This window comes from Marinomonas vulgaris (assembly GCF_018145875.1).
Classification (GTDB): domain Bacteria; phylum Pseudomonadota; class Gammaproteobacteria; order Pseudomonadales; family Marinomonadaceae; genus Marinomonas; species Marinomonas vulgaris.
On record NZ_JAGSSV010000003.1, the window covers coordinates 1 to 57671 of the forward strand.

The 57671-nt window shown below is 47.5% G+C and carries 49 protein-coding genes; 37 read left to right on the forward strand and 12 right to left on the reverse strand.

Features of this window, described 5'->3' with window-relative positions:
• Positions 1–132: 132 nt before the first annotated feature.
• The 3 genes from J9B83_RS03700 (at position 133) to J9B83_RS03710 (ending at position 4022) form a co-directional block, all read left to right on the forward strand.
• Positions 133–750, forward strand: coding sequence for a LysE family translocator (locus J9B83_RS03700; RefSeq protein ID WP_211535391.1), 618 nt, complete (start codon positions 133–135; stop codon positions 748–750).
• A 19-nt stretch (positions 751–769) separates the two neighbouring features.
• The gene (locus J9B83_RS03705; protein ID WP_211535392.1) at positions 770–1996 is read left to right on the forward strand and encodes an MFS transporter; all 1227 of its coding nucleotides are present in this window, start codon (positions 770–772) and stop codon (positions 1994–1996) included.
• A 127-nt stretch (positions 1997–2123) separates the two neighbouring features.
• Positions 2124–4022: an LTA synthase family protein gene (locus tag J9B83_RS03710; RefSeq protein ID WP_211535393.1), complete on the forward strand. Its 1899-nt coding sequence runs from the start codon at positions 2124–2126 to the stop codon at positions 4020–4022.
• Here J9B83_RS03710 and J9B83_RS03715 read toward each other — a convergent pair.
• Positions 4019–5935 (reverse strand): sensor histidine kinase, encoded by a 1917-nt coding sequence (locus J9B83_RS03715; protein WP_211535394.1) that lies wholly within the window; start codon positions 5933–5935, stop codon positions 4019–4021. The genes J9B83_RS03710 and J9B83_RS03715 overlap by 4 nt on opposite strands.
• A gap of 7 nt (positions 5936–5942) precedes the next feature.
• Complete coding sequence (locus J9B83_RS03720; protein ID WP_211535395.1) at positions 5943–8114, reverse strand: EAL domain-containing protein; 2172 nt, start codon at positions 8112–8114, stop codon at positions 5943–5945.
• A 203-nt stretch (positions 8115–8317) separates the two neighbouring features.
• Here J9B83_RS03720 and gmk point away from each other — a divergent pair, with 203 nt between their 5' ends.
• From gmk to J9B83_RS03740, 4 genes are all read left to right on the forward strand, one after another.
• The gene (gene gmk / locus J9B83_RS03725) at positions 8318–8941 is read left to right on the forward strand and encodes a guanylate kinase (RefSeq protein WP_211535396.1); all 624 of its coding nucleotides are present in this window, start codon (positions 8318–8320) and stop codon (positions 8939–8941) included.
• A gap of 57 nt (positions 8942–8998) precedes the next feature.
• A complete protein-coding gene (gene rpoZ / locus J9B83_RS03730) occupies positions 8999–9223 on the forward strand; it encodes a DNA-directed RNA polymerase subunit omega (RefSeq protein WP_211535397.1) in 225 nt (74 codons plus the stop codon).
• A gap of 63 nt (positions 9224–9286) precedes the next feature.
• On the forward strand, positions 9287–11404 hold the full coding sequence (locus tag J9B83_RS03735) for a RelA/SpoT family protein (protein WP_211535398.1): 2118 nt from the start codon (positions 9287–9289) through the stop codon (positions 11402–11404).
• Positions 11405–11475: 71 nt separating this feature from the next.
• Positions 11476–11862 (forward strand): RidA family protein, encoded by a 387-nt coding sequence (locus tag J9B83_RS03740; RefSeq protein ID WP_024024215.1) that lies wholly within the window; start codon positions 11476–11478, stop codon positions 11860–11862.
• A gap of 75 nt (positions 11863–11937) precedes the next feature.
• Here the strand turns inward: J9B83_RS03740 and J9B83_RS03745 are convergent, their stop codons facing one another.
• The gene (locus tag J9B83_RS03745; protein ID WP_211535399.1) at positions 11938–12783 is read right to left on the reverse strand and encodes an NAD-dependent epimerase/dehydratase family protein; all 846 of its coding nucleotides are present in this window, start codon (positions 12781–12783) and stop codon (positions 11938–11940) included.
• A gap of 121 nt (positions 12784–12904) precedes the next feature.
• On the opposite strand from J9B83_RS03745, the gene J9B83_RS03750 reads away from it, so the two are divergent.
• From J9B83_RS03750 to J9B83_RS03760, 3 genes are all read left to right on the forward strand, one after another.
• The gene (locus J9B83_RS03750) at positions 12905–13810 is read left to right on the forward strand and encodes a hydrogen peroxide-inducible genes activator (RefSeq protein WP_211535400.1); all 906 of its coding nucleotides are present in this window, start codon (positions 12905–12907) and stop codon (positions 13808–13810) included.
• 21 nt (positions 13811–13831) lie between these two features.
• The gene (gene recG, locus J9B83_RS03755; RefSeq protein WP_211535401.1) at positions 13832–15913 is read left to right on the forward strand and encodes an ATP-dependent DNA helicase RecG; all 2082 of its coding nucleotides are present in this window, start codon (positions 13832–13834) and stop codon (positions 15911–15913) included.
• A 78-nt stretch (positions 15914–15991) separates the two neighbouring features.
• Positions 15992–16639: a helix-hairpin-helix domain-containing protein gene (locus J9B83_RS03760; RefSeq protein ID WP_211535402.1), complete on the forward strand. Its 648-nt coding sequence runs from the start codon at positions 15992–15994 to the stop codon at positions 16637–16639.
• A 45-nt stretch (positions 16640–16684) separates the two neighbouring features.
• On the opposite strand, the gene lrp is transcribed toward J9B83_RS03760, so the two are convergent.
• A complete protein-coding gene (gene lrp, locus J9B83_RS03765; protein WP_456238172.1) occupies positions 16685–17161 on the reverse strand; it encodes a leucine-responsive transcriptional regulator Lrp in 477 nt (158 codons plus the stop codon).
• A gap of 549 nt (positions 17162–17710) precedes the next feature.
• Here lrp and J9B83_RS03770 point away from each other — a divergent pair.
• The 9 genes from J9B83_RS03770 to phoR all read left to right on the forward strand — a co-directional run bounded on the left by J9B83_RS03770 (position 17711) and on the right by phoR (position 26875).
• Positions 17711–18733 carry an amino acid ABC transporter substrate-binding protein gene (locus J9B83_RS03770; RefSeq protein ID WP_211535403.1) on the forward strand — a complete coding sequence of 341 codons (1023 nt, stop codon included), beginning with the start codon at positions 17711–17713 and terminating at the stop codon, positions 18731–18733.
• 107 nt (positions 18734–18840) lie between these two features.
• On the forward strand, positions 18841–20016 hold the full coding sequence (locus J9B83_RS03775) for an amino acid ABC transporter permease (protein WP_211535404.1): 1176 nt from the start codon (positions 18841–18843) through the stop codon (positions 20014–20016).
• 10 nt (positions 20017–20026) lie between these two features.
• Complete coding sequence (locus tag J9B83_RS03780; RefSeq protein WP_211535405.1) at positions 20027–21127, forward strand: amino acid ABC transporter permease; 1101 nt, start codon at positions 20027–20029, stop codon at positions 21125–21127.
• Positions 21128–21149: 22 nt separating this feature from the next.
• A complete protein-coding gene (locus J9B83_RS03785; protein WP_328797689.1) occupies positions 21150–21929 on the forward strand; it encodes an amino acid ABC transporter ATP-binding protein in 780 nt (259 codons plus the stop codon).
• Positions 21930–22014: 85 nt separating this feature from the next.
• Entirely contained in the window at positions 22015–23283 is a 1269-nt protein-coding gene (locus tag J9B83_RS03790) for an HDOD domain-containing protein (RefSeq protein ID WP_211535406.1), read from the forward strand.
• A gap of 6 nt (positions 23284–23289) precedes the next feature.
• Positions 23290–23865, forward strand: a complete 576-nt coding sequence (locus tag J9B83_RS03795; RefSeq protein ID WP_211535407.1) for a chorismate--pyruvate lyase family protein — start codon at positions 23290–23292, stop codon at positions 23863–23865.
• 41 nt (positions 23866–23906) lie between these two features.
• Positions 23907–24761: a 4-hydroxybenzoate octaprenyltransferase gene (gene ubiA / locus J9B83_RS03800; protein ID WP_211535408.1), complete on the forward strand. Its 855-nt coding sequence runs from the start codon at positions 23907–23909 to the stop codon at positions 24759–24761.
• Positions 24762–24845: 84 nt separating this feature from the next.
• The gene (phoB, locus tag J9B83_RS03805) at positions 24846–25541 is read left to right on the forward strand and encodes a phosphate regulon transcriptional regulator PhoB (protein ID WP_211535409.1); all 696 of its coding nucleotides are present in this window, start codon (positions 24846–24848) and stop codon (positions 25539–25541) included.
• Positions 25538–26875 carry a phosphate regulon sensor histidine kinase PhoR gene (phoR, locus tag J9B83_RS03810; RefSeq protein ID WP_211535410.1) on the forward strand — a complete coding sequence of 446 codons (1338 nt, stop codon included), beginning with the start codon at positions 25538–25540 and terminating at the stop codon, positions 26873–26875. Before phoB ends, phoR begins: the two co-directional genes overlap by 4 nt.
• 12 nt (positions 26876–26887) lie before the next feature.
• Here the strand turns inward: phoR and J9B83_RS03815 are convergent, their stop codons facing one another.
• Together J9B83_RS03815 and cysZ are read right to left on the reverse strand one after the other, a co-directional pair.
• Positions 26888–27730 carry a response regulator gene (locus tag J9B83_RS03815; RefSeq protein ID WP_211535411.1) on the reverse strand — a complete coding sequence of 281 codons (843 nt, stop codon included), beginning with the start codon at positions 27728–27730 and terminating at the stop codon, positions 26888–26890.
• Positions 27730–28509: a sulfate transporter CysZ gene (cysZ, locus tag J9B83_RS03820; protein ID WP_211535412.1), complete on the reverse strand. Its 780-nt coding sequence runs from the start codon at positions 28507–28509 to the stop codon at positions 27730–27732. The genes J9B83_RS03815 and cysZ overlap by 1 nt, the downstream gene beginning before the upstream one ends.
• Positions 28510–28816: 307 nt before the next feature.
• Between cysZ and J9B83_RS03825 the strand changes: the two genes are divergently transcribed.
• The 8 genes from J9B83_RS03825 (at position 28817) to J9B83_RS03860 (ending at position 37266) form a co-directional block, all read left to right on the forward strand.
• Entirely contained in the window at positions 28817–30427 is a 1611-nt protein-coding gene (locus tag J9B83_RS03825) for a peptide ABC transporter substrate-binding protein (protein ID WP_211535413.1), read from the forward strand.
• Between the two features lie 124 nt (positions 30428–30551).
• Complete coding sequence (oppB, locus tag J9B83_RS03830) at positions 30552–31472, forward strand: oligopeptide ABC transporter permease OppB (RefSeq protein WP_211535414.1); 921 nt, start codon at positions 30552–30554, stop codon at positions 31470–31472.
• A 12-nt stretch (positions 31473–31484) separates the two neighbouring features.
• On the forward strand, positions 31485–32411 hold the full coding sequence (oppC, locus tag J9B83_RS03835; RefSeq protein ID WP_211535415.1) for an oligopeptide ABC transporter permease OppC: 927 nt from the start codon (positions 31485–31487) through the stop codon (positions 32409–32411).
• A 9-nt stretch (positions 32412–32420) separates the two neighbouring features.
• On the forward strand, positions 32421–33422 hold the full coding sequence (gene oppD / locus J9B83_RS03840) for an oligopeptide ABC transporter ATP-binding protein OppD (protein WP_211535416.1): 1002 nt from the start codon (positions 32421–32423) through the stop codon (positions 33420–33422).
• The gene (oppF, locus tag J9B83_RS03845) at positions 33422–34426 is read left to right on the forward strand and encodes a murein tripeptide/oligopeptide ABC transporter ATP binding protein OppF (RefSeq protein ID WP_211535574.1); all 1005 of its coding nucleotides are present in this window, start codon (positions 33422–33424) and stop codon (positions 34424–34426) included. Before oppD ends, oppF begins: the two co-directional genes overlap by 1 nt.
• Positions 34427–34573: 147 nt before the next feature.
• Entirely contained in the window at positions 34574–35074 is a 501-nt protein-coding gene (locus tag J9B83_RS03850; protein WP_211535417.1) for a molybdopterin-dependent oxidoreductase, read from the forward strand.
• A 7-nt stretch (positions 35075–35081) separates the two neighbouring features.
• On the forward strand, positions 35082–36935 hold the full coding sequence (locus tag J9B83_RS03855; RefSeq protein ID WP_211535418.1) for a sensor histidine kinase: 1854 nt from the start codon (positions 35082–35084) through the stop codon (positions 36933–36935).
• Positions 36928–37266 (forward strand): Hpt domain-containing protein, encoded by a 339-nt coding sequence (locus tag J9B83_RS03860; protein ID WP_211535419.1) that lies wholly within the window; start codon positions 36928–36930, stop codon positions 37264–37266. The genes J9B83_RS03855 and J9B83_RS03860 overlap by 8 nt, the downstream gene beginning before the upstream one ends.
• A 9-nt stretch (positions 37267–37275) precedes the next feature.
• Here J9B83_RS03860 and J9B83_RS03865 read toward each other — a convergent pair whose 3' ends face one another.
• The 6 genes from J9B83_RS03865 to J9B83_RS03890 form a co-directional block, all read right to left on the reverse strand.
• Entirely contained in the window at positions 37276–37776 is a 501-nt protein-coding gene (locus J9B83_RS03865) for a GAF domain-containing protein (RefSeq protein WP_211535420.1), read from the reverse strand.
• A gap of 88 nt (positions 37777–37864) precedes the next feature.
• Positions 37865–38578: a phosphate signaling complex protein PhoU gene (gene phoU, locus J9B83_RS03870; RefSeq protein WP_211535421.1), complete on the reverse strand. Its 714-nt coding sequence runs from the start codon at positions 38576–38578 to the stop codon at positions 37865–37867.
• A gap of 14 nt (positions 38579–38592) precedes the next feature.
• Positions 38593–39423, reverse strand: coding sequence for a phosphate ABC transporter ATP-binding protein PstB (gene pstB / locus J9B83_RS03875; protein WP_211535422.1), 831 nt, complete (start codon positions 39421–39423; stop codon positions 38593–38595).
• A 20-nt stretch (positions 39424–39443) separates the two neighbouring features.
• Positions 39444–41147: a phosphate ABC transporter permease PstA gene (gene pstA, locus J9B83_RS03880; protein ID WP_268927843.1), complete on the reverse strand. Its 1704-nt coding sequence runs from the start codon at positions 41145–41147 to the stop codon at positions 39444–39446.
• An 11-nt stretch (positions 41148–41158) separates the two neighbouring features.
• Entirely contained in the window at positions 41159–43417 is a 2259-nt protein-coding gene (locus tag J9B83_RS03885; protein WP_211535423.1) for an ABC transporter permease subunit, read from the reverse strand.
• Positions 43418–43528: 111 nt separating this feature from the next.
• Positions 43529–44497, reverse strand: coding sequence for a PstS family phosphate ABC transporter substrate-binding protein (locus J9B83_RS03890; RefSeq protein ID WP_211535424.1), 969 nt, complete (start codon positions 44495–44497; stop codon positions 43529–43531).
• 243 nt (positions 44498–44740) lie between these two features.
• Between J9B83_RS03890 and J9B83_RS03895 the strand changes: the two genes are divergently transcribed.
• The 10 genes from J9B83_RS03895 (at position 44741) to J9B83_RS15990 (ending at position 57563) form a co-directional block, all read left to right on the forward strand.
• The gene (locus J9B83_RS03895) at positions 44741–46435 is read left to right on the forward strand and encodes a sensor histidine kinase (RefSeq protein ID WP_211535425.1); all 1695 of its coding nucleotides are present in this window, start codon (positions 44741–44743) and stop codon (positions 46433–46435) included.
• Positions 46428–47771 carry a sigma-54-dependent transcriptional regulator gene (locus J9B83_RS03900; protein ID WP_211535426.1) on the forward strand — a complete coding sequence of 448 codons (1344 nt, stop codon included), beginning with the start codon at positions 46428–46430 and terminating at the stop codon, positions 47769–47771. The genes J9B83_RS03895 and J9B83_RS03900 overlap by 8 nt, the downstream gene beginning before the upstream one ends.
• 30 nt (positions 47772–47801) lie before the next feature.
• Positions 47802–49037, forward strand: a complete 1236-nt coding sequence (locus J9B83_RS03905) for an ABC transporter substrate-binding protein (protein ID WP_211535427.1) — start codon at positions 47802–47804, stop codon at positions 49035–49037.
• A gap of 359 nt (positions 49038–49396) precedes the next feature.
• A complete protein-coding gene (locus tag J9B83_RS03910) occupies positions 49397–50836 on the forward strand; it encodes an NAD-dependent succinate-semialdehyde dehydrogenase (RefSeq protein ID WP_328797690.1) in 1440 nt (479 codons plus the stop codon).
• Between the two features lie 27 nt (positions 50837–50863).
• Positions 50864–52030: an iron-containing alcohol dehydrogenase gene (locus J9B83_RS03915; RefSeq protein ID WP_211535428.1), complete on the forward strand. Its 1167-nt coding sequence runs from the start codon at positions 50864–50866 to the stop codon at positions 52028–52030.
• 66 nt (positions 52031–52096) lie between these two features.
• A complete protein-coding gene (locus J9B83_RS03920; protein WP_211535429.1) occupies positions 52097–53464 on the forward strand; it encodes a hypothetical protein in 1368 nt (455 codons plus the stop codon).
• 307 nt (positions 53465–53771) lie between these two features.
• On the forward strand, positions 53772–54293 hold the full coding sequence (locus J9B83_RS03925; protein ID WP_211535430.1) for a TRAP transporter small permease subunit: 522 nt from the start codon (positions 53772–53774) through the stop codon (positions 54291–54293).
• Positions 54293–55681, forward strand: coding sequence for a TRAP transporter large permease (locus tag J9B83_RS03930; protein ID WP_211535431.1), 1389 nt, complete (start codon positions 54293–54295; stop codon positions 55679–55681). Before J9B83_RS03925 ends, J9B83_RS03930 begins: the two co-directional genes overlap by 1 nt.
• A 69-nt stretch (positions 55682–55750) precedes the next feature.
• Positions 55751–56713 (forward strand): NADPH:quinone reductase, encoded by a 963-nt coding sequence (locus tag J9B83_RS03935; RefSeq protein WP_211535432.1) that lies wholly within the window; start codon positions 55751–55753, stop codon positions 56711–56713.
• Between the two features lie 76 nt (positions 56714–56789).
• On the forward strand, positions 56790–57563 hold the full coding sequence (locus J9B83_RS15990; RefSeq protein WP_211535433.1) for a helix-turn-helix domain-containing protein: 774 nt from the start codon (positions 56790–56792) through the stop codon (positions 57561–57563).
• Positions 57564–57671 lie beyond the last annotated feature (108 nt).

The following is a 57671-nucleotide window of genomic DNA, read 5'->3' on the forward strand; positions in this document are numbered from 1 at the left end:
ATGTTAAACTATATCGATAAACATTAAGTCATTTTCTTTAAATTGAAGCTATTTATAGAAAAAACTAAAAATAATAATTTCACATGATACCTCGCGCTTGATATGGTGCCGTCATTCACAAGGAGTTTTAAAATGACGTTTTCACTTTGGTTTTCGCTGTTCATTATTTGTCTATTAGGCGCTATGTCGCCAGGGCCTAGCCTCGCGATTGTGGTGAAACACAGTCTAGCTGGAGGGCGTGCGAATGGTCTGGCGACGTCGTGGGCTCATGCGGCGGGGATAGGGCTATACGCTTTGGTTTCCTTGCTCGGCTTGGCGGTGGTGTTTCATCAATTTCCCCTCTTATTTAAGGCGATTAGCTTAGCAGGCGCGGCGTATTTGGCGTATCTCGGGGTAAATGCTCTGCTGTCTAAAGGTGGCATTGCGACCAAGTTGGAATCTGGCCAAGCGGTTAGTGCGTTCCAAGCCGCCAAAGAAGGCTTTTTGATTTCCATACTCAGTCCCAAAATTGCGCTGTTTTTTACCGCCTTATTTAGTCCATTTGTGGCCACCATACAGGATATGAGCGGCAAGGTGATGATGGTGGCAACGCCTTTTCTCGTCGATGGTCTATGGTACACCCTCATTGCTGTGCTGCTTTCTAGCCCACGCTTGCTCAATAAGCTCAAACACAATGCGATGTTGATTGATCGCTTATCCGGTTTGGTCCTGATTCTGCTGGCCGGTTACGTTGTGATCACTGTGTTATAAACACCTCTTTGGAATACCCATGAAACGACTGCAACGCCTAGCGCAGCACAACGCTGTGTATTTACTTTTATTCATCCTGTTGATGGCGTTGAGTTTGCGTGGCCCCGTGACAGGAATCGCGCCGCTATTAAGCCGAATCAGCAACGATTTGGGACTAAACAGCTCAGAATCGGGGTTATTGACCAGTTTGCCTTTGCTGGCGTTTGCTTTTTTCGCTCCAGTGGCCTCGTGGCTAACGCGATTCTTCGCGATTGAACGTATTCTCGCAGCGGGCGTGGGCTTGATCGCCCTTGGCATGGTGATGAGAACCTTAGGATCGACGCAAACCTTGTACTTCGGTGCCGCCGTGATTGGCGCTGGAATCGCCATAGGCAATGTACTCTTGCCCAGTTTGCTCAAACGGGAGTTCCCTGAGCACATTATTCAGCTGACCGCCGTGTATGTGTTGATGATGAGCATTGGTGGCTTTTTGATGTCGAGCTTTGTTGTGCCGCTGAGTGTCTTTGCCGAAAGCGCCAATATCACCTTGCCGCTCAGCAACGCACCGATGAGTGGCTGGTCGTTTGCACTCGCCTGCCAAATCTTGTTTATTGCCTTACCGCTGGCGGTCTGGTTCAGTGGCAAAATCCCACTGCATAAAGCATCGCCAAGCCCCACCCTAGAGGTGTCTTCGTCTGTATGGCGCTCTCTGACGGCTTGGCAGGTAGCCGGTTTTCTCGCGCTGAATTCTCTGATGAATTACATTGTTGTGGCATGGGTGCCAGCGATTTTAATAAGCCAAGGTTACAGCGACACCACGGCGGGCTTGTATCAGGGCTATTTGCAATTAGCAGGCGCTGCGCCTTCTTTGTTGCTGGCGCCTTTTATTCATCGATTGGGCAGCCATCGCCGGCTTTGTTCTGTCTCAACAGGCTTAACCTTCCTAAGTTTAGTGGGCTTTTTGTTTATGCCAGCTTGGTCTGCCGTTTGGTCAGTGAGTTTTGGTTTTGGCGTCAGCATGGGGTTCATTTTAGGCCTGTCTTTTGTCGGCATGCGCACCCACAGCCCAAAACAAGCGGCGGCCTTGTCGGGTATGGCACAACTGATTGGCTATACTTTGGCGGCTATTGGCCCCGTCGTAATCGGTGCCCTGTATGACTGGCAACAGTCTTGGGATATTCCCTTGTATTTGCTGCTCGTCATTTGCAGTATTTGGATCGTTTTAGGCTGGTTTGCTAGCCCTAAACCTAAACCAGCAGTGCTATAATCGTCCATTATTTGTGTATTTAAGGACAATCACGTCAATGTATCAGAACCGAATGCGATCCCTTTTGGTTACCCTCGCACTACAGGCTATTGTTATCACTCTAGTCTTAATGCTTGGTCGTTATCTTATGCTTCAGTATTTTGCTTCGCCAGAAGAGCTCGCAAAGTACAGTGACGATGTCATCAGGATGTGGTCGATCGGGATACGATATGATCTTCGTATCGCAGGCATGTTCATGACGCTGTTTTATTTGGTAGGACTACTACTCTGCTCTCACCGTCTTTCATGGCGCTTTTTACAGGTAATAACACCCACTCTGATGGGATTAATTGTCTTCACTACCGCCATGGTGACCATCAGTAATTTTTACTACTACCAAACCTACCACAATCATTTTGACATCTTCGCGTTTGGCTTGGCAGACGATGACACCAAAAGTGTGCTGTTGAACATTTGGCAAGATTATCCTGTCGTGAAAGGTGTATTGGCATCTCTGTTTCTTGGTTATGTTTCTTACCGCCTAGCGAAGCACACATTGCGAGACCAGCCCCGTAAACCTTGGAACTTGGTAGTGTTTATTGTGTATGTGCTGATTGCATTTATTGTGCTGTTTCTCGCGGCACGAGGCAGTGTCGGCACCTTCCCCCTTCGTCGTGGTAATGCACAAGTATCTGAGCTTTTGCTGCTCAATAAACTGTCTCCTAATGGTTTTATGGCGCTGGATTGGGCCTTAAAAGACAAAAAAATGGACGCTTCTTTTGCGCCGGTCAGTCGAGAAAAAGGTCAAGAGTTAAAAGCCATACTCGGCTTCGATGGCATAGACGCCAAAACAGCGCCGAATACCTGGCTAGAATCCAACAAGCCTAATGTGGTTGTGTCTGTCATGGAGAGCTTTGGTAGTAACATGTTGGCTTTTGATCACCCTGAAAAAAACGACCTTTTAGGACAACTACGTGGTCACTTTCAAGAAGATTTTGTTTTTAAACGCTTTTTATCTGAAGACAACGGTACCGCACCATCGTTAGCGGCCATGCTGTTTCACAGCCCATTTGAAAACATCAGCCACGGCTCAGAGCAGAAAACAAAACTGCAAGGTGTGCCCTTTAATGTATATAAGAACGCCGGCTATAAAACCGTTTTTATCTCACCGGGCAACATGGCTTGGCGCAACTTATCAACCTATTTACCCTTGCAAGATGTCGACGTGGTGTATGACCAAAACACGCTGATGGGGATGTACCCTGAATCCGAAGCTGAACTGGGCGCTTGGGGCGTGCCGGACGATTACGCTTACCGTTTAGCCGAATACTTGCTCAGCGTCAGCCAAGAGCCCTTATTCATCACCATTTTAACCATTACTAACCATCCGCCTTATGAAGCACCCGCACGTTACGAGGCTTACCCTTATGCCATTACGCCCGATGTGGCAGCGCACACGGAAGATGATGCAGCAGCGGTAAACGATTTACTCAAAGCCTATCAATATGCGGCCGATGCCTTTGGTCAATTTGTCACTAAGGTCGAACAGTCTGATGCCGGCAAAAATACGATCATCGCTGCAACGGGTGATCATCAAATGCGCCGTTTGAACGCCACCTACCCTGTCGAACAAGCGCTTGATCGTGCCGTACCCTTTTATCTTCACGTGCCAAAAGCCATTTTGGAAAACACTGAATGGACGTATGACCCAAGTCGAGTGGGTTCCCACAAGGACATCTTCCCCACTTTGTACAACGTGAGTTTGTCAGACACAGAATATCGAACCCTTGCCGGCCGTAATATGTTGGCACCAGAAGACGACAAGAGTCGCGCTTTTGGGTATAACGTCACCCTATGGATCGATGAAAACGGTGCCTACCCCATGAGCGGCAAAGCGGCCTTTTACCCTTGGGAAAGCACGACCAGCTTACGCACCAGCGGAGACAGTGAAACGCCAAGCGAAGAGCAACAAAGCCGACAACAGGCTTTACCTGATTTATTGCGTTGGCAGTTAAATTCTCAGGTGCGCGGCTTTAAAACAGACTAATACTCTGAGTTAATATTCACGTCAGCAAAGCGGGGAACAGTCAAGGTGAAGCAGGAACCAACGCCCACTTCGGATTCGAATTCAATGCGGCCGTTCATCAATTTATCCACCCATTGACTGACGAGGTGCAAGCCGAGCCCGGTGTGATGCTTCACGCGGCCAGTAGTCATGAATGGCTGAAAGATGTGTTGCTTGATGTCGGGGGCGATACCGCGCCCGTTATCACGAATGGATAAAACGAGTGACTCTTGGTATTTCTTGGCCGTAAGTGTGATCACGCCTTTATCGCGGTGATGAAAGGCGTGATCAAGGGCGTTATCAACGAGGTTTTGAATGATTTGCGACATGGCTCCCGGGTAACCCAACATGTCAATGTCGTCAGGACAGTCAATATCAAGACGAATATCGGAGCGCTTTTTAAGCACAGGTTTGTAAGTAAACACTATATCGTTAACAACATTATGCAATTGAAAAGCTTGAATCTCTTGGGCCGTGCGATCAGACACAATGCGTTTAAAGCTCGCCACAACATCCAGCGCGCGAACCAAGTTTTTATCCGCAATAGACAAAGACTGATTGATGCCTTTGCTCACTTCACTCGGTATCGCCTTTTCTTCTTTGTTCATCCACGCTTGGCACGACGACAAGGCCATTCTCACACCGCCCAATGGCGTGTGCATTTCATGGGCCAAACCAGCTAACATCAAACCTAAAGACGATAATTTGCTCGTTTCGACCAACTCATCCTGTAAATCCACTAATTGTTTGTTCGTGCGGCTGAGCTTTTCGTTGGCACGCTCAACGAGGGCTTTTTCTTGTTTTACCAAGGTTAGTAGCCGGTAGGTTTCGAATTGAGCGGTTATTTGCCGCCACACCAACCAAAACACAATGTAGAAGACAAAACCCGCGATACCAAAAATGGTTGCGATCAAGGTCAACCGCCAAGACGCTACCGCCTCTTCATAAGATCGCGCTATAAAAAATAACGGCGGAACACCAGTTTGCTGCGTCACATCGTCTTCATCCAGATAGACTTTATGTAGACTCCACAACCGATGACTGTCGAACAAATGTTCTCGCTCATTCATCTGGTTCATTTCTTCCCAAATCGCCGGTGCAGTCACCTTTATATTGGCCCCTTTGTCATCTGGGTATAAAATGCCTCCCCATTCCAAAAGTGGATCTTGGGAGAGCACCCAGTACCCATTGGCATCCAAGATTTCTACGTACAGGCTTTCACGGTTAAAAGAACGAATCGCGTCAAACAACGGCGTCAAGTCATAATTGACAACCAATATACCGGGCACATCTGGGCTCACTTGCACCACGCCACGAATAGTCGGCTGCAACGGTCGAATGATTTCTTTATTTTCAATGTTTAGATCTAGGGAGGAAATCAAGACATCATTGCTCGCCGCTTTTGGCACAATATCCATATAGTGTCGATCGGATTTGTCTTGCAATTGATTATTAGGTACTCGTGTTGTAAGACCATTTTGAGAATTGATACGAATGAGCTCTTGCCCTTCTAGACTCAACCAACGCACTTGAGAAATCAGATTAGAAGTTTGAGCAAACCGTGTAAATTCGGCCACAATTTGATCTTCCAATGGCGCTAATAAAAACTCAGTTTGGTTGGCATCTACAAATGATTTGCCTTCTTGTAAGACTAGGCGTGCTCGAACACTGTTGCGCAACAACAAGGTTACACGCTTAATATGACCCACTTCTCGGCTAAAAGCACTCACACTTCGAGACAAAATATCGGCCTCATTCAGCGCCAGTTGACTTACCTTACTGTCCCAGAAAAATCGGTAACTACCCCAGCTTAACAGTAGAATAAAGACTAAAATGCCTGATAAGCACACTATTAATAGTGGTTTTTTTTTGCTGGCACTCTGTCCAATAAACATTAAACGATCAATCCGCTTGAGCCCATTTTAATGTTTTCTCCAATGACATCGGCTTAGCAAACAAATACCCTTGTCCATGTTCACAGCCAAGAGATAAAAGATGATTTTTTTGCTGCTCAGTTTCAATACCTTCTGCGATTACATTAAAGCCAAGGTTATGCCCAAGCTCAATAATCATTTTCAAAATTTTCCAATCTTTCTCCGATTCATCCATGCGCCAGACAAAGCTATGGTCAATTTTAATGGTCGAAACGGACAAGGTTGATAGATACGCTAAGGAAGAGTAACCCGTACCAAAATCATCAATATTGATACCGACACCTAAATCCTTCAACGCCGATAAATGAGCATTGATGTAACTTTTTTCTTCAATAAATTGCGACTCTGTGATCTCTAATTCGATCATATCGTAAGGCACATCTTCTTCAGCTAACAAGCTATTGAAGCAATCAAAATAATCTGGACGTATGATCTCGCTGCCTGCCACATTGACCGAAATGGGTACATGTACACCAATGGCTTTTAGAGCATTAATTGCCCTACAGGATTGCCGAACCATTTGCTGGTCCAACTTATCGATCAAGCCGCTGCTTTCTGCCAAAGCAATAAACTGATCAGGTGGAATAAAGGTACCGTCTTTATAGATCCAGCGCGCTAATGCTTCGAATCCAATAAGGGTGTTGGTTTTAAAATCCAATTTGGGTTGAAAATACGCCACAATCCCATCGTTGACGATCGCTTCTCTGAGGTCTTTGAGTAATTCATAGCGACCGAACATGGCCTCAGCGAGCGAGTCTGAAAACGCCAAAAACGACACACCATCGTATTTAGCCCGTTCTAAAGTGCTTTTGCCCACACTGACTAACTGCTCAGCGTTGTAAGAAGGAAAATCACTAAACTTCACCAAACTAACCGTTAAATCTAAAGCATAGGTCGCACTATCGACGGTCACACTGGAATGAATCACGCGCTCCAATGAAGACGCATTGAACGTCTGCTCACCGTATACCAAGAGCACCAGTGTATCGCGCTCCAACAAAGAAATGTCTACTGAACCATCAAAAAACTGGCTGAGGTGTTCATACAAGGACAGGGTCAATTGGTCGCAATACTTGCTGCCCAACACCGATTCTGTGTACGCCAAATCCTCCACATAAAACATCAGAAGTGTGGCTTTTTCCCGCTCCCATGAAAACATGTCGCGGATTTCACGCACCAACCAGTTTTTGTTATGGATGCCCAACGTCGGCTCTATGTAAGCCAATTCCGTGAGTTTATTGTGCAGAGCCACATTACGAAAACCAGCACGAATATTTTCACAAAAAACTTGCAGTAAATTGATCTCATTCGACATCAACTGGCGCTCTAATTTCACCACCACCAAATACTCGAGGCCATCGAGCTCTTTGCTGGAGAAATAGAGCACGGAAAAGCCTTCCAAAAAAACGTGACTTTTTTGTGTGTTGGCCTGCTCTACTGCATTTTTTAATACGGTGTCTTCGATAACCGACAAAAAATGTTTGTGCGTATGCTGAGAAAATTCGCCGCTACCTGCCACAATTAAGGCTTTGTCGATCGCTTCGTCTTCAGGGTGATAGAGACAAACAATGCCGCCATTTTTTACTTTCAGCAGCAAGGCAATTTCTTCAAGAATGGAATGAGAGTAGTCGGTAATATCGCACTTTGCTGCTAAGCGTTGGCTCGCTGCTAACAATAACTGCATACCATGACGCGCTTCTTTCATGTCCGAAAGGTGCTCCCAAGTGCGCAGGTTGCTTAACACAATGGTTTGCAGATGAGCTTGAGTAAGGTCGGATTTACACCAGTAATCATCGATGTCGTATTGGCCAATTAAATCGTCTACGGGTGCCATCCCCGGCTGCCCAGTCAATAACACGATGCGCATTAGATCATTGCCAATAACATCTCGAATAATTCGGATCAGACGCAAGCCAGCTTGGTCGGTTTCCATCACCACATCTAAGAACACCACGGCAATATCTGGGTTCGCAGCGATCACAGTGGCTGCTTCACTGGCCGACGCAGCAGTCAGAAACTCCACCTTTTTGCCGTCGTAATTAAGTGCGCTTAAGCCATTAAGCAAGGCTTCTTGATAATCTGGATCATCTTCCACTGACAGTATTTTGCAGTATGCTCGTTTATCGGAAGGTAAGTCCATTGTGTCCCCTTGTGCGTCTTTTTATAGAGTGCCACGTTTTAACTGATGCAATAAGCCACTTCATCAGCTTTGAGTTTAGCCTGAATAAATCTTAATTGCTCAGCAAATAATGGACAACCTCAGCGGCGATGAAAAGTGGTCGTTCCTACGTCTCATGATATAGTAAAATATTAAATAAACTGAAAGGCGGACAACACAAGCTCATGTTGAAACATAAAGGTAATCTCTTCATCTTATCGGCTCCTTCCGGCGCAGGCAAATCTACCCTATATAAGGCATTGCTCAATCAAGATGATAAGGTACGAATTTCCATTTCTCATACCACACGAGCACCACGTACCGGCGAAGAGCATGGTCGTGAATATTACTTTGTCGACGACGAATTCTTTTTAGACATGATAGCTGAAGACGCCTTTTTTGAGCATGCGCAAGTTTTTGATAACTACTACGGCACCTCTAAAGAGTCTATCTTCAATATGTTAGAGCAAGGACTGGATGTGATCTTAGAAATCGACTGGCAAGGCGCCCGCCAAATACGCCAGATATACCCTGAAGCGATCGGCATATTCATCTTACCGCCTTCTCTTGCTGACCTAGAAAGCCGCTTAAACAACAGAGCCACCGATACCGCCGAGGTCATCCAACGGCGCATGGCAAAAGCGGTCAACGAAATGTCCCATTACCATGAATACGATTTTGTCATCATCAACGACGACTTTGATGCGGCCCTCACACAAATGGCGGCAATTTTTAGCGCTATGCGCTCGAAAACACCGATTATGCAAGAAAAACATGGCAATCTTATAAATGATCTCTTGTCATTGTAAGAAGCCGTTAAGTAGAATTACCTTTGGAAATATAGATAACCGAATACAGAGGTCAAGATGGCTCGAGTTACCGTAGAAGATTGTTTAGAAAACGTTGATAACCGCTTTGAATTGGTGATGGTGGCGTCTAAACGCGCTCGTCAGCTTGCCACTGGCGGCGAAGACGCAAAAGTGCCTTTAGAAGGCGATAAAGTGACGGTTGTCGCCTTGCGCGAAATCGCAGAAAACGTGATCAACGTGCATAATGTTGATCAACAAAAACGTCCATTGCACGAGTTTTAATCTCTATGGTGTCGCTCATAGCACAGCTCTCGCACTTTGTTTTTGCCTTAGTTGGGGTGAGCGATGTATACCGTTGAAGATTTAGCACAGACGTTAAGTCAATACTTACCTTACGACCAAGTCGCTAAGGTAAAACGCGCCTACTATTACGCCGAACAAGCCCACGATGGCCAACGTCGTAAAAGTGGCGAACCTTATGTCACCCATCCTCTCGCTGTCGCCGAAATTCTCTCCGAACTTCGTATGGATTGTGATGGACTGACTGCGGCACTCTTACACGATGTGATTGAAGACACCGGCATCAGCCGCGAAGCACTTACCGAACAATTTGGTGAAGGCGTAGCAGGGCTTGTCGATGGTGTGAGCAAACTGACTCACCTTGAATTCAACAGTCAGATCGAAAAACAAGCGCACAACTTCCAAAAAATGGCCATGGCCATGGCCGATGACATTCGCGTTATCTTGGTAAAGTTAGCCGATCGTTTGCACAACATGCGCACCCTAGATGCCATGCCGGCGCACAAAAAACGCCGTATCGCCCGCGAAACACTGGATATTTATGCCCCCATTGCTAACCGCTTGGGCATGTACAATGTTCGCGTCGATTTAGAATCTCTCGCCTTCCAAGCCTATTACCCCATGCGAGCGCGCATGTTGCAGCGCGCCATCCATAAAAAATATGGACAGCAACGCATCAAAGATACACAAAAGCTGGAAGACCATATTCGCGCTGAATTAGCCGCCGATTACATTGAAGCCAGCATCAGCGTGCGAGAAAAGCACATTTACAGCATTTACCAGAAGATGGACAAAAAACGTCGATCTTTAGCGGAAATCATGGACGTGATGGGCGTACGCATCGTCACCGATCGCCACGACAGCTGTTATCGTATTCTTGGCGTCATTCACGCCCTGTTTAAACCGATCGAAGGGCGTTTTAAAGATTACATTGCGGTGCCAAAATCCAACGGTTATCAGTCGCTCCATACCACCGTATTGGGTTCCAATGGCATTCCGATGGAAGTGCAAATTCGTACCGAAGAAATGGACTTAGTCGCCAACAATGGCATCGCTGCACACTGGGCTTACAAGGTCAGTGGTACGTCAAGCATGCCAAGTAACCACGATCGTGCGACAAAATGGGTGAAAAGCCTGTTAGAAATTCAACAAAAAGCGCGCAATCCTGTGGAATTTGTCGATAACGTGAAAAGCGACCTATTCCCCGACGAAGTGTACGTTTTCACGCCTAATGGCCAGATCATCGAATTACCTTCTGGTGCTACACCGGTTGATTTCGCCTATGGCGTTCACACAGAAATCGGCAACACCTGTATTTCGTGTCGCATTAACCGACGCTTGGCACCATTAAGTACTCAGCTTGAAAGCGGCCAAACGGTAGAAATCATCACCGCGAAAAACGCCCAACCGAATGTGGCCTGGTTGAGCTTTGCGATTACCGGCAAAGCGCGCACTAACATCCGTCATTATCTCAAAGACAAACAGCGCGAAAACGCCATTTCCATCGGTAATCGCCTGCTAACACGCTCGCTTAATGCGTTTAAAACCAACATTGATGAATTGACCACCGAACAAATCGACCAGGTTTTAGCCAATCATCAGCTCACATCGTTAGATGACTTGCTTGAGTCCATCGGCAAAGGTCGTCATGTGGGCTATTTAGTTGCCCGAGAACTCTTCCCAAATTACGACGAAGAAACGCTGATCACACCAAAATCCTTCAAGGTAAATGGCTCAGAAGGCATGCTTATTTCTTATGCGAAATGCTGTGCGCCGATACCGGGCGATCCGATTGTAGGGTCTGTGCAAGTTGATAAAGGCATTGTGATTCATCACACTAACTGTCCAAATGTACAAGATCATTTATCTAATCCAGAACGCTTTATTCGTATGGCGTGGGGCAAGGAAATTGAAGAAGAGCTGAACATCAGCCTGATTGTGACCTATATTAATGAGCGTGGCGCCGTGGCGAATATCGCCAGTTCCATCAGCGACACCGACTTCCAAGTGTCGAATCTCGATATCATCGAGCGTGGCCGCGTCAGTCGCTTGCGTTTGAACATTACTATTTCCAGCCGTGTGGGCTTGGCGGATGTGATGCGTCGTATCAAAGCGGTGCGCTGTGTCGAAAAAGTCACCCGCGAAACCATTGTTGGTCGTTAATATCTCATTTAAGCAACCCATGGCGACTGTTTAAGCTCGTCATTTATTTTCTTTTTAAAAGGATACTTATCATGTCAAAGCAAGTCATTCACACTGAAAACGCACCAGCTGCCATCGGCCCATACTCTCAAGCGGTTCGTGCTGGCAACACAGTGTACTTGTCGGGCCAAATCCCATTGGTTCCAGAAACCATGGAAGTGATCAGCGAAGACATCGTTGAGCAAACCACACAAGTGTTCAAAAACTTGCAAGCTGTTTGCGAAGCGGCAGGTGGTTCTTTGGAAAACGTAGTGAAATTCAACATCTTCATGACTGACCTTGGCAACTTCGCGACAGTAAACGAAGTGATGACGCAGTTCGTTAAACAACCTTACCCAGCGCGCGCGGCCATGGGCGTTCGCGCCTTGCCAAAAGGCGTTCAGGTTGAAATCGAAGGCATCATGGTGCTAGAAGACTAAGCGCTCTTTTTAAGAAGCGACTAGTGTAAAAAAGAGGCTTCGGCCTCTTTTTTTCATTTCATTTTCTGTTGTCGATTAAGAGGACAACATCTTAAACGCCTCGATTAAATCCCGATACCCCGCCACATAACTTGGGTAATTGAGTCGCCAACCTTGTGACAATAAATACTGCCCTTGAATACGTTTTCCCGATGCCGGCACAAAATCTTTCCCTGCTCCCGCCATGATCTTGGCATCCAAACAGCTTGCCAGCCAAAGCTTTAATTCCCACATAGAAACCGGCGTTTGATCGGTCACAATAACATGTTCAGGCAACCGATTTCCCTTCAAAGCCAGTTGCGACAATAGTTCCAATGCGGACACCACATCGTCGCGATGTACTCGGTTCGTCCAACTGTTGGCTTCCCACGGTGTTTCGCTCTGTACTTTTTCCAACATGCGAAAACGCCCTGGGCCATAAATGCCCGAGCAACGCACGGCCACGCTAGGGAAGACCGCCGACAAGGCCAACTCAGCTTCGAGCAACACCTTAGCGGTGGCGGAATGGGGTTGCGCTGGCGTTGAATCGTCGATCCATTGCCCTTCATTTTGCCCATACACACTAGTGCTCGACACAAAAAACACCGTGGGCGGCGTGGCTGTCGAGCCGTATCGACGAATCAACACCTGCGCGGTGTCAAAATACGCCGCTCGGTAAGCATCTTCATGGCGGCCTTGCGGCGTCATGATCAAGAACACCAGATCCACCTCGGGCAGCTGCGTATCGTCCATCGTCAGCAAGTCGCCGGTTTGACCGACCACGCCATCAGGAAAGGCACGCTGGGTACGTCGAATACCAGTCACTGTGTGCCCTTGCGCCACCAGCTTTTCCGCCACGCCTGAACCCAAATCGCCGCAGCCTGCTATGAGTATTTTTGCCATGTTTGTTCTCCAAACCCTGAAGTAAGATTCTCGATCATTGCATAAAAGAACGAGTATACTTTATCAAATGATGTACTATCATAGTTATTAACAATGAACCAAGCCAATGTAAAGGTGTGCTATGACATTAACGGAACTGAAATACATTGTGATGCTGGCCGATGAAAAGCATTTTGGTCGTGCGGCAGATCGCTGTCACGTGTCACAACCGACCCTCAGCGTGGCGGTGAAAAAACTCGAAGAAGAGTTGGGTACGGCAATTTTCGAGCGTAGCAAAAACTCGGTGTACATCACGCCGCTGGGCGAGCAAATCATCACTCAAGCCAAACGCGTGCTCGATCAAGCTAACATGATCAAAGAGCTGGCGGCGTCGGGCAAAAACCAGCTGACTGGTCCGTTAAAAATTGGGGCGATTTTCACCATCGCCCCCTATTTGTTCCCTTATATGATCCCGGCTCTGCACAAGGTGGCTTCTGGCATGCCGCTGGTGATCGAAGAAGATCTTACGGAACATTTGCGTCCTAAGCTGCGCAATGGCGAACTGGATGCCATCATAGTCGCCCTGCCGTTTCGTGAACCAGATGTGGTTACTCAACCGATTTACGAAGAAGAATTTGTCGTGCTGATGCCCAAAAATCACCCGTGGACAAAGCGCGATTATATCGATACAGATCAACTGTCCACCGATAACTTACTGCTCTTAGGTAAGGGCCATTGTTTCAGCGAGCAAGTGCTCGAAGCTTGTCCATTAATGGGCGATGGGGAGCTCAGCGACGGTCGCACCGTGGTTAACGGCAGTTCATTGGAGACGATTCGCTACATGGTAGCATCGGGCTTAGGCGTAACTGTGTTGCCAAAATCGGCAGTGACTAACATCGACCACGACATGCTCGAAGTGCGCCCCTTCACAGCACCCGCGCCGAAACGCACTGTGGCCTTAGCATGGCGAGCCAGCTTTCCGCGCCCCAATGCGATCGACTCGGTGAGCCAATCTATCCGCGATGCCTGTGCGCATTTGAATCTATAATCGAACCTACAGAGACCCAGTATGATCGACGGTTTGGACACACAAGATGTGCGCGAGCTAAAGGGCGTCGGCAACGCCATGGCCGACAAGCTCGCGAAACTGCACCTTCATACGGTGCAAGATGTGTTGTTTCACCTTCCTATTCGTTATCAAGACAGAACCCGCGTGGTGCCAATGGGTCAGCTGCGTTTTGGTGACGAAGCCGTGATTGAAGGCCAAATCACCGGTACCGAAATCAAGATGGGCAAACGCCGCAGCCTGTTGTGTCGCATCAAGGATCATACTGGCTCCTTGTGTTTGCGGTTTTTTCATTTTTCGGCCGCGCAAAAAAAGCAGCTCGAAACGGGAAAGCGCGTGCGTTGTTTTGGAGAGATTCGTCGTGGCAGCGCAGGGTTTGAAATCTATCACCCTGAATACAAGCTGATCGGCGACGAAGAAACACAAGCCGAAAGCGCACAACTAACGCCCATTTATCCGCTCACCGAAGGCGTCACGCAAACCAAAATTCGCCAATTATGCGAACAAGCCCTAGAGCGATTAACCCCTTATAATTTACAAGAATGGCTGCCCGACGATATTCGTACCCAGTTCAGCTTGCCGCCTTTGTCCGACGCCATTCACTTTCTTCATCACCCCTCAAGAGACGTGGATCTCGAGCAATTACGAGCGGGCGTGCACCCAGCGCAATATCGCTTGTCTTTCGAGGAGCTGATGGCGCACCAGCTGTCCCTCATCGGCAAACGCATCAAAGCTAAGCAAGATGCGGCGGTCAAAATTCACACCCCGGGGGACCTCAGCCAACAATTACTGGCGCAATTGCCTTTTTCGCCGACGAATGCCCAACAACGAGTATTCGAAGAAATTCTACGCGATCTCGGCACTGGTCAACCCATGTTGCGCTTGGTGCAGGGCGATGTAGGCTCAGGCAAAACCTTGGTTGCGGCGCTCGCTGCGGCCTCTGTGGTGCAAGCCGGTTATCAGGTGGCGATTATGGCCCCCACGGAAATTCTCGCCGAGCAGCATTATCATAATTTCACCCAGTGGTTCGAGCCGTTAGGCTTAAAAGTGGCGTGGATGATTGGCAAGCTTAAGGGCAAGGCGCGGGAAAAAGAACTGGCCGACATCGCCTCCGGCGCAGCGCACATTGTTGTGGGCACCCACGCCTTATTTCAGGACACGGTCGAATTTGATCGTTTGGCCTTGGCCGTGATCGACGAACAACACAGATTCGGCGTTCACCAGCGTATGGCCCTGCGAGAAAAAGGCATGAAACACGGGGTTCAACCTCATCAGTTGATCATGACCGCGACGCCCATTCCTCGGACTTTGGCTATGTCGGCCTATGCCGACTTAGACTGTTCTATTATTGACGAACTGCCCCCCGGACGAACGCCGGTGAACACAGTGGTGGTGTCGGACCAACGTCGCCAAGAGGTCATCGATCGGGTAAAAAGCGCCTGTGAAGAAGGCAAGCAAGCCTACTGGGTTTGTACCCTGATTGAAGAGTCCGAAGCGTTGCAATGCCAAGCTGCCGAAGACACCGCGATCTTATTACAAGAACAACTTGGAAACTTATCGATCGGCTTAGTGCATGGACGACTCAAATCTCAAGAAAAAGCCGACATCATGGCGAAATTCAAAGCGGGCGAGATTCAATTATTGGTCGCCACCACTGTGATCGAAGTGGGTGTTGACGTGCCCAATTCCAGCTTAATGGTGATCGAAAATCCAGAGCGGCTGGGTCTGGCTCAGCTGCATCAGTTGCGTGGGCGTGTTGGTCGAGGCCAAGCCGCCAGCTATTGCGTGCTGCTTTATAAAGCGCCGTTAGGACAACAAGGTAAAGAGCGCTTATCGACCATGCGAGAAACCAGCGACGGCTTCAAAATCGCGGAAAAAGACTTGGAATTACGCGGCCCAGGGGAATTGCTCGGCACGCGTCAAACCGGCTTGTGGGAGTTTAAAGTGGCAGACCTACAACGAGACAAAGGCCTGCTAGACGATGTACAAAAAGCCGCCAGTCTCTTGTATCGCCAATACCCAGATCACGTATCGCCTTTACTGTCGCGCTGGTTACCGAATCACGATCAGTATCTCAATGTTTGATTGAGCGGGATTTTGCTTGCAAGTGTCGGAATATTGATCAAAAATCTCTCATCGTTAAGGTTCCTAAAAGGAAATATCATGAAGGTCGATACCTGTCACGCGTACGACGCTAACATCACAGTGCAAGGTTGTGCTTACTATATAGAGCAAGACCGTGTTGTCCTTTCTATTGAGCAGATCAGCAATCACCGCATGGCAGATAACCTCAGCGGCACCTTGCGACTTCAATTTTGTGCCTTTCCAAAGGGCAGTGAACACGAAGTGGATGAGACCGTCTTGGCTTCTACCACGCTGGGCGAAATAAAAGACCAGCATTTTCTTAGCCAATGTTCGTACGACTTGATCTTTAATGAGCCGCCTGCCGGTTTATGGCAGCTTGTGTTGCAACTGAGCGAGTGGAATGGCGAAGAATATGTCGTGTGTGATTCGGCGTATTTTGGCCTGCCTTATCGCGTTGAGCCTAAGCCTTCAAAACCTAAACCCAATCAGCCAACCGCTCTGACGCCTCAACATTCGGTAAAAAAAAACGCCATTGGTTGCTCAGATGGCTATCTCGCCATTAATACAACCAAAGTGGACAAGCTTTTAAGCGTCAAAGGCATTCCGAGAAGAGTGCTGGAAAAGCTGGTCGCAGAACGGCCTTTTGCATCAGAAAAAGCCGTGTTAAATATAAAAGGAATTGGGCCGGTAAAGCTTCAGCGCATACTCAGCCAATTACTAGGTTAAGCCTGCGCGTTGTGATCACTACAACAAAAGGTAAGGACTAGAAAGTTAAGGGATACTGACGACCGTCGTGCTTTTGACTTCTTCCATCGCCACATAGGTGCGAGATTCACGAACGTGGGGCAAGGTTAACAAGGTTTCACCTAGCAGCAGTCGATAGGAATCCATGTTCGACACGCGCGCTTTTAGCAAGTATTCAAAATCCCCAGCAATAAGGTGACATTCGAGAATTTCTGGAATCTCCGTCACTGCGTTTTTGAATTCATTAAAGCCTTCTGGCGAGGTGGTTTTTAAGCGAATTTCCACAAAAACCAATAAGCCCGCATCCACTTTTTTCGGGTTCACTAAGGCGCAATAGCCGGTAATGTAACCATTTCGCTCTAAACGACGCACACGCTCCAAGCAAGGCGTGGCACTTAGGCCAACACGGCTTGCTAACTCTACGTTCGATAAGCGCCCATTGATTTGCAGCTCTCGAAGAATTTTTTTGTCTAGGCGATCAAGCGGTTTTGCTGAGTTATCCATCAGATATGGATCTCCTTACGTGACGTCAATTTTCACTAAGTCTACCATGCAGATTGCAAAATATGGAAAGCGCTTTCTTGAATATATTGTGAGCTGACCCAGTTATTACGCCAAAAATATGTATACAAAGCACCGAAACAAGGCAGTAGATACAATTTGTATCAAAACAGTGCTGCCAGAATAAGATATCGCTCCAACACGGTGCAAAACAAATTCTAAAAATAAGCTCAAGCCTGCGTTTTTTGGGCGTTCACGCTCGAATTCTGTCCAAAATGTCAGGATTTTCCCAGCGACAAAGCATATCAATCGTGCAATAAATCAGGCTGTTTGTGCGCTTTGCCTGCTACTTTCTGCTTGACTGAGCCCTAAAACCATCATTCTATAAGGATGTGAGATGATCTTTTAGAAGAATCCTCTATATATCCCTAACAACAAGAACAATTGGATGTTGGCACTAACCTTGCTGGTTAATTCAACACAGACACAACAGTCTAAAACGAAATATTCAGCAAGATAACAACATCTATAAAACGCCTGGGAGGCTCAATAATGAAATCGAACGTTGGTAAACTACTTTCGACTGCCGCAATCGCTGCAACTATCAGCGCTGGTGCAATGGCTGCAACACTAGACGATGTAAAAGCAAAAGGCTTTATTCAATGTGGCGTAAGCCAAGGTGTTCCAGGTTTTTCTAACGCTGACTCTGACGGTAACTGGTCTGGTATCGATGTAGACGCTTGTCGCGCTACCGCAGCGGCTATCTTCGGCGATGCACAAAAAGTTAAATTCACCCCATTATCTGCCAAAGAGCGTTTCACTGCGTTACAGTCTGGTGAGATCGATGTGCTGTCTCGTAACACTACTTGGACTTACACTCGCGACACGTCTTTGGGTCTAGACTTCACCGCGGTTAACTTTTACGACGGTCAAGGTTTCATGGTACGTAAAGATCTGGGTGTGACTTCGGCAATGGATCTTGACGGGGCAACAGTTTGTACTGAGCAAGGCACAACAACAGAATTGAACATGGCAGACTTTTTCCGTAAGCATAAATTATCTTACGTGCCTGTAGTAGTTCAAAAGGCCGACGAAGCGTTAGCGGCCTACGCATCAGGTCGTTGTGATGTATTTACTACCGATAAGTCTGGTCTAGCGGCTCACCGTACTAAGTTAGCTAGCCCAAATGCTCACGTAATTCTTGATGAAACTATTTCCAAAGAACCTCTAGGTCCTGTGGTTCGTCACGGCGATAACCAATGGAAAGACATTGTCACTTGGGCGATGTTTGTTCAGGTTAACGCAGAAGAAATGGGCATCACCTCTAAAAACGTAGCCAAAATCAAAAGCGAAACGATTGACCCAGGTGTCAAACGTCTTCTAGGTGTTGAAGGCGATATGGGTGCACAACTTGGTCTTCCTGCTGATTGGGCTTACAACATCATCGCTAAAGTCGGTAACTACGGCGAAGTATTTGAGCGCAACTTGGGTTCCACCACACCGGTTGATCTTCCACGTGGTATTAACAAACTATGGACAGAAGGTGGTGTTATGTACGCGCCACCAGTACGTTAATACCTAAAGCTCCCCGCTTGGGTATCTATTGTGCGGCTCTCACCGAGCCGCACAATTCTTCCCTTTCCCTTCCACATCTGACGAGCATTTCAATTGCCTGAACCAAGATGAGCGAAAAAACAACTTCAAGTAACAAGAGCTTTTTGAACGATGCGGCCAATCGCGCCCTGATCTTTCAAATTGTGCTTTTAGCGGTCGTGGTGTTCGTAGGTTATTATTTATTTAGTAATTTACAGGCCAACCTGTCCGACCAAGGTATTTCTACTGGTTTTGCCTTTTTAAACCAACCAGCCGGATTTCCCGTCCTTCTTCACCTAATTGATTACACAGAGGCCGATACATACGGGCGCGCATTCGTTGTCGCATTAATTAATACCGTTGTCATCTCCTTAATGGGGATCGTATTAGCGACCATTATTGGCGTTATCATGGGCTTAGCACGCCTTTCAAATAACTGGTTAGTCGCACGATTGGCTACGGTTTACGTTGAAACACTGCGTAATATTCCTTTGTTACTGCAAATGTTCTTTTGGTACTTTGCGGTACTGGCCACACTTCCTATTCCTAAAAACAGCATCATATTTGGTGATTTCTTTCTGAACAAACGGGGCATTTATTCCCCCAATCCGATCACGCAAGATGGTTTTAGCGTGGTTATCGCAGGTTTTATACTGTCGCTTGTCGCCTCTATTGCGCTGATCGTATGGGCGAAAAAACGCCAAACTCGTACCGGCCTTTGGTTTCCTGCTTACTGGTCATCCTTGGGTATCATCGTGGTGATTACCTTTTTGGCGCTTGCGGTTGCAGGCTTTCCTATCGAGTTTGATTTACCACAAAAAAGTCGTTTTAACGTCACCGGCGGAATGGTATTACCACCGGAGTTTGTCGCCGTATTAGTCGCCCTTTCTACTTACACGGGTGCTTTTATTGCCGAAATCGTTCGTGCGGGTATTTTGTCGGTCAACTGGGGGCAAACCGAAGCCGCACGTTCTTTGGGGCTAAAAGACAGTTTGACTCAGCGCTTAATCGTTTTACCACAAGCATTGCGCGTGATCATTCCACCTCTAACGAGCCAATTCCTAAACTTGGCGAAAAACTCGTCTTTGGGCGCTGCCATTGCTTACCCTGAATTGGTCGCGGTAGTTATGGGTACCACGCTTAACCAAACCGGTCAGGCGATCGAAAACATTGGTCTTTGTATGCTGGTGTACGGCACCTTGAGTTTGACCATTTCCGTATTTATGAACTGGTACAACAAAAAAATGTCGTTAACAGAGCGCTAGGAGGAAGAACATGGCTATTGAATTTAAACCATCACCAAGCCTTCCACCACCAGTTAACTCTGTTGGTGCAGTGGCATGGGTACGTCAGAATTTGCTGTCGTCCCCACTCAATGTATTTTTAACCCTGTTCAGCGTTTATGTGATGTATTTACTGATTCCACCCGTGGTCGAGTGGGGCTTTGTCAATGCAACCTTCACTGGCGCCTCTAAAGCAGAATGTACTGCTGGCGGAGCCTGTTGGGCTTTTGTTGGCGTGTATTTTAAACAGTTCATGTATGGCCTTTATCCTTCCGAGGAAACATGGCGGATTAATTTAGCGCTGATCGCTCTGGTGATATTGATTGGTGTGTTTGCGGTGAAAACCGTCAATAAACTGTACTTATCTTTGGTGATCATCCTTGTCTATCCCGTTGTTGCGTACTTCTTATTTGCTGGCGGCGTGTTCGGATTAGAAGTCGTAGAAACCTCTTTGTGGGGTGGCTTATTCCTCACCACACTCTTAGGTGTGGTTGGTATTGTTGCGTCTTTGCCGCTGGGTGTACTGCTGGCGCTGGGTCGTCAATCAAATATGCCCATCGCCAAATCGGTTTGTATTGTCTTCATTGAGACGATTCGTGCTGTGCCACTGATCACCATCTTGTTTATGGCGTCTGTGATGATTCCACTGTTTTTGCCAGAGGGCATGAACTTCAACAAGCTATTACGTGTGTTGATTGGTATCACACTTTTCTCCGCGGCCTATATGGCTGAAGTGATTCGTGGTGGCTTGCAAGCCATTCCAAAAGGACAATACGAAGCCGCCGATGCTATGGGTTTGACCTATTGGCAATCCATGATTCTGGTTATTTTGCCACAAGCGTTAAAACTGGTGATTCCAGGCATAGTAAACACCTTTATCGGTTTGTTTAAAGACACCACACTTGTGTACATTGTGGGTATGTTTGACTTACTGGGCAGGATTCAAGCTGCCACCCACGATTCCAGCTGGCTGGGAACCACCATTGAAGGCTATGCCTTTGCCGGTTTTGTCTATTGGGCCGCGTGTTTTGGTATGTCGCGCTACAGTATGAGAATCGAGCGCAAGTTAGAAACTGGGCACAAGCGAAATTAGTTAAGAATTTGAGGTCTTTATTATGACAAGTACAAATATGGCTCGTGCTCAACTCGAAAAGGGCGAAGAAGCAATCATCGAATTTAACGATGTAAACAAGTGGTACGGGGATTTCCACGTACTTAAGAATATCAATTTCAGTATCAAAAAAGGCGAGCGTATCGTAGTTTGTGGACCGTCTGGTTCCGGTAAATCAACTATGACGCGCTGCATCAATCGTCTAGAAGAACACCAAAAAGGCACAATTTTGGTGGATGGCGTGGAGATGAACAATAACTTAAAGAACATCGAAGCGATCCGTAAAGACGTGGGCATGGTGTTCCAACACTTTAACTTGTTCCCACATTTGACGATTCTGGAAAACCTAACACTGGCACCAATTTGGGTTCGTAAGCAACCTAAAAAGCAAGCAGAAGAAATGGCCATGCACTACTTGGAGCGGGTTAAAATCGCTAACCAAGCACTCAAGTACCCAGGTCAATTGTCTGGTGGTCAGCAACAACGTGTAGCGATCGCTCGTGGTTTGTGTATGCAACCACGCATCATGTTGTTTGATGAGCCAACCTCAGCGCTTGACCCAGAAATGATCAAAGAAGTACTCGACGTAATGGTGCAATTGGCAGAAGAAGGCATGACCATGGTGTGTGTCACGCACGAAATGGGCTTTGCCAAAACCGTTGCTGACCGCGTTGTGTTCATGGATGCGGGGGAGATTGTCGAAGCCAATGAGCCCCATGAGTTCTTTGATAACCCTCAACACGACCGAACTCAGATGTTCCTTAGTCAGATTCTGAATCACTAATCAGAACAATCGGATAAAGTCTGTTATAGTAAAAAAGCTCCTTAGGGGGCTTTTTTATTGTCTATAACGCGTTACAGGGAAATGTATGGAATCATCTGCCCACCTTCAGTCAAATGAAACCTTATGCATAGTACATTTGGCGGATCATACTGGCCGCTTACGGGTTATTTTTCCTAAAAATCATATGTTAGACATGTCAGCCATATCGCGCATTACTAAGCGCCGTTTTGAGCCTATGAGCTACTATCAACGGGCTGGCGACACCCTAGTCAAACCCAATAACCTCAATACTATTTTAGCCCAGAGCCTATTGGCCGGCTCGACCTATTCTATTTCAAGCCAAGCCGGTGCACCACCGCGGGACATCACCTCAGACGAACTAAAAACCCTGTTTTCAGGGCCATTAAACCGCTTTGAGGACATATCCATCCCAGTCAAACACATAAAACGTGCCGCTACTCATCATCAAGATGACGACATGCAAATCTTGCAAGCACTCGGCCGATTTCAATCCATTCGTCTGAAAAAACGCATCGAAGAAACCCTAGAAATCCCGCCGCTACCCGCGTCATCCCATCGAGTGATTCGATTGTCTAACGACAAAACCGCAGGCACAGACGATTTATGCGATGTAATCGCGCTAGACCCAAGTCTCGCCGCTCAAGTTGTCAGCTGGGCGGCGTCGCCCTATTACGGAGCGCCCGGCCCGATCGCATCGGTCGAAGACGCCATCATTCGTGTACTAGGTTTTGATGTGGTGATGAATTTGGCACTCGGTTTGTCGTTGAGCAACGCATTTTCTGCTGCGGACAATAACTTGCGCCATTACGAAGATTTCTGGCTAGACTCGGTGTCCAGCGCCGTATTGATAGAATCCTTGGTTAAAAAAATGCCTGCGTCTCAACGCCCTAGTTTAGGCCACGCCTACTTAGCTGGCTTACTGCATAACTTTGGCTACTTGGCGATCAGCGCTATTTTACCGCCTCACTTTTCGATTCTCTCTCGCTGCCAAGACGCCAATGCCCATTTACCTACCGAGCTAACCGAAATGCACATGTTGCACTTCACCAGAGAGCAGATTGGCGCTTGGTTGCTGCGCCATTGGAATTTACCCGACACCATCTGGATGTCGATCCGTTACAGCAAGCAACCAAGGTATCAAGGACAACACCAACAACTGGCCAAGTTGCTTTACCTAAGCCATCAACTGTTGCATAACGGCTCTATTGAGTCAGCAATTTTACACGATCTTGGTTTAACACTGGAGCAAGCCGAAGATTGTCGTGATACCATTTATCAACAATCGACTGAATTGCACAAAATCGTCGCCCTCATTAATCAATTGAATGCGTAACCTGACATGACGGTCAACAAGCCAACCATGATGAACCCTTCTGTGGCTCAGCAGTTTAACTACCGCTGGTCGCCCATTCATCGTATCAATAAAACCAGTGTGCCGAAAAATCTCTGGCCTTGGTTGACCACAGACGAGTCGTTAACCGCAAAATTACAGTCACTAGGTACCTTGGTGGTCAAAGTACTTGACGATGCTTGGGGAGCGCCCACCGCACGCGAACGCAAGCGCCTCAAGTTACGCCCACGGGAAACGGTACGCGTTCGCACCGTGTTGTTAACGGTCGATGGTTGCCCGATGATCTACGCCCGCTCCATCATTCCAGCGCGATCATTACGCGGCCATTGGCGACAGGTAAAACACCTGAAAAATAAACCCTTAGGCGGTTATTTGTTTCAGCATCGCGCCTTAAAACGCAGCGGTATCGAGGCCACTCAGTTACCGAAAAACTTATTTCCTAATCAGCCCTCACCATTGTGGGCAAGACGCTCTGTTTTTCAGCAGTATGGCCCTGGTATCTTGGTCAATGAAGCCTTCTTCGACGACCTTCAGTATCTCAAACCGCCTTTTGTACTCTTGTAACATAACGCCTCTTAACACAAATAATCGACATTTGGACAAGCATGAACAAACTGAAGAACTACGCTGAACTCACTCGATTCAATCGCCCTATCGGCTCCTTGTTGCTAATGTGGCCAACCTTATGGGCGCTGTGGCTCGCCGCTGGTGGCCTACCCCAATGGCATCTGGTAGTGATTTTTGTCCTCGGTGTGTTCAGCATGCGCTCAGCTGGCTGTGTGATTAACGACTACGCCGATCGCAAGGTAGATGGCCATGTAGAACGCACAAAAAATCGCCCCTTACCATCGGGTCGAGTGTCGGAAAAAGAAGCCTTGTTGCTCTTTGCCGGTTTATGCGTATTAAGCTTTGTGTTGGTGCTTTTTACCGATTTTCACACCATTTTACTGTCTTTTATCGGCCTAGGGCTGGCGGCTTTGTATCCCTTTATGAAGCGCTATACTCACCTGCCCCAATTGTTCTTGGGCTTAGCTTTCTCGTGGGCCATTCCCATGGCTTACAGCGCCCAAGGCGGCACGTTAACCGACCCTCTTTTGTGGATGTTGTTCGTCGCCAATTGTTTTTGGACCATCGCCTACGACACCTATTACGCCATCACCGATCGCCCTGACGATGTGAAAATCGGCATCAAATCCACGGCTATTTTATTTGGTCGTTACGACCTTCTGGTGATCCTGTGCTTGCAAGGCTTAACCTTGTCCTTGTTGACTTGGATCGGCATTCTTGCAGGACTAACCTGGCCCTATTTTGTTGCTTTATTGGTCTGTATTGGTTTGTTTTATCGCCAATACCAACAAGCCAAACAACGGGATCGACAAGCGTGTTTCCGCTCTTTTCTGGACAACAACCGCGTGGGTTACTGTGTCTTCATCGGCTTAGTCGCCAACTATTTTGTGTAATATATGGCAAAGTTGTGACAATGTAACCGGATTGTCACATATGACGGCTTTAATAAAACCGTTCCTGAGATGAGGATAGATCCTGTGACCGGTAAAAAAGTATTAATCATAGACGACGAATCGTCCATACGTGAAATGATCGCCATCGCCCTTGAAATGGCAGGCTATGAATATTTCGAAGCAGAAAACATACAACAAGGCCATGAAATCGTTGTCGATCATCGCCCTGACTTGATTCTTGTTGATTGGATGATGCCCGGCGGCAGTGGCATTGAGCTGACCCGTCGGCTCAAAAAAGACTCAACCACCGCTGAAATCCCAGTCATTATATTGACCGCGAAAAGTGAAGAAGATAACAAGATTCAAGGTCTTGAGGTGGGTGCAGACGACTACATAACCAAGCCTTTTTCACCACGTGAGTTGGTCGCACGACTCAAAGCCGTGTTGCGCCGTGCCACCCCACAAGGCGTCGATGACCCAATCGAAATTGAAGGTTTGGTGCTTGATCCCATCAGTCAACGGGTTACCATAGGCAGCCGTCCTTTAGATATGGGGCCGACGGAATACCGTCTGCTCAAATTCCTCATGACCCACCAAGAGCGCGCCTACTCAAGAGCGCAATTGCTGGATCAAGTCTGGGGTGGAAATGTCTATGTAGAAGAACGAACTGTTGATGTGCACATTCGCCGTCTACGCAAAGCCATTGGTAGCTCCCACGATTTCTTAATACAAACCGTACGGGGAACAGGCTACCGCTTCTCAGCAAAAAGGTCCGTATGAAAACAGTGTGGCGTAACACCTTTATTACCTGGCTATCGGGCTTTGCCGCCTGCATCGTCATCGGCTTTATTATCGGTCAGATTATGGGGGTTTTACTGCTGTACGTGTTAGGCACCTTGTACTGGCAACTGTACCAACTGTATCAATTTCATGACTGGTTGCGTCATTCGGGCAAAGCCGCACCGCCCGAGGCCTCTGGCATTTGGGGCGATGTGTTCGATGCGGTATACCGCTTACAAAAGAAACAACGTAAATCCAAACGCCGCATGCGCCAAGCGCTGACTCGTGTCGAAAGCTCCACCACCGCCTTAAAAGAAGGCGTTATCATGGCCGACAACCAAGGCAATTTAGAATGGTGGAACAACTCAGCCGCGCACTTTTTAGGCCTAGTGCGCCCTGTGGATCGCGGTCAAGCCATCACCAATATTCTGCGTAACCCTGACTTCTTCCGTTACTTTAGCCAAAAACGTTTTGGCGAACCTTTGGTGATCAAATCTCCAGCCAAAGAAGGGGTGTATCTGGAAATACAAACCACCCTATACGACAAAAACGATCACTTGATTTTTATTCGCGACGTAACTCGTTTGCACCTCCTTGAGCAAATGCGCAAAGACTTCGTCGCCAACGCCTCTCACGAGCTGAAAACACCGCTCACTGTGATCAAGGGCTATTTAGAAACCCTAGACATGTTCAAAGATAGCCTGCCAAAAAGTATGCAAAAAGGCATAGTCAACATGTCGGAACAGTCTGAACGCATGGAGCAATTGATTGAAGATTTGTTGTTACTGTCGCGTTTAGAAAGCAACGACAAACGCGAAGAGAACCAGTGGCACACCGTCTCAGGCATTGTGCAGGCGATCACCAGCTCTACCATGCCAATATTGACCGACGAGCACAGCTTAACACTGGATATTCCTGACAACGCACGGCTGTATGGCTCTTACAAAGAACTCTACAGCGCTTTTTCGAATCTTATTGTCAACGCCATCAAGTATTCACCCGATGGCGGCGACATCACCATTAAATGGGAAGCCAATCAGGCTAATGGGGTGTTTTCGGTGAAAGACACCGGCATCGGCATCGATCCAAGACATATACCTCGCCTTACCGAGCGATTCTTTCGTGTCGACAAAGGTCGTGGCTCAAAAACCGGCGGCACTGGCTTAGGTCTAGCCATCGTTAAACATGTGTTACTGCACCACGATGCCAAACTGCAAATCCACAGTCAGCCTGGAACAGGCAGCGTTTTTTCTTGTCATTTCCCCACCAGCAGAACCCGCACCGATGACATTCCAGCGCAAATTACCAGCGTGAACACTCAAACAGAAGAATAGGCCCAAAAAGCGCTATAAGCTGTCAAACAACTGCTTGATAAAGGCTTCTTTTTCACTGTCTTGATCAATGAGATTCAACACTACGGTCAAAAACGTCGAATCGTGTTTTTTCTCCGTGGTGGCTACGGATTGAACAAAGTAATTCAACCGATTTACCTTGCCCGCCAATTCCAAATCCAACACCGCTTGGCCCAACACCTGCGGCACTACATCGTCGCTTTTGATGAACATGGTGGCTTCGGTTTTGCTGAACTGGATCACCATGCAGCGAAACTGTTTCCCTTCAAAGCGCACCAAGGTAGGAATTTTCACGTCTTTTACCGATGCGACAGGCGCATCGGCAGACGCAAACTTGGTCGCTTGAACCGGTGCAGATTTTCCTGCGCCCATCAAAACGTCCAGCGAGGCTGCGCCAACCCCACCAGGAGCGATCGAGTCACGGGGCTTTTGTGACGATAACCGCCCTTCCAGACCATGCTTTTTCGCCGCCGACAACACCTTGTTGACCAGTTGCTCGCTGGAAAACGGCTTACCAAGGTAGTCTGTCACACCGGACTGCACCGCTTCCACCACATGGCTTTTATCACCACGGCTGGTGATCATCACAAAAGGCACAGCGTCTTTTTTGTAAGCGGGCTGCTCACGACACCATTTCAGCAATTCTACGCCAGTCATTTCTGGCATTTCCCAATCGCACAACACCATATCAAAAGTGATTTTAGACATCAGCTGCTGTGCTTTTCGACCATTCACCGCTTCTTCAATTTCGGCAACAGGAAACTGCTTGCGCAATGTGCGACGAATCAAATCGCGCGTAAAAGACGCGTCATCAACTACCAGTATTTTTATCGCCATTAGAACGCCCCACGATTGTGATCTAACAAGGCTGAATGATCGCCCTGCTGAGGACTAAATACGGTAATCCACAACAAGGTGGCCGCCACCACAGCAATCGGCATGACAAATAAATTAAAGAATGGAATGGTTAATCCCACCATGACGATGCCACCAAAGGTCCAGCACAACAAAGGCTTAGCACGTAGAGCCATTCTCATGTCGTGGAACTTCACCTTGTTGTTATCAAAGGCATAATCCATGTATTGCAACGACAGCATCCACATGGAAAACAGCAACAACAGAACGGGGGCGATCACATTCACCAAGGGAATAAACGACAATAACAGCAACAAGATAAAACGCGGTAAAAAGTACAAGATCTTTTGCAATTCACGCTGCAAACTGCGGCCAATAATACTCATAATGACGCTTGCATTGAGGGCTTCATCAAAGGTTTTACCCGTTTCTTTTTCTTCCACTTTCTCTGCCAAAAACGCCATAAAAGGCGCGGCGAGAATATTGACGCCCACGGAAAAACTGTAAAACAGCAACACACTGATCACAGCGCCAAAAATCAAATAAAACAACCAATTGACGAAAGAAATCCACTCCGGCAAATAGCTCATGGCGGAATCCATCAAGGACTGAAAGTAGCTAAACGCCACCATGTACAGCAAACCAACCAGTAAAAAATTGGCTAATAAAGGCGCTAAAATAAACAGCCTTAGGTCTTTCGAGAGGATCAAAGGAAACGCTTTTAAAAAGGCGCCAGCGGCTTTAAAGGGATGGGAAATCACGACGATGCAATACCTTTTTCATCTAATGTAGTGTCAGAAACCCAGAGTAACACGGTCCCCTTGATGGCTCCATAAGATCAACACCAAATAACCGGGCAGCCCATGAATAATCAGCGCTTAGCAACATTTGTAGCACACTTTACCCGCCGCTTTTTTCATTCCTAACCTTTAGCCAACGTATAGCCTGATACGGAATTTCGATTGTAGGCTTTTCCGCTTTGATCAATGATGAAAGCGTCAAGAATCACACAACACATAAAAAACGATTCCGCTTTTTGCAAAAATAATGAAGAAAAGGAACCTTAGAATGAAAAGAACATTACTGGCGACCGCCATCCTAACCACTTCCCTTCTAGCCGCTCATAGCCACGCGGCGGATGTGCCAGCGGGCACGCAGCTGGCGGACGTACAAGACATAGTGCGTGGCGGTGGCTCAGAACCGGCCACCCTAGATCCACAAAAAATTGAAGGCACGCCAGGCTCATTGCGCGCGCGCGATTTGTTTGAAGGTTTGTACAACCTAGACGGTGATGGCAACTTGGTACCAGGCGTAGCAACAAGCTACACGGCCAACGCAGACAATACTCTCTACACCTTTACATTGCGCCAAGACGCAAAATGGTCTAATGGCGATCCTGTTACCGCCCACGACTTTGTTTATGGTTTTACTCGCGCCGTTGACCCTGCCACTGCGTCGCCCTACGCGTGGTTTATCGAAATCCCCTCCATCGTCAACGCCTCAAAAATCATCGCCAGTGATGCAGACCCTAGTACACTCGGCGTAAAAGCACTGGACGATTTTACTTTCCAAGTGTCTCTTGAGCGTCCTGTACCTTACTTTGTGAAAATGACTGCTCACCAAACCATGTTCCCAGCACCGAAGAACACCATCGAAAAATGGGGCAGCGACTGGACCAAAGCTGACAACATAGTATCTAACGGCGCGTATAAAATGGACGAGTGGATCGTCAATGAAAAAATGGTGTTTTCACGTAATGCTAATTACTGGAACAACGACAAAACCGTCATCAATCAGGTGACCTTTCTACCGATCGAATCCCCTAACGCCGAGCTAAAACGCTTCCAAGCGGGGCAAATGGATTTAAGCTACGAGCTGCCAAACGATCACTTTAAGCAATTAAAACGCGAGATCCCTGAGCAAGTGGTGATCACGCCGCATCTTGGCACCTATTATTACCAATTCAACTTAACCAAGGCGCCGTACAACGATGTGCGTGTGCGCAAAGCCTTGTCTTATGCTATTGACCGTAACGTGATTGCGAACTTTGTCACCGGCACCGGCGAGCTTCCAGCGTATTCTTTCACACCAGAAATCGTTAACGGCTTTGATCCTGCGACTCCAGATTACGCCACTTGGACACAAAAAGAGCGCAACGAAAAAGCCCAAGCCTTGTTAGAAGAAGCCGGCTTTACCAAGAGCAATCCGTTGTCGTTTAAGCTGTTGTACAACACCAACGAAAACCACAAAAAAATCGCCATTGCCATTGCCTCTATGTGGAAAAAAACCTTGGGGGTGAACGTCACCCTAGAAAACCAAGAGTGGAAAACCTACATAGAAACCAAGAAACACCAACAATTTGATGTGGCCCGTGCCGGCTGGATTGGCGACTACAACGAAGCGTCTACCATGTTAGATTTGCTAACCTCAACCCACGGCAACAACGACGGTAAATACAGCAACCCAGAATACGACCGCCTGTTGAACGAAGCGAAGACCATGCAAAACCCCGCGGTGAATTACAACCAAGCGGAAGAAATCGCCATTGAACAAGACATGGCCGTTGCGCCCATCTATCAGTACACCACCAAGCGTTTAGTGAAACCTTACGTGGGCGGCTACTTCCCTAACCCAGAAGACAGCATTTATACCCGCGATATGTACATCATTAAGCACTAACCCACCCATCGCCTAATGACACGCCCCCGTATTCAACTAAACACGGTGGGCGTTACTTAGGTTTGACTGTTTTATCGATTCATAGGATTAGCGCGCATCACTGCGCCTAAGCCGGTACATTTTTATGCTGACCTTTATTTCAAAACGCATTCTTGAGGCCATTCCGACCTTACTGGTCTTAATTACCGTGTCTTTTTTCTTGATGCACTCTGCCCCAGGCAGCCCATTTTCAGGCGAACGCACCTTACCGCCAGAAGTATTGGCGAACATCAACGCCAAATACCATTTGGACGAACCGGTTATTAACCAGTTTTTTTACTACCTTGGCGGCTTGCTACAAGGCGATTTAGGGCCTTCTTTTCGCTACAAAGACTTCACTATTAATGAGCTGATCGCCCAAAGCTTTCCTGTGTCAGCGGAAATCGGTATTTGGTCGTTTTTGGTTGCGCTCACCATTGGCGTGGGTTGCGGAGTGATTGCGGCGTTGCGCCAAAACTCTTGGATCGACTACAGCGTGATGGGCTTTGCCAACTTGGGCATTGTGCTGCCCAACTTTGTCTTAGCGCCCTTGTGTATCTTGGTGTTTTCTATTTATAACCAGTTGCTGCCACCCGGCGGTTGGAACGGCGGCGCTTGGCCCTATTTGGTGATGCCGGTGATCGCCATGTCCACCAGCTACATTGCGCAAATCGCGCGTATTACCCGCGGCAGCATGATCGAAACCATGCATTCTAATTTTATCCGCACCGCCCGCGCCAAGGGCTTACCGAAACACCGGATCATTTTCCAACACGCCCTGCGCCCGGCCATGTTGCCGGTAATTTCGTACTTAGGGCCGGCGTTTGTCGGCATCATCACCGGATCGGTGATCGTGGATGTGTATTTTGGCACCGGCGGCATTGGTCAGCATTTTATCAATGGCGCGCTCAACCGTGACTATTCCATGGTGATGGGCGTCACCATCTTGGTCGGCACCTTGACCATTCTTTTCAATGCGATTGTCGATGTTTTATACGCCCTCATCGACCCGAAAATCCGCTACTAAGGTCTTATTATTATGATCACGAACAAAGACAAAGTTCAGGCCGTGGAACAGTTCGCCCAAGCCGTGGTGGACATTGAAGGTCGCAGCTTGTGGCAAGACGCCCGCCGCCGATTTTTTTCCAACCACGCCGCCGTTGTCAGCCTGGTTATTCTGGGGTTGATTACCGCCATTGCGCTGATTGGGCCATTCTTCAGCCAATGGCAATACGACGACATTGACTGGGAAGCCTTATCCGATATCAGCGTTTTAGGGCATCCTAGCATGGAAAACGGGCATTATTTTGGCACCGACACCCTTGGGCGCGATATTTTCGTGCGCACCATGCAAGGCGGCCAAATTTCTCTCTTGGTGGGGATTTTAGGCAGCCTAGTCGCCATTGTGATTGGCACTCTGTATGGCGCAACCTCTGGCTACATTGGCGGTCGTGTGGACAGCGTGATGATGCGCTTTCTTGAAATTCTTAACTCATTCCCGTTTATGTTTTTCGTGATCATCTTGATGACCCTATTCGGTCGCCAGATTTTCTTGATCTTTGTCGCCATTGGCGCGATTTCTTGGCTCGATATGGCGCGGATCGTCCGTGGTCAAACTTTGAGCTTGAAAAACAAAGAATACATCGAAGCCGCTTACGCCTGTGGCGTGTCGACACCGAAAATCATTCTGCGTCACATTGTGCCTAATGTGCTCGGCATCGTGGTGGTGTACGCCACCCTCTTGGTGCCCAACATGATCTTGCTGGAATCCTTTATCAGCTTCTTGGGGTTGGGTGTGCAAGAACCCATGACCAGCTGGGGCGCGCTGATTTCTGAAGGCGCGCAGAACATGGAAATCGCCATTTGGCAGCTGGCTTGGCCATTGGGCTTTCTGGTCGTGACCTTGTTTTGCTTTAACTTCCTCGGCGACGGCTTACGAGACGCGCTTGACCCTAAAGACCGTTAAGGAGGATTTATGACACCGTTAACACACACCACATCGGCCAATACCTTGCTGGATGTCGGCAACTTGCGCGTGCGCTTCAAAACCCCAGACGGTCTAGTCACCGCCGTGAATAATCTCAACTTCACCCTCGCCCAAGGGGAAACCTTAGGCATCGTGGGCGAATCGGGCTCCGGCAAAAGCCAAACCGCCTTTGCCCTCATGGGCTTACTGGCCAAAAACGGCCTCATCGAAGGCGAAGCGCGCTTTGAAGGCAGCAATATCTTATCGCTGAATGATAAGGCGATGAACCGCATCCGCTCCAAAGACATTGCGATGATCTTTCAAGATCCCATGACCTCGCTCAACCCTTATATGAAAGTGGGGCAACAGCTGATGGAAGTGCTCACGTTGCACAAGGGCATGAGCAAAGCCAATGCCTTTGACGCGTCTGTTAAGATGCTCGACGCGGTAAAAATGCCCGAAGCGCGCAAACGCATGGCCATGTACCCGCACGAGTTTTCCGGCGGCATGCGCCAACGGGTAATGATCGCCATGGCGCTTTTATGTCAGCCAAAATTGCTCATCGCCGACGAACCCACCACCGCCCTAGACGTGACCGTTCAAGCGCAAATTCTGACCTTACTGAATGAGCTCAAACAAGACTTCAACACCGCCATCGTGATGATTACCCACGATCTGGGCGTGGTGGCCGGATTGTGTGATAAGGTATTGGTAATGTACGCAGGGCAAACCATGGAATACGGCACCGCCGAAGACGTGTTTTATCGCCCCACTCACCCTTACACCCAAGGATTACTAAAAGCCATTCCACGCCTTGACAGCGAAGGCAGCACGCTGGCGACCATTCCTGGCAACCCACCGAACTTACTCAACTTACCAACCGGCTGTCCCTTTGAAGCGCGCTGCGAATTTGCCCGCGCGCGCTGCTTAACCGAGACTCCCATACTCAACACCTTTGTTTCTGGGCAAAAGTCGGCATGCCATAAATCAACCGAAGGATGGGCCGTATGATGCAGCATCACACTCAGAAAACCTTGATGGAAGTGCGCAATCTAAAGGTACATTTTACGATCAAACCGGACAACGCTTGGCCATGGCAAAAAGGCCACGCCCTGAAAGCGGTAGATGGTGTCGATCTGACCATTTACGAAGGGGAAACCCTCGGTGTGGTGGGCGAATCCGGCTGCGGTAAGTCTACTTTAGCCCGTGCATTGTTGCGCCTTGTGCCCATCACCGAAGGCAATGTGGTCTGGCTCGGTCAAGACCTCACCGATCTTGATAAAAAGCAAATGCGCGACAAACGCCAAGAGCTGCAAATGATCTTTCAAGATCCGCTGGCGTCTCTGGATCCGCGCATGACCGTGGGCGACATCATTGCCGAGCCCCTCGTTACTTTTCACCCTGAACTGTCAAAAGACGAGGTGAAAAGCGCTGTGCGCCAGATGATGGATCGCGTTGGCTTATTGCCCAATGTGATCAACCGCTACCCACACGAATTTTCTGGCGGACAATGTCAGCGCATTGGCATCGCTCGCGCCTTGATTCTCAAGCCTAAGCTGATTGTCTGCGACGAGCCGGTGTCGGCGTTGGACGTGTCGATTCAGGCGCAAGTGGTAAACCTACTCAAAGAATTACAAACGGAAATGAACCTCTCCTTGGTGTTCATCGCCCACGATCTGAGTGTGGTCAAACACATCTCAGACCGTGTATTGGTGATGTATTTGGGCAACCCGGTGGAACTGGCGAGCAAGCGCTCCTTATACGCTCAACCTCAGCACCCTTACACCAAAGCCTTGATGTCGGCGGTGCCAGTGCCCGACCCAAGAATAGAGCGCAGTAAAAGCATTCAGCTGCTCGCAGGGGATCTGCCATCACCGATAAACCCGCCGTCCGGTTGTGTGTTTCGTACGCGATGTCCCCATGCGAACGATACCTGCGCCGCACAAAAGCCGGTGTTAAGCGCTTTTTCCAACGAGCATCAGGTGGCCTGTTCACGTTTAGCAGAATTATCGTAGGTATAACGTTACTGTAGGCATGTGACCGTCTTTCACAGACTGCGTGTTTACAAAAAATTAATAAAATCCTTCTCAATAAACGACATAATAGCGCCCTGGTGCTTACCATGGCGCTGTATTCTTTTCTTTTACTTTGAGATGTTTGTTATGTTGGTTCGGTTATTTGCTTCTCTGCTGTTACTCAGCGCTTTTTCCTCTTTGTGTTCCGCGCAGGACGTTCCCAAAAGTCGAGTTCTGTTAACGGTTTCAGACAGTCAGAAGAGCACCACCGACACCCAATTTGACATGGCCATGCTGCAACGTCTGCCGCAGTATTCGGTGACCACGCACAACCCTTGGACCATAGGTGAACACACCTATCGCGGTTTTTCCGCTGTCGATTTGGTCGCTTATCTGGGTCTCAGCGGCAATTGGCTGCAAGTCTCAGCGCTGAATCATTACATGACGGAAATCCCACTCAGCGACTTTGTGGAAAACGGCGCTATGTTCGCCACTCACCTAGATGGAAAGCCCATGAGCGTACGCAATTTAGGCCCCATCATGGTCATTTACCCTTTTGATGAACGCCCAGAACTAAAGTCTGAGCGCTATTACGGCCGTTCTATTTGGCAAATTGAGCGCATCAAACTGATGACGCTGGCCGAGTAGCCTCACTATGGCCACACATCTAAAACCTTGGCTCACCAAATACAAGCGCTGGCTACTTTATGCCTTTATTGCGTTGATCATCCTCATCACCTCCGCGGTGTTTGGCATCATTGTGTACACCAGTGACAGCTCTAAAAACAATGGTCGACGGGTATTTGAAAGCGCCTTATGGAACGCCTTGCAGTTACAGGTGCAGACCTATCGTTTTTTGAATTATCTCGAACGTTTGGAGCCGCACACCCAAGCACCAAGAGACGATGCATTTTTTGAATATGACCTCTTGATGAGCCGCGTAGATTTGCTACGACGTGGCGAAGTGGGTGAGCTAGTGCGTAACTTTGAAAATGGTCGCACCACTCGTTTGCTCAATATTATCAACGGAGAACTGGAACTGCTGACGTTTCAGTTATCAAAAATAGAAATCGGCGATTACGCCTATCTACCCGACTTGATTGAACGTATTGACAACATCGATCAGCAAATTAACGAGTTTGTGACTCTGGTCAACAAAGGCAGCAACGAATACATCACCAATCAGCGTGGTGTGTTGCAACATAACTTAGACAACATCAAGCTGCTGTCCACTGCGCTGTTAATCTGCCTGATTATCTTATGCTTTTTCGTGCTGCGTACCGTCGACGAATTCAGACGCAGCGTTCGTCAAAATCGCGGTTTATCCTCCACGGTGCAGTCTGTTTACGACGACAAAGCCAGCATGCTGGCTTACATTCACCAAGAAATACGCTCTCCGATCAATGCGGTGTTAAGCGTGGCCAGCGCCCTAAAAAGCACTACACCACGAGATTATGCCGCCTTATCTAAGCACATTGAAGAATCCGGGTATCAGCTACTCAATACCATAGAAATACTCTCTGACTTAGCTCTGATCGATGCCAATAAACTGATACTCAGCCCCTCAACCGCTCCCTTACACAATAACATCGAAGCTTGTTTTGCTTTATTAAGCAACCAAATAGCACGCAAGAACTTACAAAGTATTGTGTATATTGATCCATTACTGCCCAACGAACTGTGTTTGGATTTCAATCGAACCAAAGACATTATTGTCGCCCTGTTAGAAAACGCCATTACTCACACGCCCTCTGGCAGCGTCAGCTTACAAGTGCGCGCCTCTACCCTCAGCGCCGCTGCATTGCGTACCACCGAAGACAGTCGAGAAGTCGGCTTTTTACAAATCGCCATTAAAGACACAGGCTTGGGCATGCCCAGAGAATTGCAGCACCACTTAAGAGTCAACCCATCTCTGCCGTCCCAACAAGAAAGCCCGACGCCAAGCCAAGTGGGATTAAGCTTGGCCTTGTGCCATCGATTGATTTATATGATGAAAGGCGAAATGCACTTTTCCAGTTCCGCCCAAAAAGGCAGCGAATTCTGGGTCGACATTCCTTATTATGTCTCCGATGCAAGCCATGTCAGTAAAAATGTCCCACTGATTTGCCCCGACCACACCCGTGTGCTCTTGATTGAAACCGATGCGCACCTTGCCAGCGTGTTGAGCTTATTCCTAAGTGACGCCAACATGGAGGTCATGATCTCCAAAGATGGCGGTTTACAAGAAGACAGAGAGTGCGAGCTAGTAATCATAGGCAATACAGCTAAGTTTGAACGGGAAGGCAGCGATGCACTAAAACACTGGAAAAAACACCAATGCCCAGTACTGAGCTATCATCCATTGGCAATTCAACACCCCATTGGCACTGTGACGCCATTACAGTTCCCATTAATGCAGAGCCAACTGAATCTGATTTTGATGACTCTGTTTCCCGACGACCGTACGAACCATTTTTCCCACACAGTTCCCAGTACCCCTTCGACTCAAAAGGCGAATAACCATGATTGATTATGACCATCTAACGTCACTTGTCGAAGTACTCGGCAAAGAAACAATGAATAAGATACGCGTGGAATTTGTCGACGACAGCACAGAAAAAATGACCTTATTACTGGCCGCATGGGAAGCACAAAACAACTACGATATTAGAGAAATCAGTCATTCTCTGAAATCCGCCAGTTTAAACATGGCGATGAAGGATTTTGCGGCCCAGTGCCAACAAATGGAATCGCCAGCTGAACCACAAAGCCAAGCAGAACGACAAGCCATTATGGATAGCTTGCCGGCTTTGCATCAGGCGTCTTTGGCAGAGCTAGAAGCCTATTTTCTGGCGAATTAAACCCGCTAATTAGATCGACCAGTTCATGTCGGTGGCGGCCACAAAGGTATCCACCAAGGCGATTAAACCCGCCTGATCCACATCGCTAAATCGCGCGACCTTGGGGCTGTCCATATCAAATACCGCCACCAGCTTGCCTTGCACCACAACCGGAATCACCAACTCAGACTGGGAGGCCACGTCGCAGGCAATATGACCATCGAACGCATGAACGTCGTCAACACGCTGCACCTGTAAAGAGGTCGCCGCTTTACCGCACACACCACGAGCAAAAGGAATCCGAGTACAAGCCACCTTGCCCACGTAAGGCCCCAGCACCAATTCTTCGCCACGGGCAAAGTAAAAACCAGACCAATTTAAGTCAGGGAGGGTTTGCATCACAAACGCGGAAAACTGCGCGGCATTGCAGATAAGATCACGCTCACCGCTCAGCAAGGCGGCTAATTGCGCATTCAATTGCAGGTAAGAGGATTCTAGGGAGTCATTAGGGTCAATATCGATCGTAAACATGGTTCGGTACACCGAATAAGCAAAAAAGCCATCATAGCAAAATCCGCTCAAACGCCTACTGGTGCACCTTAGAAATCCATAGGATTACTTATTTTTTACTCATGTCCGCAGATAAATCATTCACATTCACGTGACGCACATCGATGCCCTTGATCATAAAGATCAAATGCTGGCACGAAGAACGCGCGTGATCACCAATACGCTCCAAAGAACGCAACACCCAAATCACGTTCATCACGCGAGTAATACTGCGTGGGTCTTCCATCATGTAGGTCACCAAAGAGCGCATGGCGGTGTTGTATTCTTGGTCTACCGCACGGTCTTGTTTGGCCACTTTTACTGCGGCTTCTAGATCCAAGCGCGCGTAAGCGTCCAAAGAATCGTGAATCATTCGCGACACCATTTGGCCGATACGATTGATCTCAACATAACCACGGGGCGATTCCCCTTCGTTAATTAGATTCAACGTCAGGTTGGCGATTTTCTTCGCTTCGTCACCCATACGTTCCAGCTCGCTTACCGCTTTGCTGATCGATAGAATCATACGCAAGTCCGACGCAGCAGGCTGGCGTTTAGCCAAAATACGACGACATTCTTCGTCGATCAAACCATCTAGCTGATTCACCGTGGTGTCTTGTTTCTTCACGTCTTCCGCTAGCGAACCGTTGGCGTCCAACAGGGCTTGAACCGCGTCTTGCACCTGATTTTCAACCACGCCACCCATGGTCAAAAAATGCTGGCGAAGCAGTTCTAATTCATTATTGAATTGCTGAGAAATATGATCTGTGGTTAATTCTTTCATAATGCGTCTCCCGCCTAGCCGTAGCGACCCGTGATGTAGTCTTCTGTTTGTTGTTTGCCTGGGTTAGTGAACAAGGTATTGGTGTCGCCAAACTCAATCAAGTCTCCCATGTACATAAACGCCGTGTAATCCGACACACGCGCCGCTTGTTGCATGTTGTGGGTAACGATGGCGATGGTGAAATCCTTTTTCAATTCATGGATCAGCTCTTCAATTTTCAAAGTTGAAATAGGGTCCAGCGCCGAAGCCGGTTCGTCCAATAACAAGACTTCAGGCTTTACCGCCACCGTGCGGGCGATGACCAAACGCTGCTGCTGACCACCGGACATACCCAAAGCACTTTCGTGCAAACGGTCTTTTACCTCGTCCCACAAGGCCGCAGAGCGCAACGCCCATTCCACCGTTTCGTCTAATACACGCTTCTTGTTGATGCCTTGAATACGCAGGCCATACGCCACGTTCTCATAAATGCTTTTCGGGAAAGGGTTCGGCTTTTGGAACACCATGCCGACACGACGACGCAGCTCGGCTACGTCGGTACCCTTGGTGTAAATATTGCTGTCGTGCAAATTGATTTCGCCGGTAATGCGGCAGCTGTCGACTAGGTCATTCATGCGATTGAAACAGCGCAATAAAGTGGATTTACCACAACCAGACGGCCCAATAAACGCGGTGACCTTTTTCTCAGGGATGATCATGTTCACCCCTTTTAACGCTTCTTTTTCACCGTAGTAAAGGTGAAGATCTTTTACAGACAGGCAAACTTTTTCGTTCTCAATGTTAAGCGCCTGTTGTTCGCGCTGCATTGCTGAAATGTCGATAGAATGGGTTTTAACGTCGCTCATAATTGTCTCTTCCTAGCCGCTTACATTTCCAGCGATTTGTATTTTTCACGTAGGTGGTTACGAATGGTCACTGCTGATAAGTTAAGTAAAGCAATCACCATCACAAGTAATAAGGCTGTCGCGTACACTAAAGGGCGTGCCGCTTCCACGTTTGGACTTTGGAAACCCACATCGTAAATATGGAATCCTAAGTGCATGAATTTTTGGTCTAAATGGATGAAGGGGTAATTGCCATCCAGGGGCAATGACGGCGCCAACTTCACCACGCCCACCAGCATGAGGGGTGCCACTTCACCGGCCGCGCGAGCTACTGCCAAGATCACTCCGGTCATGATCGCTGGACTGGCCATTGGCAAGACCACACGCCACAAGGTTTCGAATTTGGTAGCGCCCAATGCCAAGCTGCCCTCGCGTACGTTACGCGGAATACGGGACAAGCCCTCTTCCGTCGCCACAATCACCACAGGCACGGTTAACAGCGCTAGCGTAATCGATGCCCACATCAAACCACCAGTACCGAACGTCGGTGATGGCAAGGCTTCGGGGAAAAAGGCTTCATCGATGCCAGACCCAAGAAAGTAAATAAAGAAGCCCAAACCAAACACACCATACACAATCGATGGCACACCCGCGAGGTTGTTCACCGCAATGCGGATCACTCGAGTCACCCAGCCTTGCGACGCGTATTCACGCAAGTAAACCGCGGCGACCACACCAAATGGCGTCACTATGATGGTCATCAAGAGCACCATCATCACGGTACCAAAAATCGCAGGGAAAACGCCGCCTTCGGTGTTGGCTTCCCTCGGTTCGTCCGTTAAGAACTCCCATACCTTGACGAAGTAAAAGCCCATTTTTTCCGTCACGCCCATGGCATTAGGACGGAAAGCGTGAACAATTTTCGATACCTGAATTTCGTGCTCGGTACCGTCCATCACACGTACCACAAAAGAGTCGCGGTTGATTTGCTGATACAAAGCCGCCAAATTGGCTTGCAGGCCTCTGTAGGCTTCGTCGTACTGAGAGCGCTCAGCGGCCAAATCGGCTTCCACCGCGGGTGTTAGTTCGCCGTCTAATTCAAATCGACGTTGCTTCAAACGAATACGCTCAAGGGCATGGTTGATCTTACCGATGTCGTATTTTTCAATGTCTTTGATGTCGTCGTGAATCGTTGCGGCGCGTTCGATGCTTTTCTCAAACATCGCCCAAGTGGCCAACGCCGAGGCGGTTGCTGTCACGTCGCTGGTTTCAGAGACAATGCGACCGTCTTCTTTCACCGACATCAGGTAGCCGTATAAGTTGCCCCATTCGTGACGCTCCGCCGCAAACAGCATCTCTGGGGTTTCGATGTCGCTTAGGTATTTGTCTAACACCCAACCAAAATCCGCCCCGTACACATCGCGGTTACCCATTTTTAGCAAGGTACGCTGCAAAAACTCTTCGCTGTCGTCAGGTAATTGTACGCCCGCTTCGCGCAACTGAGCCGAGGTCACTTCGACACTTTCGACGCGTTCTGCGGCGATGGTGTACGCCTTATCGCCCGGTAGAGAGTAAGTCGCTTGCACCACGTCGGCAGGCCAAAAATGCCCCAAGCCACGCACCGCAATTAACAATAACAAGCCTACCACCATGATGACGGAAATCGCCACCGCACCGGCGTTTAGCCATACCCATGGATCACCAGACTTGACCCATTCGGATACGGATTTTTTCTGCATTTTCATCTCAGTACTCATTATAGCGACCCGTATTTTTTGCGTAGGTGCTGACGCACCGTTTCAGCGATGGTGTTCACCACAAAGGTAAAGATGAACAACACAAACGCGGCCAAGAAAAGGATACGATAATGCGAGCTGCCCACTTCGGACTCAGGCACTTCCACGGCTAAGTTCGCCGCCAAAGTTCGCATACCTTCAAAGATGTTAAAGTCCATGATCGGCGTGTTACCCGTCGCCATTAAGACGATCATGGTTTCACCCACCGCACGCCCCATACCTATCATCACCGCCGAGAAAATACCTGGGCTAGCGGTTGGCAACACAACGCGTGTCATGGTTTGCCAATAGGTTGCACCCAAAGCAAGGGAGCCTTGCGTTAGGGCTTTTGGCACACTAAAAATCGCGTCTTCTGTGATGGAGAAAATAGTCGGAATTACCGCAAAGCCCATGGCGAAGCCCACCACAAGGGCGTTACGTTGATCGAAGGTAATGCCTAAATCATTGGTGATCCAACCACGAATGTTGCCACCAAAGAAATTCACTTCAATGATGGGACTCAGCGCCAAACAGAACCAGGCCAAGAACACGATCACTGGAATCAACAACAAAGGCTGCCAGCCTTCTGGCACCATCCAACGAATACCGGCTGGTAAACGCGACCATAGATAAGCAAACAACAAGATGCCCACCGGCAGCACCACTAAAATACTAAAAGTGGCCGCTAGGTGTTCTTCTAAGAAAGGCGCGAAAAACAAACCAGCCAAGAAACCTAAGATCACCGTTGGCAGGGCTTCCATCAATTCAATCACAGGTTTGATTTTGCGACGCAGTGCTGGTGCCATGAAATACGCCGTGTAAATCGCCCCACAAATCGCCAAAGGCACGGCCATCAACATGGCATAAAACGCGGCTTTAAGCGTACCGAATGCCAATGGCATCAAGCTGTATTTAGGTTCGAAATCGTTACTGGCCGAAGACGACTGCCAGGTGTAGGTTTCCTCTGGGTAACTTTCGTACCAGACCTTGCCCCAAATAGACGACCAAGACACTTCAGGGTGCTCGTTGTCTACATGGTAAAAATGCATGCCCTTGCTGTCTTCCAACAACAAGCTGTTGGCACGAGGCGAGAAGCTGATTAAACGCGCGGTCGCGTCGCTCAAACGTTCGTCTAATACTTGGCGCTCCGATGTGGCGTTATAAATAGCCACTAAGCCACGCTCGTCTAATGTAGCGAAGCCTTTACGACGTTGCTCCATGGCCAAATCGACCAAGGCAACTGGCTGTTTCACATCGCGAATAAAGTGCAGTTTCTCTTCGTTGGTGGCGTCGTCACGCACGTTGAACCATTGGCTCACGCGACCAGAAGAATCCGCCACCATCACCGAGGATTTACCCACCAAATAGCTCATAGAAACCAGACTCGCGCCCTCTTCGATCAGCGCTGCGGTGTCTTTTAGACGAATATTATCGAAGTCGCGCAGGTCAAATTCGCTCATCATGCCCGCGTTGGTTGCCACGTACAAAGAGCGCTGGTTACCGCTGATCAACAGGCTGTTGATGTCAGCAATAAAAGGCAGTGTTTCACGTTGCTCGGTGAGTTCGACTTCTTCGGTAATAAAGTTCACATCTTTGGTGACTTTTAAGATGGCACTTTCTGTGTCGCCCGATACGGCAATCGTCAAGCCGTCGTCGCCATCGCGAATCGCCAATTTTTTAATGGCAAAATCCGCGACACTGATCGCGGCTTCACCGTAGGGGTAATCGACAAAAGGGGTGATTTGACGCTGACCGTCTGGGTAGCTAGTTTTGTAATTATGCTTCGAAATCAGCACCTTGCCGTCTTCGTAAGCAAACGCCAGTAACCGACTGGTATCAGACTCTACCGTAAAGCTGCTCACCGCTTGTTCACGCGGGTTCGCCACTGTTTCTATGACCGAGCCATCTTCAATCGAAAAGAACACCACGCTGCCATTGCTCGCAACGCGCATACCAATTTCCGATTGCTCTTCCATGGCCAAATACAAGCTCTCGCCTTCTTCTTCAGCCGGTAAGCTGTAGCTGGCTTTTTCATCAATCGACGCGCTGGAAAACAGCGGCGCCACTTCATAAAGGAGATAAAAACAAATCAGCAGAACAGCTAAGATAACGCTGCTGCCTCCGATGGCGATGCCCATGCCAGCCGTTCGGTCTTTCAGGGCGCGAAGTTTACGATGACGCTTTAACGCTGGGGTGTTGAAATCCAGCTCCGGCATCCGATGGTCAGTTGGTGTAGTCATCCGCATTCATCTTTTTTAGTGTGACAATTTTGTGACAGGGTATGGCGAACGAAAAGCAGGAGGGCGTCACGCCATCCTGCTTTTGATTATCGTGTGAGACGCCAAGCCTACTTAGTTAATACCCAATGTTGTCAGGTATTTATCAGCCACTTTCGCTGGCAGTGGAACATAGCCGTCTTTCACGACAACTTCTTGACCCATTTTAGACAGGACCATTTTTACGAACTCGCGCTGTAGTGGCGCTAATGGCTTGTTTGGTGCCTTGTTGACGTAAACGTAAAGGAATCGAGACAGTGGGTATTTACCGGCTGCCGCGTTTTCAGGTGTCGCCTCTACAAAAGCATCGCCTTCTCTTTTTGCTAATGGCAAAGCACGAACAGAGGAGGTTTTGTAGCCGATACCAGAGTAACCAATGCTGTTAAGAGAAGTAGAAACAGACTGCACAACCGACGCAGAACCAGGCTGCTCGTTGACACTGTTTTTAAAGTCGCCCTTGAATAGGCCGTTGTCTTTAAAGTAACCATAAGTACCGGATACTGAGTTACGACCGAACAACTGAATGTCGCGATTCGCCCACGCACCCGTTAGACCGGCTTTACCCCAGTTAGTGATGTCTTCACTGTGGCCACCTTTACGAGTTGAAGAGAAAATCGCATCGACTTCAGGAAGAGACAAACCTTTTACTGGGTTATCTTTGTGTACAAACACCGCTAGCGCATCGATCGCAACAGGAACCGCTGTTGGCTTGTAACCGAATTTTTTCTCGAACGCTGCAATTTCTTTGTCTTTCATCATGCGAGACATTGGACCGAAGTTAGAGGTACCTTCTGTCAATGCTGGTGGCGCAGTAGAAGAACCTGCTGCCTGAATTTGAATGTTCACATTTGGGTATAAACGCTTGAAGTCTTCTGCCCACAAGGTCATCAAGTTAGCTAAGGTATCTGAACCCACGCTTGAAATATTGCCTGACACGCCGCTTGCTTTACTATAAGACATCAAATTTGAATCAACATCTGCAAAAGCGTTAACAGAAACGCCTACTGCTGCTGTCATCGCTAAACCTGCAACTAGTTTTTTCATCACATAAACCTCAGTGGTTATCGTCAAATATTTATGAGCAAATGCTCATGGCTTGTTCAATGATTTGTACTATAGAAAAGTTATGTGACAGATATGTTAAAGAGTGAAATGTTTTTAAGATAAATCGTAATGACATGGTTTAATTTAATAACCACAAGGTGGGAAAGAAAAAAGTTCCTTTGTTCATAAGGCTCTAACCTCTGTAAAATATTCCACTATTACCTTATTTAAGGGTTTAAGAAATTGTTCAAACGCCAAAATAAACGCTTATCCAACCGCTATTTATTGTTGTCTCTGGTTGTCGCTCTTGTGCCACTATTGGTTTTTTCTGGTTTATACGACACCTATTTGAACCAGCTAGTTGTAAAAATATCGAATGAGCAATTAAGTACCCGAGTTGCTACGGTTCAAAATGAGTTCCAAACAAGCCTTCGAGAACGTCTCTATCAGCTTGATGTTCTTACGGACGAGTTGGACAATCCCAACATCTATACATTGGATGGCGCTCAATCTCTCTCCTCTGAATTACAAACACTATTACGCATTCAAACCGATCTTAATAATGTTTATGGCATCGCTTTTTTTGACGAGCACAAACACTATTTATGGAGTTTCCCCGAATTTTCTTATTCGAAAAAACGCTACGAACAGTCGTTAATTTTTCCTGTAACTCCTTTTGAAGGCACCGAAATCTATGGCCCTGAGGCCTATTCCTTTAATCATGCCTCTTCTGTTTTACTGCTAAAAAAAATCCACATCAGTAGCCTTGATATTAAAGGAGCTCCGTACATTGGCATTGTTCTGCGCTTTAACTCACTAACATCAATTTCTAAAGATCTGAATACAGATGGCATTTACACCCCTCTACTTAGCGTGCCTGGAGAACGTTTATTTGACATTGTTGGTCAACCCGTAGACAAAAAAATCATCTCTCATGCTGATTATGATCTACTACCTAACTGGTCTTTAAAATTACGCCAAGACAAAGGTCTTTCTAGTCCCCCCAGTGCCAAGATGCGTTATTGGCTGATTTTATTAGTTCTAATGACAGCCACCGGCTTATTAGCTTTACACTGGTATATATCAAAACGTTTAAACAGGCAGTTGGATACCTTGATTGATCGAGTTGAACGCGTGGCGGCAGGCGATTTAGACTCCCCTGTTCCCTTACAACCGGGCACGGAACTAGAACGGCTCACACTAGCCATTGATCGAATGCGCTCACAGTTACATCACGTTATTAAAGCTTCCGTCGAAATGGAACGACAAGCTTCATTAGGACAACTAGCAGCGGGACTCGCTCATGATATTCGAAATCCACTGACCATTATTCGTATGACGATACAAACTTTGATCAAACGGGAATCTAATTCTCAACATAATGAAATGCTCGTTATGGTTGAAGAAGAAATAGAACGTGTGAATCGAGTCATTGAAAACTTACTTAACTTTGCTCGACCAACCCAACCAAGATTAGAACGCATCACCTTACTGGAACTGTTAAAAGGCATTCGGGCATTGGTCGACGCCTCGGCAAAAAGCCAAAATGTTATCGTTCATTTAGAGTGCAATTCAGCGCTTGAAATAGATGCAGATCCCTCTCATATCCGTCAGATTTTCATGAATCTGATACTTAATGCAATACAGGCGATGCCTATAGAAGGAGGTAAAATATCACTCATTGGTTCAATACATGGTGGTCACATCATTGTGTCAGTCATCGATAATGGCAAAGGTATTCCAGTGACGCTAATATCACGTATTTCAGAACCATTTTTTACGACCAAATCGACAGGAACAGGGTTAGGACTGGCCATTTGCCATGTCCTAGCAAAATCCAATCATGCAGAGCTTGTTATCGAAAGCCAAGAAAATAAGGGCACTCATGTTCAGCTGCGCTTTAAGAATGATCGAATAGAAGAAAATAAATATGAATAACCTAACCATTTTGGTAATTGATGATGAACCCAACTTAGTTCGTAGTCTCCAATTTTCACTAAATGACCAAACTATAGACCTTCAGGCTGCATATTCTGGCACAGAGGGAATTCAGCGATTCAATACGTTAACTCCTGATGTCGTACTGCTGGATCTAGGGCTTCCAGATATGTCTGGTTTAGATGTATTAACACAACTAAAAAGTATATCCGACACTCCGGTCATTATGATTTCAGCTCACGGCGACACCAGAACCGCCGTAAAGGCAGTAAGAGAAGGCGCTCTCGACTATATAACAAAACCATTTGATATCGATGAATTAGAACTATTAATTCGCCGTTGCGGAGAGCAACAGCGCCTTTCAAAAGAGCTGCATTTTTTACGTTCTCAGCAAATTCATACTCAACGTATTGTTGGTAATAGCCATCAAACCGAGACACTGAGACATATGATCGAGCAGGTGGGCGACAGTACAGCCAAGACCATTTTAATATCAGGCCCATCTGGTACAGGTAAAGCACTCATTGCCCGTAGCCTACATGATGTGCGCTTTTCTAATGCCCCTTTTATAGAAATAAACTGTGCAGCTTTGCCAGAACAACTTATTGAAGCTGAATTATTTGGGGCTGAGCGAGGAGCTTATACTGGCGCCGTTCAAAAGCGCGACGGCCTTATTTCACTTGCCGATAATGGCACTCTATTTTTAGATGAAATAGGCGAAATGCCTATGGCCATTCAAGCAAAACTACTCACTTTTCTTGAAAACCGTGTCTATCGCTCTATTGGTGGAGGGAAGGAGCATAAAGCCAATGTAGTCGTTATTGCTGCTACAAACAAAAATTTAAAAACCGCCGTTGACGCTGGAGATTTTCGTGCAGACTTATATTATCGTCTTAATGTCGTGCCTATCGTCGCACCCTCTTTGAGTGATCGAGTTGAAGATATCAGTTTATTAATTCGCTTCTTTGGCGAAGCGTTTGCAAAGCAAGAAGGCTGCAAACCACCTATTTGGAGTGAAGAGATTATTGCCCAACTCCAAACCTATTCATGGCCAGGCAACATTCGAGAGCTAAAAAATTTAGTAGAACGAATTATTATTTTATATCCAGGTCAAACAGCACTGCCGAAGCATTTGCCCAATGAATATAGGAAAAATGCTATATCAACTACAGTAGACAACTTAGACTATTCATCGGTAGTAGAACATAAAGAACGAGAGCTGATACTCAGTGCATTAAGAAAGAACGGAGGGCGAAAAGGCCTTGCCGCTGAACAACTCGGTATTTCAAGACACGCATTGAAACGTCGTATACAAAGACTCAATATTGATTTTTAACTCACACAAAATAACAATAAGAACGCCTTTATGAAACAGTTAGCTTGGTTACTTGCCCTACTAGGATGTTTAACCGTCACAAATAGCTCAGCAGAAATAATACTTGGCAACCAAACGAATGCTGATATGAATATCGGCTGTCTTTTTCCGCTTACTGGTCGCGGTGGACTATACGGCGAGGACAGCAAAATTGGTATTCAACTCGCCTTGGAGCAACTTTCAACTAAGCCAAACCGCTATCCTAGCTTAAAAATTCTTATCAAAGACTCTAGATCAAAGGCCTCACGAGCGACGCGCTTGGTCAAGGAGTTAGTTCAAGAACACCAAGTGCGCTTTATTTGCGGGGTTGTCAACTCCTCAATCGCTTGGCAAGTAGCGCAAGTGACACAGGAAGAAAATGTCTTTTTTATTGGAACAGATCACGCGTCATCACGCATGACAGGTTCAGGTACACGTCCACTGTATTTTCGCGTCAGCAATAACACTCAACAAAGTATGCTTGCTGGTGCCAAGTACATTCGTGAGCACTTTTCTTTTTCTGCCGAAAACCCAATTCGTATTTCCTATATAGGGCCCGACTACGAATACGGCTATACCGTATGGGATGATCTAGAAAATTCTCTTAAACAGCAAAACGTTAACTACGAAGTAGTAACTACTTTATGGCCCACATTGTACGAGCCAAATTACTCAAACTTCATCCAAGCATTACTTAAAAAGCCTACTGACTTAATAATCAATTCGATGTGGGGAGGGGATCTCGTCACCTTCATTCAACAGGCTAATAACACGAGTCTTTTTAAACACGCACAATTTGCTAACTTTGATACTGGTGCTAACTTTGAAGTCCTTGCCGCATTAGGAAATAACATGCCAGAGGGGCTCATATTAGCGTCTCGTCATCACAACAATTGGCCAGAAACAGAATTCAATCAGTGGTTTGTTTCGCGTTTTTATGAACTGAGTGGACACTATCCATCTTATGCTGCCGAAGGGGCTTACTCAGGTATTATCGCTATAGCCGAAGCAGTTCGACTTGCAGGTGTTAATGCCAGTAATGAAGAACTCCAACACGTTCTGGAAAATTTGATGATTAAGCTACCTGAAGATCCTATTGGCTTTACGTCTTATATGGATGCTAACACTCATCAGCTTCAACAAGTCATCTCTATTGGTACTTCAACCAATGACAAATCTCTTCCACCCGCCGCACGTTTACTCAATAATTGGTCAGTTTATTACCCTGACAGACGCCAGTCTCATTAAATTTTGAGCGGATTTCGATCATTATGAGCGCCAAAATTCGATCTAAAACCGCTCAAAAATAATACGTAGCCTCTTACTCGCTATTATAATTCTATATTTTTCAATTACATAGATTAAATTCATAAGCTGGCATCTTGTTTGCAAATGTTAAGAACAACATTGTTCTTAATAAAAAAATAATAAGAGAGCGCATTGCATCGATGCCACACTACCTCACATAGCCTCCCAGCAACTTGAGTGGCCTCTTATTGATTATTTTTTTTGAATAATGATTTGCTTGTCTTCTGTTTATGGATTTATCCATCCTCACAACGACAAAACAGAGCGTCTTAAAAATAACCAATATAAAGGTGATACTCATGTTAAAAGATATGTCACTCCTAAAAACTCGCTGCCTAGTCAATGGCGAGTGGGTCGAAGCTAAATCACAGGTAACCCACCCTGTCACTAACCCAGCCACAGGTGACGTTATTGTAGAAATACCTCATCTTGCACCAGAGGAAATCCCTGCGATTATTCAAGCGTCTCAAATAGCACAGAAAAAATGGGCTGCCTTGCCCGCCAAAGAACGTTCGGCCATCTTGAGACGGTGGTTTGAGCTGATGATTGAAAACACAGACGATCTCGCCCTATTAATGACAACAGAACAAGGCAAACCACTCGCTGAAGCAAAGGGTGAGATTGGTTATGCTGCGTCATTCATAGAGTGGTTCGCTGAAGAAGCAAAACGCATTTACGGTGACACTATTCCGGCTCCCCGTGCAGATCAAAGACTCACTGTTATCCGTCAGCCAATCGGTGTGACTGCGGCGATTACACCATGGAACTTTCCTGCTGCGATGATTACCCGAAAAGCCGCACCAGCACTGGCAGCCGGCTGCTCAATGATCGTTCGTCCTGCTGACTTGACGCCACTTACAGCATTAGCAATCGGTGAATTAGCACAACGGGCAGGTATTCCCGCTGGTGTTTTTCAAGTGATTACAGGATCAGCTAGCCAACTTGGAAAAGTTCTAACCGACAGTGAAATCGTCAGCAAACTGTCTTTTACCGGCTCCACCGAAGTAGGTCGTTTATTAATGGCGCAATGTGCACAGACGATCAAAAAAGTCTCTTTAGAACTTGGCGGTAACGCTCCGTTTATCGTTTTTGATGATGCCGATCTGGACAAAGCGGTCGAAGGCGCTATGGCCTCTAAGTACCGTAATGCCGGACAAACTTGTGTTTGCGCTAACCGTATTTTAGTGCAGCGGGGAGTATATGACGCATTTACCGCAAAGTTGGCTGAAAAAGTAAAAGCGTTGAAAATTGGTAATGGCGCAGATGCAGGAACAGACATTGGCCCCATGATCGAAGAAAAAGCCATTGCAAAAGTAGAAGACCACATCCAAGACGCCGTCAGCAAAGGAGCCAAATTAATCTTTGGTGGTAAGCGCTTAGGTGGACTTTTCTTCCAACCGGCTATTTTGACGGGTGTCACCACAGACATGAAGGTCGCAAAAGAAGAAACCTTCGGTCCTATGGCGCCGCTGTTTGCATTCGAGACAGAAGAAGAAGCCATCACTATGGCAAACGATACGATTTTTGGACTGGCGGCGTATTTTTATACTCGCGACCACAGCCGCATGATTCGCGTATCAGAAGCACTTGAGTACGGCATGGTTGGTCACAACACCGGATTAATTTCGAACGAAGTCGCGCCGTTTGGTGGCATCAAACAATCTGGTTTAGGGCGTGAAGGCTCTAAGTATGGCATAGAGGAATACCTCGAAATGAAATACGTATGCAGTGCCCTATAACCTAATCACATTATTTTGGAGATCATTATGACGGACGGCATCAAATCTTTTTCTTTTAATACCCCAGGTTCCATGCACCTCGAATGGGGTGGCGCAAAACGCCTAGGCGAGTTACTCGGCAGCTGGTTCAACGAGCGTAATCTACTTGTCGTAACAGACAAGTTTTTGAATGAGAGTGGCCTATTAGAGCAAACCAAAGCATCTCTTAAAAAGCACGGCTTCACTGTCAGCGTGTTTGACGACGTTGTTGCTGATCCACCAGAACACGTATTAATAGCCTGTGTTGAACAAGGAAAAAAAAGCAATACGGACATTGTCCTAGGTTTAGGTGGCGGCTCTTCTATGGATATAGCCAAACTAGTGGCTGTTATGCTCACGTCCGAACAGCCACTATCTGAACTCTACGGGATTGGTAATGTTACTGGCACTCGAACGCCTTTAGTTCAAGTGCCAACCACAGCTGGCACAGGATCAGAAGTCACTAACATCACGATTCTAACAACGGGAGAAACCACAAAAATGGGCGTGGTGTCTCAGCAGTTGTACGCAGATCGTGTTTTATTAGATGCTGAACTCACCGTTGGCCTTCCTTCATTACCAACTGCCGCGACCGGCATTGATGCCATGGTGCATGCCATTGAAGCTTACACCTCGGTACACCTTAAAAACCCTCTATCAGACGCTTTGGCAAAAGAAGCCTTGCGCCTCTTAACCAAAAACCTAGTCATCGCTTGCCAAGATGGACAAAACCGTACGGCCCGTGAAGCTATGTTGTTAGGAGCAAATTTAGCGGGACAAGCCTTTTCGAATAGCCCAGTGGCTGCCGTTCATGCTCTTGCGTATCCATTAGGCGGTCACTATCACCTACCTCATGGGTTAACAAACGCTCTTATGCTTGGCCCTGTACTTCGATTCAATATGGCCGCTGCCGCGCCATTGTATGCCGAGTTGGCTGATGTCGTTCTCGGACATTCTGACAACGACGTAGACACTAGATCGGCGAAATTCGTCGAATTTATGCAAGCACTGATGAATGAGTCTGGCGCACCACAACGCCTACAAGACGTTGGAGTGACAAAAGAAAGCCTACTAACTCTGGCGAAAGACGCCATGTTACAAACACGCTTACTTGGTAATAACCCTGTTCCAGTAACTGAAGAAGATGCCTTGGCCTTGTATCAAGCCGCGTTCTGATTCTAAACACCCTCTTGGCCCCATGAAAATGGGGTCGTATAACTAAAAAAATAAAAGGAAATAACCATGAGAGAAGAGCGCATAGATGGTCAAGAAACACCCTATTGGAAAATGGGACCTTTCAAAGTAAGGCTACCTTTTGTTCATTATCGTTTTGAATGGCCAGATTATTTTCAAGGTCTACTAATGTGTGCGGTGGACTTAGCAGCAATTCCACTTATGACAGAACTACTTGGTATGCCGTTCGAAGTTGCACTGGCAGTGGTCATGTTAAATGGCTTGTTCTACTTGTTGCACCATTTATTGGGTGATCCTGTAGTTCCAGGTTGGATCACACCTGCAATTCCACTACTCATGGCGTATTGCTCAACCTTCCCAGAAGGGCCTGAACGAATACATGCTCTCGTGTCATTTCAGCTACTCTTGGGGGCCTTTGCCATCTTTATTGGAGCCTCAGGGCTTGCACATAGGGTAGTCTCACTCATACCACAAGCGATTAAATCCGGTATTATCATCGGTGCTGGTATTGCTGCCGTAATGGCCGTATTTAAAGTAGATGGTCGCTTTGATACTTACCCCGTAACCATTACGCTTGCTGTGGGCGTAGCCTTCTATATGATTTTTTCGCGTCACTTTGCGGCGTTAAAACAAAATAATGCGCTTTTTAACCTTATCGGTAAACTGGGTATTTTTCCGATAGTTGTTTTAGCTATTATCATTGCACCAACGGTAGGTGAAACATCTTGGCCTGAAATTCAGTGGGGCTTTTCGTCTCCTGACTTCATTACGCTTTGGAATGAGTACACAGTATTTGGTCTTGGTATGCCGCCACTCATGATGTTTGTAACCGCTGTACCAACGGTATTAGCAGCATACATCGTTTTATTTGGTGACGTATTACAAAGCAAAGCCATTCTGGAAGAAGCAGATCAAATTCGTACAGACGAGAAAATTGACTACGATCCTGATCGTGCTCACATGATCTTTGGTGCTCGAAATTCTGCAATGTCTATTTTAGGGCCTGACGTGGCCATGTGCGGACCTCTTTGGGCAGCGATGCATGTCGTGATCACTGAGCGTTTTAGCCAAGGTAAAAAAGCAATGAACTCCATTTTTGGTGGCGCAGGCTCTTTCCGCTGGGGTACAAATACAGGTTTGATATTCATGCCTATTGTAACGCTAGTACAACCTATTTTAGGTGTGGCTCTTGCTCTTACTTTATTGATTCAAGGCTATGTGTCCGTAAAAATCGGCATTATGGAAGCTCGATCTCAGCGCGATTTAGGTATTGCCGGTGTGGTTGCCGCTGTATTAGCAACACGTGGTGCAACATGGGCTTTTGCGGTCGGTGTCGTGTTATGTATTTTGGTCTATGGTCGTGACTTTTTTAAAGGTGAAAAAGATAGTACTTTTGTAAAAGATCAGTCAAAATAACCTCACCTCAGTAAACAAACACAACACTCATTGTGTTTGTTTACGACTTCAAATGATAAGTACCTTGAATCACTTAAAATTCAACGTTGATATAGGTGCATCCTCATCTTTTTGCTCCCAAAACCCGCATTTATCCTCTATAACGCGTTGAGCCTCGATTTGGTCGGTGTTCATTATTCCCAAGCGTGGCGTTATCCCATAAACTAGCGCTCCAGATTTCATTAGGCGCCCTTGCCTACTAATAAGTAAGCCTACAATAAATAGGCACAAAATCTGACAATCATGATTCAACACTGTGGGTATTTTAATGTTAAACAAACTGGTCAGTTCGGCCGAGGCGGTTTCCCATTATATGGGGCGATTCGTTGCTTGGTTTACCTTGGCGATGATGCTGCTTACCTGTCTCGTCGTTCTTTTGCGTTATGGCTTTGATATTGGCTCGGTCGCTTTGCAGGAGTCTGTGTTGTATCTGCATGCGATGGTGTTCATGCTCGGTGCGGCGTATACCTTTAAAGACGACGAACACGTGCGTGTGGACGTGTTTTACCGCGATTTTTCTGCGACAAAAAAAGCTTGGGTAAACATCATCGGTGGTATTTTCTTTTTGCTGCCTTTTACGCTGTACACCGCTTACCTAAGCTTTGATTACGTGAGCGCTTCTTGGCGTGTGCTGGAAACCTCACCAGAACCTGGCGGCTTGCCATTCGTCTACCTGCTCAAAACGCTGATTCCCATTATGATGATCAGTTTAATCATCCAAGGGGTTGCGGATATTCTGAAGAACCTCGGTGTTGTAACGTCAGCAAAAAACACTAGAGGACAAAACTAATGGTTGAATTTCTTCCTTTATGGCTCTTTGCCGCCGTATGTGTGTGTTTGCTGTTCGGTTATCCGGTGGCGTTTTCCCTTGGTGGTACGGCCTTAATCTTCGCCGCTGTCGGCTCCTTTATGGGAACCTTTGATGGCGTGTTTCTAGAAGCTTTACCAAACCGCTTGTTTGGTATTATCGGCAACGAAACCCTGATCGCTGTGCCCTTGTTTGTGTTGATGGGTGTCTTGCTGGAAAAATCCAAACTGGCAGAGCGCTTGCTCGACTCCATGGCCATGTTGTTCGGTTCGTTACGCGGTGGTTTGGGCATTTCGGTGATCTTGGTGGGTATGTTATTGGCCGCTAGTACCGGTATCGTTGGCGCTACCGTGGTTACCATGGGGATGATCTCTTTGCCAACCATGCTTCGTCGCGGCTATGACCCATCATTGGCCGCCGGTACCATTTGTGCCACGGGCACACTTGGGCAAATCATACCGCCCTCGATTGCCTTGGTGCTATTGGGCGATGTGATGTCGAACGCCTTCCAAAAAGCGCAGCTTGAAATGGGCATTTTTTCGCCTAAAACCATTTCCGTGGGCGACTTATTTGTCGGCGCGCTGATTCCTGGTTTGATTTTAGTCAGCTTGTACATTGTTTACGTGATCGCCGTGGCGTGGTTACAACCTCATAAAGCCCCAGCGGTTCCAAAAGACGAATTACGCAGCGGTTCAAGCGAGCCTCTGTTCGTACAGTTGGTCAAAGGCTTAGTGCCGCCCTTATTGCTGATTTTTGCCGTTTTGGGCTCTATTTTGAGCGGTATTGCGACACCAACCGAAGCCGCCGGTGTAGGCGCATTGGGTGCGGCTATTTTGGCGTGGGTCAGCGGTAAATTAAGCCTTTCTACCTTAAAAGATGCCGTGTATTCCACCGCCAAAGTCACCTCCATGGTGTTCATGATTTTGATTGGTGCATCGCTGTTTTCTTTGGTGTTCCGCGGTTTTGGTGGCGAAGAATTGATTCAAGACTTCTTCTCACAGTTACCCGGTGGTGTGGTCGGCGCCATGATCGTGGTGATGTTGTTGATGTTCTTCCTTGGCTTCATTTTGGATTTCATCGAAATCACCTTCGTAGTGGTACCGATTGTCGCGCCTGTGTTGTTGGCCATGGGTTTAGACCCTGTTTGGTTGGGCATCATGATGGCCATTAACCTGCAAACGTCGTTCTTAACACCGCCGTTTGGCTTCGCCTTGTTTTACTTACGCGGTGTGGCGCCACCAGAACTCAAAACACAATCTATTTATAAAGGCGTATTGCCCTTTATTTTGATACAACTGTTTGTACTGTTAATGTTATCCATCTGGCCAGAATTGGTCACCTGGTTACCTGAACAAGTGTATGCGAATTAATCTGTAAACATGGACGCCTAAAAGAACAGGGAAAACAACAATAATCACTTATTAGATTAGGACAAGAATATGAAAGCCATGCAGATCAAAGACTACGGCCCCGCGAGCGATTTAACGCTAACGGACACCAACACGCCAAGCATCAACGACGATCAACTGTTGGTCAAAGTCGGCGCAGCAGGGGTGAACCCCGTGGATACTTACATTCGTTCGGGTGTGAACAACTACAAGGCGAGTTTTCCTCATACGCCGGGGTCAGACGGCGCGGGTACTGTCATAGAAGTAGGCGCTAATGTCACAGGCTATGAAGTGGGTCAACGGGTGTATTTTAGCCGTAACCAGGGCGGATCTTCCGCTGAATTTACTGTGTGCAACACCACGCACACTTACCCGCTGGCGGATCCCTTGTCTTTTGAAGAAGGCGCGTGTTTAGGCGTGCCTTACACTACGGCACACCGAGCTTTGTTTGGCCGCGCTCACGCCAAAGCCGGTGATAAAGTCTTAGTTCATGGTGCCACTGGTGCCGTGGGCATAGCAACGGTTCAACTTGCTCTTGCTGCAGGCATGGATGTAGTCGCTAGCGCGGGCACCGAAGCCGGTGCCGAATTACTGCGTCAGCAAGGCGTACAAACGGTCATCATGCACAACGAAGCCGACCATTTAGCGCCATTCCAAACCTTGGAGACCGGCTTTAATGTTGTCATCGAAATGCTGGCCAATCACAACCTAGACCAAGACCTAAAAGCCTTAGCGTTTGGTGGTTGTGTGGCGGTGATCGGCAACCGTGGCACGGTGGAAATCAACCCTCGTGATTTAATGGCGAGAGACGCCTCTGTGGTCGGCGTAGCATTGGCCAACGTCACACCAGCAGAACTGGCCTTGATCGCCAAAGCCTTGCGTCCCTTGTTCGAAAAAGGTGTGTTGAAGCCGGTGATTCGTCACAGCTACGCCCTTACGGAACTCGCGCAAGCCCATGAGGATGTAATGAAGTCTGGCGCGCTAGGCAATCTTGTCATTCGTGTAGAAGCATAATTGCCGCTATACTGAAGACTTTATTGACGCAAACGTTGACGAGTGTTGTCACTCGATCAGGGAGCCAAGGCCGATTGTGACCCAATCTGATTCCGATATTCTCAGCCTTCCGAGCGAAGCGGATACCCACGAACACGACTACCACCAGCTGGTGGTCGTGCTTGATGGCAACACCGATTTCGACATCCAAGGCAAGGGCAAACAACTGCACACGGGCGAAGGCTGTATCCTGCCGTCAGAGAACAGTCATGCCTTTGCGGGATTGGGGGAAAATCGCATCATGGTGGTGAACCTGCCAATTCCGCCTCAAAAAAGCATCACCGACGAAGAATACGAAGTGGTCTCACGCTTGTTCGATCAAGCGGCGTATTTTCAGCTCAATCCTAGGCTGCAAATTCTCGCCTCGGCGTTATCCGGCGAGCTGCAACAATACCCCAACGACATCATGCTGGCACGGGCCTGTGGTAACACCTTACTAAGCGCCATTCGCCATCAAATCAACAACAAAGACGTGCGCACCCGCGGCAACCATCTCGACATCGATAAGCTCGATCAATTCATCGAATTGAACCTGTCACGCAAGGTTCATATCGACCAATTGGCGAACTTTTGCTTTCTGAGCGTCAGCCAATTTCACGAGCGCTTCAAAGACAGAACCGGCATGACGCCCCATCAATATTTGATGCGCAAACGCCTAGAACGCGCCCAATCTTTGCTTGCCGACGGCACGCCTCCAATTCAAGTGGCAGAGATGTGCGGCTTCTCTAGCCAGAGCGCCATGACAAATGTTTTTTCCCAAGTATTGGGCATTACCCCGCTTAAATACCAAAAACAATTTGGTCGTCGTTAAGCCTCTTCTAGACCCAACAGAAACGCCCCATTTCTAAGCATTTACCCTTTTTTCTCCCCATTTCGAGGCAAGAACACAACACAGCTCGGATTTTAATAATCGAGCCGG

Excerpts from the sequence above, each read along its gene's own strand:
- J9B83_RS03780 (WP_211535405.1), top strand. The coding sequence starts at position 20,027 with ATGGCTATTGAATTTAAACCATCACCAAGCCTTCCACCACCAGTTAAC.
- lrp (WP_456238172.1), bottom strand. The coding sequence starts at position 17,161 with ATGGATAACTCAGCAAAACCGCTTGATCGCCTAGACAAAAAAATTCTT.
- oppC (WP_211535415.1), top strand. The coding sequence starts at position 31,485 with ATGATCACGAACAAAGACAAAGTTCAGGCCGTGGAACAGTTCGCCCAA.
- J9B83_RS03740 (WP_024024215.1), top strand. The coding sequence starts at position 11,476 with ATGTCAAAGCAAGTCATTCACACTGAAAACGCACCAGCTGCCATCGGC.
- rpoZ (WP_211535397.1), top strand. The coding sequence starts at position 8,999 with ATGGCTCGAGTTACCGTAGAAGATTGTTTAGAAAACGTTGATAACCGC.
- J9B83_RS03795 (WP_211535407.1), top strand. The coding sequence starts at position 23,290 with ATGACGGTCAACAAGCCAACCATGATGAACCCTTCTGTGGCTCAGCAG.
- phoR (WP_211535410.1), top strand. The coding sequence starts at position 25,538 with ATGAAAACAGTGTGGCGTAACACCTTTATTACCTGGCTATCGGGCTTT.
- pstB (WP_211535422.1), bottom strand. The coding sequence starts at position 39,423 with ATGAGCGACGTTAAAACCCATTCTATCGACATTTCAGCAATGCAGCGC.
- J9B83_RS03905 (WP_211535427.1), top strand. The coding sequence starts at position 47,802 with ATGAAACAGTTAGCTTGGTTACTTGCCCTACTAGGATGTTTAACCGTC.
- J9B83_RS03930 (WP_211535431.1), top strand. The coding sequence starts at position 54,293 with ATGGTTGAATTTCTTCCTTTATGGCTCTTTGCCGCCGTATGTGTGTGT.
- J9B83_RS03770 (WP_211535403.1), top strand. The coding sequence starts at position 17,711 with ATGAAATCGAACGTTGGTAAACTACTTTCGACTGCCGCAATCGCTGCA.
- J9B83_RS03700 (WP_211535391.1), top strand. The coding sequence starts at position 133 with ATGACGTTTTCACTTTGGTTTTCGCTGTTCATTATTTGTCTATTAGGC.
- gmk (WP_211535396.1), top strand. The coding sequence starts at position 8,318 with ATGTTGAAACATAAAGGTAATCTCTTCATCTTATCGGCTCCTTCCGGC.
- oppD (WP_211535416.1), top strand. The coding sequence starts at position 32,421 with ATGACACCGTTAACACACACCACATCGGCCAATACCTTGCTGGATGTC.
- J9B83_RS03920 (WP_211535429.1), top strand. The coding sequence starts at position 52,097 with ATGAGAGAAGAGCGCATAGATGGTCAAGAAACACCCTATTGGAAAATG.
- J9B83_RS03910 (WP_328797690.1), top strand. The coding sequence starts at position 49,397 with ATGTTAAAAGATATGTCACTCCTAAAAACTCGCTGCCTAGTCAATGGC.
- J9B83_RS03935 (WP_211535432.1), top strand. The coding sequence starts at position 55,751 with ATGAAAGCCATGCAGATCAAAGACTACGGCCCCGCGAGCGATTTAACG.
- ubiA (WP_211535408.1), top strand. The coding sequence starts at position 23,907 with ATGAACAAACTGAAGAACTACGCTGAACTCACTCGATTCAATCGCCCT.
- J9B83_RS03745 (WP_211535399.1), bottom strand. The coding sequence starts at position 12,783 with ATGGCAAAAATACTCATAGCAGGCTGCGGCGATTTGGGTTCAGGCGTG.
- J9B83_RS03885 (WP_211535423.1), bottom strand. The coding sequence starts at position 43,417 with ATGACTACACCAACTGACCATCGGATGCCGGAGCTGGATTTCAACACC.
- oppF (WP_211535574.1), top strand. The coding sequence starts at position 33,422 with ATGCAGCATCACACTCAGAAAACCTTGATGGAAGTGCGCAATCTAAAG.
- J9B83_RS03855 (WP_211535418.1), top strand. The coding sequence starts at position 35,082 with ATGGCCACACATCTAAAACCTTGGCTCACCAAATACAAGCGCTGGCTA.
- J9B83_RS03815 (WP_211535411.1), bottom strand. The coding sequence starts at position 27,730 with ATGGCGATAAAAATACTGGTAGTTGATGACGCGTCTTTTACGCGCGAT.
- J9B83_RS03720 (WP_211535395.1), bottom strand. The coding sequence starts at position 8,114 with ATGGACTTACCTTCCGATAAACGAGCATACTGCAAAATACTGTCAGTG.
- J9B83_RS03825 (WP_211535413.1), top strand. The coding sequence starts at position 28,817 with ATGAAAAGAACATTACTGGCGACCGCCATCCTAACCACTTCCCTTCTA.
- J9B83_RS03890 (WP_211535424.1), bottom strand. The coding sequence starts at position 44,497 with ATGAAAAAACTAGTTGCAGGTTTAGCGATGACAGCAGCAGTAGGCGTT.
- J9B83_RS03760 (WP_211535402.1), top strand. The coding sequence starts at position 15,992 with ATGAAGGTCGATACCTGTCACGCGTACGACGCTAACATCACAGTGCAA.
- J9B83_RS03850 (WP_211535417.1), top strand. The coding sequence starts at position 34,574 with ATGTTGGTTCGGTTATTTGCTTCTCTGCTGTTACTCAGCGCTTTTTCC.
- J9B83_RS03925 (WP_211535430.1), top strand. The coding sequence starts at position 53,772 with ATGTTAAACAAACTGGTCAGTTCGGCCGAGGCGGTTTCCCATTATATG.
- J9B83_RS03915 (WP_211535428.1), top strand. The coding sequence starts at position 50,864 with ATGACGGACGGCATCAAATCTTTTTCTTTTAATACCCCAGGTTCCATG.
- J9B83_RS03735 (WP_211535398.1), top strand. The coding sequence starts at position 9,287 with ATGTATACCGTTGAAGATTTAGCACAGACGTTAAGTCAATACTTACCT.
- J9B83_RS03715 (WP_211535394.1), bottom strand. The coding sequence starts at position 5,935 with ATGTTTATTGGACAGAGTGCCAGCAAAAAAAAACCACTATTAATAGTG.
- oppB (WP_211535414.1), top strand. The coding sequence starts at position 30,552 with ATGCTGACCTTTATTTCAAAACGCATTCTTGAGGCCATTCCGACCTTA.
- J9B83_RS03750 (WP_211535400.1), top strand. The coding sequence starts at position 12,905 with ATGACATTAACGGAACTGAAATACATTGTGATGCTGGCCGATGAAAAG.
- J9B83_RS03865 (WP_211535420.1), bottom strand. The coding sequence starts at position 37,776 with ATGTTTACGATCGATATTGACCCTAATGACTCCCTAGAATCCTCTTAC.
- J9B83_RS03860 (WP_211535419.1), top strand. The coding sequence starts at position 36,928 with ATGATTGATTATGACCATCTAACGTCACTTGTCGAAGTACTCGGCAAA.
- J9B83_RS03775 (WP_211535404.1), top strand. The coding sequence starts at position 18,841 with ATGAGCGAAAAAACAACTTCAAGTAACAAGAGCTTTTTGAACGATGCG.
- J9B83_RS03790 (WP_211535406.1), top strand. The coding sequence starts at position 22,015 with ATGGAATCATCTGCCCACCTTCAGTCAAATGAAACCTTATGCATAGTA.
- J9B83_RS03785 (WP_328797689.1), top strand. The coding sequence starts at position 21,150 with ATGACAAGTACAAATATGGCTCGTGCTCAACTCGAAAAGGGCGAAGAA.
- J9B83_RS03710 (WP_211535393.1), top strand. The coding sequence starts at position 2,124 with ATGCTTCAGTATTTTGCTTCGCCAGAAGAGCTCGCAAAGTACAGTGAC.
- phoU (WP_211535421.1), bottom strand. The coding sequence starts at position 38,578 with ATGAAAGAATTAACCACAGATCATATTTCTCAGCAATTCAATAATGAA.
- pstA (WP_268927843.1), bottom strand. The coding sequence starts at position 41,147 with ATGAAAATGCAGAAAAAATCCGTATCCGAATGGGTCAAGTCTGGTGAT.
- recG (WP_211535401.1), top strand. The coding sequence starts at position 13,832 with ATGATCGACGGTTTGGACACACAAGATGTGCGCGAGCTAAAGGGCGTC.
- J9B83_RS03900 (WP_211535426.1), top strand. The coding sequence starts at position 46,428 with ATGAATAACCTAACCATTTTGGTAATTGATGATGAACCCAACTTAGTT.
- J9B83_RS03705 (WP_211535392.1), top strand. The coding sequence starts at position 770 with ATGAAACGACTGCAACGCCTAGCGCAGCACAACGCTGTGTATTTACTT.